This is a genomic window from Litorivivens sp. (genome assembly GCF_057445395.1).
The window spans coordinates 1-57671 of the sequence record NZ_JBVBUV010000020.1; the positions used below are offsets into that span (position 1 = coordinate 1).

The following is a 57671-nucleotide window of genomic DNA, read 5'->3' on the forward strand; positions in this document are numbered from 1 at the left end:
CAGGATATGGTATTCGATGCCCAGCTTTTCCAAATAGGCTGGCAAGACTTCCTCGGGAAAGCCCGGTTGCTTCTGATCCAGATTTACCGCCACCAGCTCAAAATCCACCGGCGCGCTCTGTTGGAGATTCATGAGAATATCCAGCATTGCGTAGGAATCCTTGCCGCCAGACAGGCATACCATTACCCGGTCACCGGCTTCGATCATGTTGTAATCTTCAATGGCCTTGCCAACATGACGCCGCAGACGCTTTTGTAACTTGTTAAACTCGGTTTTCTCTTTTTTCGACAATTCGGCGACAGACACGGCAGACCCTGCGACAATTACGGATTCTGGGAGTGATTAAAGCGCGGTATTGTACCGGTATCGACCAAAAAATGCCCAGCAATTTAGTGGGTTGCCGACAATGCCCAATGAAATCAAAGTCCGTGACAGACTTAACAGCGGCTCCCTTCTCAGCTACAATCGCACTGTACAATAAATGTGCGATTTTCCAATAAACGCCCTAGCCCGTTTTTCAGAGTCCTGATTTTCTATGCCAACCCGTTCAAGTTTCCTGTGGCTGCTATTGCTCGGCGCTGCAGCTTTCGCCACATTTCGCGGCGAAAGCACCGTCAGCCCGCCGGTTTTCGCCGACAATTCGCTGCCAGACAACCGCACAACCACACCATTGGCGCTGCCAGCGCCGACCACTGACGTCCAAACACCCTACAGCGGCGAGCCGATGATCGTATCGCGGCGCAATTCGACCGAAATGGTCCACTCCGCTTCGGTAGCAGAGCTGGCAGACGGCCGTCTGCTGGCAACCTGGTTTGGCGGCAGCCGCGAGGGAGCAAAGGATGTCGCCATTTACGGGGCCTACTTCAATCCAGCGCAAGGCATCTGGAGCGAGGTTCGCCCACTGATTACTCGCGAAGCAACGCAGCAGGCTCTTGGCCGCTACATCAAAAAACTTGGCAATCCGGTAATTACCCGCCTGTCGGAAGATCGTCTGGCACTGTTCTATGTCTCTGTTTCGCTCGGCGGCTGGGCGACCAGCCAACTGAATATGGCATTGTCTGACGACGACGGCGCCAGCTGGCATTCCTACCGACGACTGGTGACGTCACCGTTTTTCAACCTGAGCACCCTGGTCAAAGGCACCCCTCACCGCTATGCAGACGGCAGTATTGCCCTGCCCGTTTACCACGAGATGGCGGGTAAATTTGGCGAATTGCTAAGAATTGCTGCTGACGGCACCATTCTGTCGAAAAGCCGCCTGACCACCGGACGCGAAGCGATTCAACCGGTGATTCTGCCCGTTAATCGCGACAAGGCATTGGCACTCTTGCGTGACACCGGTGACGATGCCCCCTTTACGGCCGTCATGACATCGTCTGATAGCAGCGGCCAGGAATGGTCAGAACCGGAAAACGCGACCTTTTTTAACCCCAACTCTGCGCTTGCCGCTGTGGTAATGGACTGTGGACGACTGCTGGCCGTGGCGAACGATACCGAGGAAGAACGCAATCGACTAACCTTGCTGGTGTCGGAGGATCGCGGCGTCAGCTGGAACCCCATCATGCGCATTGAGGACAATAGCGATAATGGTAAAGTGCCTCGACGAGTCCCACGCGAAACCTTTACCAGCGCCCTGCAAGAGGCATTGAGCACCGAAGGTATGCCCGAAGCTCTGCAGAGCAAGTACATTGATTCCGCAACCGCTGCTCTGTGTACCGACAGCGGTTGCCGCTATCGCTACGACTACCCTTATCTTATCAAAGCCTCAGACGGCACCATTCACCTTGTCTACACCTGGAACAAGGCTTACATCAAACACCGCGCATTTTCACAGGAGTGGCTCAGTCAATGGATATAACCGCAGGCTTGGTAGTTTCAGCTCTGCACTGGGCAGCCCTTATCAGTCTTCTGATCTGTCGCCGACCTGCGTTGTCATCGCGATTGGTCACGGTGTTTGCACTGACACTGTTTTTTCTGTGCATCCCGATCGCCGGCGTAACACCGGTGTATTACCTGCGCGGAGTTTTTGGCGAATTCAGCCTGACCTCAACGCTGGTGCTATGCGCTCTGGCCATTTATCACGTTACCCGTGGCGGCTTGCCGCTACCCAAGCGAGACTTGCAATGGATGGCGGGCATGATAGCGGGCTTGGCACTCTGGTTTTATCCCATGAGTCTGGGACTTGGCATGATCGACCCCTATCAGTGGGGGTATCAACCTGATGTTCTTGCTGGCGCGGCGCTGGTTATTGCCGCCGCTGCCTGGCTTAGAAAACTGAACTTAATTGTCGCGATTATCAGCGTCGACCTGCTCGGCTATCAGCTGGGCCTACTCGAATCTAACAACCTGTGGGACTACCTCATTGACCCCGTTGCGGCCATCACCGCCATGGTCTACATCCGGTCAACTCTGCGTGCGAAGCGGCGTGCGGCGACTCGCGAGCCACAGCACGACGAACATGAGCAGGTTACCGATGATAGCCGTGTAGTACAGATCAAAGGGCATGTCGTCAGCCGAGAAAAACCAGCCGTTTCTAGCCAGGATCACCCAGCCAGTAAAGAGCATGGTTACTCCTATACCGAGCCAGGCGTGGCGGGCGTTACCGCGACGGCTGAAAAACCCAAATAGGTACAGACTCAACATGCCTCCACCCAGCAGGGCCACCAAAATGGTCAGAGCGTCCTGCAGGGTTTTGGTGTCGGCGAAATAAAACGCGATCGCACCGCCAATCATCAAACAACTAACGCCCACGGCAATCGCACGCGCCACCATCAGATAATGACGCTCAGCGGCATCTGTGTTCATATGACGGCGGTAAATATCCACCACCGACACCGCCGATATGGCATTGATACTGGAATCCAGTGACGACATGGCTGCAGCCAGGGCTGCTGCCAACACCAGCCCAATCAACCCCGGCGGCAACTCGTTCAAAATGAAAAATGGCAGAATCTGCTCCGCCTTGCGGCTACCGTCGAGCATTTCAGCGGCTTCAGCGACTGGAAATTGCAGATAGAATACGTAGAGCGCTGTCCCCAGAAACATGTAAAACGCCCAGATTGGCAGGCTGCTCAGGGCACACACCCACATACCGCGTCGGGCTTCACTTTCGGATTTAGCCGCACAATAACGCTGCACGGTATTTTGATTGCTACTGTATTCCGTAAGCCAGTTAACCAGCCCTAACACCAGCATCATGGTGCCGGTTTTGTTGAGCAGGCTGATATCCCAACTGACTGGCTCAAGTTCGCCATTTTGCCACTCAGAAAAGCCCAGCTTGCCGTGTTCAGTGGCGGTCGACAATACCTGCCCCAAGCCGCCGGGGAGCAGGTCGACAATCACCCATAAACAGGCAATCCCTCCCAATAGCAGCACCAGTGTCTGTATCACGTCGGTCCAGATAACCGCTTCAATGCCACCGGCTACGGTATAAACAGCGACAAAGATACCGGCCAGCACGATACACCACACGGGGTCGAGGCCACTGATTTCGAACAACAACAGGGAGATCAGGTAGAGAATGGTACTCACCCGTACCAGCTGAGCAATAATGAACGTGGCGGCGCCATAGACACGCACTGAGGGGCCAAAACGCGCTTCAAGAAACTCGTAGGCGGTTACTGTGTTGCCCCGCCGGAACACTGGCAAAAAGTAGCGCGCGGCAAAATAAATCGCCAGCGGCAGCATCAGATTGGGCAGATAACGTAGCCAGGCGGTTTTATAAGCATCTGCGGGGTAGGCAAGAAAGGTCACCGAACTGATGGAGGTACCCACCAGACTTAAGCCGATTACCCAGCCTTGATAGTTGCGCCCCCCCACAAAGTAGTCGTCGGTGGAGTGGGTTCTGCCAGAGAAATAGACTCCCAGCAGCAAAATGCCCAGTAGGTAGCCGCCCAACACCAGACCATCTGCCAGACTCATTGACCCGCTCCCGGTGTCTCCTCAACATTGTCGTAATGCAGAAAGTGGCTAGTCTCGTATAGCCCCTTGGCCAACTCACGCAAGCGCGCGGCCTTTTCCGGGTATTGCGCAGAGTAATCAGCTTCCGGATCATCACTGTAAATCTCGTGAAGCTTGGCGTTGCCGCCGTCGGACTGCATCCGCAGCATCCATTGTTTGCCAATCACACCAATTACCGGGTGGCGCTTGTCCGCTGTCTGGGTAAACACATAGCGTTCCTGGCCCTGCGGATGTTTGCTCACGTCGCGCCCAAGCCCGCTGTAGTCATAGGGCACGCCAAACAGCCCCGCCACCGTAGGCAGCACATCCACGAGGCTCACCGCTTCTTCAACCACCTGCGGTTGCAGCAGCTTTGGCGCATAGATCATGTGCGGTACGTGCAGGCCGTCGAGATCGAGCTTTTCGTAAAATTCTGCCATATGCGGCGTAATGGTGATGCGGTTATTGTGGTCGCCATAGAACACAAACACCGTGTTATCGAAATAGCCACCCGCCTTGGCCATCTTGAAAAATTCACCTACGTTGTAATCGAGAAAGCGTACGGCGTTGTACTGCTCGGCGCTTTTAAAGCCAGCCTGATACAGAGCTTGAGCATCTGGGCTATCCGGCACAAAATCGCCTTTGTCCTCTGGCAGAGTAAACGGTCGGTGATTGGCCGCGGTTTGTACAATCGCGAAAAAGGGCTTTTCCCTGGGGATTTCCCGCAGCACTTTGTCCGCCTCGCGAAACAGGCTCAGATCCGAAATACCCCAGACGTCGACTCTAGGCTCGGTATAAGAACCTTCCTCATAGAGGTGCAGGCCGTCAATACTGGCTTTAATCAGGGCCCGCATATTGGCCCAACCGGCGCTGCCACCCAGAAAGTAATACTTTTCGTGATCCGTAAACGCATTAATGATGGTGCGCTGATGGGCAATGAGCGGGTTTCGTGTAGCCGTTTTTACAGTAGAGACATCGGGCAAACCGGTAATGCTGGCCCAAACTGTCTTTGCAGTGCCTGACACCGGCACGTAAAAGTGCTCGAAGAACCAGCCATTTTCGGCAATGTCATCCAGTACCGGCGTGGTTTTCAGGGGATTGCCATAAGCGCTGACTCGACTGGCGCCGAGCGATTCCAGCATCACGAATACAATGTTTGGCGGTCGCTCCATTGATGCAAACGGCGCCTGCGGATCAGCTTCGATACGGCGCAGAAAATTAGGCTTGGCGGCATCGCGCGCTGCACCTTCCAGCCCCAGATAGTCGGCCACCGCCTCATAGTGTGCTTTGACCTGCTCAAGATCGTAATTGGCCTCACTGAAATCCATGGTCTCATAGAAATACAACATGGGGTTCAGTCCCAGAGCACCAATCTCGGGGTCACCGGTAAAAAAGGCATTGTTCCAGCGCAGCGGCACATCGGACAAGCGGCCAATCGTGGTCCAGAAGGCCACCGTAAACACCAGAGCACAGCGCCAGGCGACAGACCATTTACCGAGTTTTTCACCCGGCACGGAGAAAACCCGGCCTACCAGCGCGCTGACGAGGCGAAAGGTGATCGCACACAGGAGCGTTACGCCCAGGGTTATCCAGATAACGGGGTAGCTTTCCCAGACCATGCTGGCGGAGATTGCTATATCGTCAAAGAAACGCACAACCGTGGAATCCATACGAATACCGAGGTAAGCGTAGTGCCCCAGATCGAATACGTTGAAAAGGCTCAGAAACAACACGGTGAGCAGCACATAGCCCGCCACCACACGCTGTGCCCAGCGCTTCTCCAAGAGATGCCACTTTGGCACCATCAACAGCAGCAGCGGCATAGTCAGCAAGATGGCCAGACGCGCGTCAAAACGCAGGCCAATCCACCAGGCCTTGACCAAAACCCCAAACCCGGCGGCTTCATTGTCGCTGAAATCCGCGAATCCAAAGAAGAAAATCAGCCGGAAAAGCACCTGTACCGTAAACAACAACAGTGCAACACTTAACAGAAGTTGCAGCCGACGAGACTGTAAAAGACGCATATGAACCGCTATTCCCCATAAAAGACGCGCGCAATTGTATCAGGCGCTTGGGCGCGGAATAAGGTGGTCTGGCCCTCAATATGGCAATTTGCGGTCCAGATGACTATCATATGCCCCGCTTCAGGCACCGCAGCGAGTCGTTGCGGTGCGGCCAGATCCCGGCCAGGGTGGCTCAGGTCTGTGTGATCCACAACCTGCAGGTGGCCCGCTCAAAACCCGTTTTCACCAAAGTAAACACCACAAACAGGAATCGCTACTCATGAAACAACCCGTTCGTGTCACCGTTACCGGTGCTGCCGGTCAAATCGGCTACGCCCTGCTGTTCCGCATCGCCTCTGGTGCGATGCTGGGCGATGATCAGCCCGTTATCCTGCAGCTGCTGGACATAACCCCTGCCATGGACGCCCTGCAAGGCGTGAAAATGGAGTTGGACGACTGTGCCTTCCCGCTGCTGACCGACATCGTCACCACTGACGACCCGAACGTTGCGTTTAAAGACACCGATTACGCCCTGCTGGTTGGCGCCCGTCCACGTGGCCCCGGCATGGAGCGCAAAGACCTGCTGGAAGCCAACGCCGCCATTTTCTCGGTACAAGGCAAGGCTATTAACGACAATGCCAGCAAGAACATCAAAGTACTGGTTGTCGGCAACCCAGCCAACACCAACGCCCTGATCACTCAGCGCAACGCGCCGGACATTGACCCGCGCAACTTCACCGCCATGACGCGCCTGGACCACAACCGCGCCATGACCCAGATTGCCCAAAAAACCGGCAAGACTGTAAACGACGTGAAGAACATGACCATTTGGGGCAACCACTCTGCCACTCAATACCCCGATCTGTTCAACACCAAGGTAGACGGCAAGAAAGCCACCGACCTGGTTGATCAGGCCTGGTACGAAAATGACTTCATCCCCACCGTGCAACAGCGCGGCGCAGCGATCATCAAGGCTCGTGGCGCGTCTTCTGCAGCATCAGCCGCCAACGCAGCCATCGACCACATGCGCAGCTGGGCGCTGGGCACCGACGGCGACGATTGGGTGAGCATGGGCGTATACAGCGACGGCAGCTACGGCATTGCCGAAGGCCTGATCTACTCCTTCCCCTGCCGCTGCAAAGGTGGTGACTGGGAAATCGTTCAGGGCGTTGAAGTTGGCGACTTCAGCCGCGCCAAGATGACTGCTACCGAGCAGGAACTGGCCGAAGAGCGTGACGCAGTACAGCACCTGCTGCCCTGAGTTGGGACAACGTGAATAATTAAAGGCTCCTTCGGGGGCCTTTTTTTCACCCAAAAAACCGGGGTCGTATCGAGTATTTTTTGACCAAGCCCCACCAAAGCACAAGTTGGCTAAAAAATACTCGATACGACCCCGGTTTCTGGTTCGCGCTATTTTCGGCTGCGTACCTTCGCCAACACCCAGCTGGCACCAAATGCTACTAGCATGATCCCGCCGACCCCGACAATGCACACCGCCAGAAAGGCCAAAACCTCTTTCGCTGGCACATCGAAGATATACACGGTAGACCACAGCAGCAGTGCCGTAGCCAGTACTGCCAAAACAGAAGTGCTGTATTTGCGCCAGCGCCGGTAAAGCTCAGGAATACTCAAAATACGGCGCTTAAAAGGAAGCTTCGTGAGTCCACTCACAACGCATGGACATATTGGAACTGTTGGGCTCGTGGTAGTCGGAATCGGTTTCCCACACAAAGGTGTGAATGCCATTGTAGAGGGTTTCCAGATGCACAGTGGCAGAAACCCAGTACATGCCGCGCAGTACGCGCTCAAACTGCTTTAGCCAGGTATTCCACTCGTGTTCAATGGCTTTGTAGGAACTGCCAAAATGAATCACATCGGTATGAACGTCATCGAGATCCACGGCGGCAGGCGCCGGTGAAAACATCTCCCGAGACAGCAGCGGCCAGCTATCAGCGCTGGGCAGGCTTTGCATGACGGAATGGTTAGTCAGGCGCCGCTCCTGAGCCTCGCCTCTGCCACCGACCATATCGCGGATACAGCCGTAAACAATTGATTCTGCCATAACTGGTTCTTTTCCCGAGGAATTTGTTATGGAGGACTATGTTACCTGCGGGCGCTGACCAGGCCAAGCAGAAAGCGCGCAAAAGCGCGGCGATTTCACACCGTCAGTCGGTGATCGAGCATGTACAGCCAGGCAATGAGCAGGGCCGCCGCCGAGGCGACCACTGCGAGCAGGAAGGTAAGCCCTGCACCATAATCCCACAACATACCGCTGAGAATTGCCCCCAGCGCACCACCGCCACCAAAGCTCAGGCCGCTGTAGAGTGCCATACCCTGCCCCTGATACCCCTTGAAGTAGCGGCGGACCAACTCAACTGCCACCGCATGGAAACTGCCAAAGGTGGCAGCGTGCATCAGCTGGGCGAAAAACAGTACCACAACGTTGTCAGCAAAATAACCAATCAGCCACCAGCGAATTACCGACAGCAGCAGGCTTACCAGCATGATGGAACGAAGACTGAAACCGCCCATCAAGCGATGCATCACGAGAAACAGGAAGACCTCTGCCAGTACCCCGAGCGACCAGAGCACACCGGTTACTGTTTTGGTGTAACCGAGATTTTCGAGATGGATGCTGAAAAAAGTGTAGTACGGGCCATGCGCTATCTGCAGCAGCATGCAGACAACAAAAAATGCCACAACCGATGGCTGACTCACAATACTCCAGAGGCTGCCTTCGCGCTCATCGCGCTGATCATTGCCCGCCTTCTCTGCCACCGTGAGGCTGCTGAGCCAGATGCCCGCCAACAGCAGAGTATAAATCCAGGGCAAAAGGTGAATGGAAAAATAGTCGAGAAAGGCGCCAATACCGGCAACCGTCACGATAAAGCCAATAGAGCCCCACACCCGAATCAGGCTGTAGCGATGGTATTGCCCTTCCAGATGAGACAGGGTAACCACTTCAAACTGAGCCAGCACCGCATTCCAAAAGAAGCTGTAGCCAACCACGACGGCCATCAACCACCAAAAATCGGTGCGAAAGAAAACACCGAGAAAGATCAATAAAGCCAGGAAGGAGCCCACACGGATAATGGTAGAACGACGCCCAGAGCGATCAGCCAACCACCCCCACAAACTCGGCGCCACAACTTTGGTTGCCATCACGGCAGACGACAGCGCACCAATGGCTACCGCGTTGTGGCCCAGCTCCTGCAGGTAGAGCCCCCAGTACGGGAGCCAGGCCCCTAACAGCCCGAAGTAGGCGAAGTAAAACCCAGAAAGGCGCCAGTACGGGAGCGCCATACCCTAAACGTTTGTGCCTGGTGCATTACCCGATACAACTGGCGTCGTTACTTGCACGCCGCTATTCTGCGCCCGATGGCGCAGCAGATGATCCATCAGCACCAGGGCAACCATGGCTTCGGCAATGGGCACCGCGCGAATACCAACACAAGGGTCGTGACGACCGGTGGTAACAACGTCGACCGGGTTGCCATCCACATCGATCGTCTTGCCGGGAACCAGAATACTTGAGGTGGGCTTCAGGGCGATTGACGCAACAATATCCTGCCCCGAACTAATGCCTCCCAGCACGCCACCAGCGTTATTGCCGGTAAAGCCCTGAGGCGTAATCTCGTCGCGATGTTCACTGCCACGCGCGACCACCGCATCAAAACCGGCACCAATTTCCACGCCTTTGACCGCATTAATGCCCATCAGCGCATAAGCGAGTTCCGCATCGAGGCGGTCAAACACCGGCTCGCCCAAACCAGGCGGCACATTGCTGGCAACGATATTGAGGCGGGCGCCAATGGAATCACCGTCTTTACGCAACTGTTGCATAAAGCCTTCCATGGATTCGACCTTGCTTTCGTCCGGACAGAAGAACGGGTTGGTTTCCACCACATCCCAATCGACCTTTTCTATGGCAATAGGGCCCAACTGCGAGAGATAACCGCGCACTTCAATGCCACACTGGGTGCGCAGGTATTTCTTGGCGATGGCGCCAGCCGCGACCCGCATCGCCGTTTCCCGTGCCGACGAACGACCACCGCCGCGATAATCACGCACACCGTATTTGTGGGTATAGGTGTAATCGGCATGCATCGGGCGGAAGCGGTCTTTGATTTTGCTGTAATCCTTGGAGCGCTGATCAGTGTTCTCAATCAGCAAGCCAATGGATGTACCGGTGGTTTTCCCTTCAAATACCCCCGACAGAATTTTGACTTCATCGGCTTCACGACGCTGCGTGGTATAGCGAGAGGTGCCGGGCTTGCGACGATCGAGGTCACGCTGCAGGTCTTCCTCGGTGATTTCCAGCCCCGGTGGGCAACCGTCAACAACAGCGCCCAGCGCCAATCCGTGGCTCTCGCCGAAGGTGGTAACCGTAAACAATTTTCCGAAGGTATTCCCGGACATCTCTCACTCGCTGCAAACCGCAAAGCGGCAATTATACGCAAATCCCCTGCCGCCGTCAGAGCGCAGGCAGATCCTCTCGTGCAATCACAAATACACCATGACCGCCGTGCTCAAACTCAACCCAGGTCAACGGTAGCTCCGGGTAGGCTTCCTCCAGCGCGGCGCCGCTGTTCCCCACTTCCACTATCAGCAGACCACCTTCTGTCAGATGTTCGCGCGCCGCCTGCAGGATCTGGCGCGTAATGTTCAGGCCATCACTGCCAGAGCCCAAGCCCAGTGGGGGCTCTGCATGGTACTCCTGCGGCATCGCTGCAAGATCTTGCGCATCTACATACGGTGGGTTAGAAACGATCAGATCAAACTGCTGCCCCTTCAATCCCGAAAACACGTCAGACTGAACCGTATTTACCCTATCGCGTAAACCATGTCGCACTATATTGGATTGGGCCACGGCCAGCGCATCTTCTGACAGATCGCTGAGAACCACAGAGGCATACGGAAACGCCATGGCGCAGGCTATCCCAATACAGCCACTACCGGTACACAGATCGAGAATTGTCCGCGGCTCACGCCCCCCGAGCCAGGGCTCAAACCCAACATCAATCAATTCTGCAATGGGCGATCTGGGCACCAGCACCCGCTCGTCGACATGAAACGGCAGCCCGGCAAACCAGGCCTCACCGACCAGATAAGCGGCTGGAATACGTTCACTGACTCGACGTTCAACCAGAGCCAACACGCGTTCACGCTCATCTTTCGTCAACCGACCGTCCAGCAGACGACCATCCAGATCAAAGGGTAGTTTCAGGGCTGAGCACAGCAAAAACCAGGCTTCATCCTGGGCGTTATCAGTACCGTGTCCGTAATACAGGTCGGCCTCGCCAAAACGAGAGATAGCCCAGCGTAAAAAATCCCTGACGGTTTCCAATTCGGTACTCAAGCTTGTCTCCGCTGCACTGCGTAAAAGGCGCACAGTGTAACCCGTTCCGGCGGGGCCTTTAAGCCACAATACGCATCTACGTGAAGCCACGGTAATGGTCAGCCTTGTTCACTTTTGCTACCATCGCTCTCCCCTTTTACAGTAGTCGGACAGTACAGTGGAAAAAGCCTTTGCCGAAATCATAAAAAGTGTTGGGGAAGATCTGACGCGGGACGGTCTGGTAGATACACCAAAGCGTGCCGCAAAAGCCTTCCAGTTTCTCACCGAAGGCTATCGCCGCAAGGTCGATGACGTGGTCAACGATGCCCTGTTTGAATCCGACTGCAACGAAATGGTGATTGTGTCCGACATCGAACTGTACTCCCTTTGCGAACACCACCTGTTGCCATTTATCGGCAAAGCCCACGTGGCTTATATTCCGTCGGGCAAAGTGCTTGGGCTATCGAAAGTGGCACGAATCGTCGACCTGTTTGCACGTCGACTGCAGATTCAGGAACAGCTCACCACCCAGATTGCGCAGACAGTTCAGGAAGTGACTAGCGCTGCGGGTGTTGGCGTGATTATCGAGGCCAAGCATATGTGCATGATGATGCGGGGCGTTGAAAAGCAGAATTCGGTAATGCGCACTTCGGCCATGCTGGGAGAGTTCCAGAGCAATCAGGCCACACGGCAGGAATTTTTGTCACTGGTGGCTGGCGGGCGCTAGGCCCGCGCTGTTGCCGCTTGGTTTTTTATTACTGCCCGCGAACTATCATTCACGGGCCAGACCATCTCCTGCAATCACCGGCTATTTAGTCAGCATCTTCTCTGCCTTCTCGGCAAACTTCTTCGCATCTTCATCAGACGCCTGGGACAGATCGATGTCCACAGGCGGCACGTTCAAGCCTTTCTGCACTGCTGGCCGTGCGCGCATGCGCTCCATCCAGGCCTGCAGATTGTCCAACCCTTCCACTTCCACGCCGGCCCAGAAGTGCACATGCACCCAAGAAAAGTTGGCGATATCAGCAATACTGTAGTCGTCTGCCAGCCAGTCGCGTCCTTTCAGACGACCATCGAGCACTTCGTATAAACGACGGGTTTCATGCTGATAGCGGTCGATGGCCGCCTGAATTTTTTCGGGAAAGTAACGATAAAACACATTCGCCTGCCCCTGCATGGGCCCAACGCCACCCATCTGAAACATCAGCCACTGTATGACCGCATATTTGCCCTTGGCGTCTGCGGGCATAAGCTTGCCTGTTTTCTCCGCCAGGTACTGAAGAATTGCACCCGACTCAAATACGGTAATATCAGTCTCGCGATCAATGATTGCCGGTATCCGGCCATTGGGGTTTATCTGCAGGTACTCTGGCGACTTCTGCTCATTTTTGTCCAGCGCTATGGCCTTGAGCTCATAGGGCAACCCCAGCTCTTCCAGTGCAATGGATGCTTTCCAGCCATTAGGCGTGGCTGCTGTGTACAGTTCAATCATAGTGCCCCCTCTTGCGTTGCCAAAAATTCACGAATCAGACCCGCTATCGGCACGGCACTTTCCTCCATATGAAAGTGGTGGCCTCCGGGCAGGTTCTCCCGACGGAACTGCGGAATCAGATCCGTCAGAGCGTCCAGGCCGGGATATTGCGCATAGCCTTTTTCTGCAGCAATCAGCATAACAGGTTGTACAAGCGCACGGAGGAAGGCCTCTATATGCGCCTGCGAAAGCTTAAACGCAGATGCGCCTTTAAGACGCTGGTCTGCACGCCAGATCCAGCCGCCGTCCACCTTTGCTGCGCCCCTTTCCGCTAAAACTCGAGCCGCAGGTTCATTCATTCCCGTGGTTCTCTGACGCAGTGCTATCAGCTCATCAAGCGTTGGATAAACCTTGCTCGGTTTTGCTGCCAGCACCTGCGCATCGCGCAAAAAGTCTCCCAGCTGCTTCGGGGATTCCTCTATCTTGACCGAGCCTGGGACCAGCCCGTCGAGACAGATCAGACGCTTTACCCGTGCCGGGCAGCTGGCCGCCAGCAACATAGACATCATCGCGCCACGAGAGTGCCCCAACAGATTAAACTGCTCCCAGCCCATCATGTCCGCCACCGCGAGCAGCACCGGTAAATCATCCCAGATATTGTAGGTGGCCTGCGGCGGTCGGTCATCGCTCAACGCATTGCCCGGCATATCAAGCGCCAGCAACGTTAACCCGCAACGCCCCAGCGCATCAAAGCTTGCGGCATTATCCAGCCAGCCGTGCACTGCCAGCATCGGCTCGGTATCGCCCTGCCACCAGCGCGCTCGCACTGTAAGGCCGTCGAGTTCAAAGGTCTTTTCTTCGGCGGTTATTGCGCTCATTGGCGCCTCACTATCTGCTCATAGGAAGGTGCGTGCCGCAACCAACACAGCCGCCCTGCCGCCTGCGCCACCACGGGTAGGTCAATCATGGCCATACTGGCCGGCGCCATGACTTCCTCAATATCCGCACCACAGAACCAGGTAAGCAGGCGACTGAACAGGGGGTTGTGCCCGACCAACAACATTCGCTCGGGCACGGCGTGCTGCAGCATCTGTTCAAGGGTTTGCGGTGATACATCGGGTAGCAGGCTATCACTTTCCAGCGTGTTCATTTGCGAATACTGCGCCAGAAAGGCATCAGCCGTTTCACAGGCGCGCTGCAGGGGGCTGTGAATCAGCAGCTCGGGCTCCCATTGAGAAGACAACCAGCGGGCAGCCAACTGAACCTGATGCTGACCGTGAGCGGTAAGAGGGCGAGCTGCATCAGTTGGTGCATCCCATGACGCTTCGCCATGTCGAACGAATACACACTGCATCAACGCAAACTAAAATCTACATCCCGGGTCTGGTCGGCACTCATCATGTTGGCGACCACATCATCCAGGGATTTCTCGTTGTAGATGATGTCGTACAGGCCGCTTGCCAGCGGCATATAGACACCCAGTTGCTCGGCCTGGTCCTTGAGTAATCTCAGGGTATTTACCCCTTCGGCCACCTGACCGAGCTCCGCAACCACAGCATTTAGATCCTTGCCCTGCCCCAGCGCAAAGCCCACCCGGTAATTGCGGCTCAAGGGCGAGGTACAGGTCACGAACAGATCGCCGACACCGGCAAGGCCCATGAAGGTCATGGGGTCAGCCCCCTTGTTGACCGCAAAACGACACATTTCCGCCAGCGAGCGGGTGAGAAGAACCCCCTGCGTATTACTGCCCACCCCCATCGCCGCAGCGATACCGGAGCAGATGGCATAAACGTTTTTCAGGGCGCCACAGAGCTCCAGGCCGTAAGTGTCTTCTCCGGCATACACCCGGAAATAACTGCACTGCAACAGGGTCTGAATAGCCTCAGTAACTTCCGTATCCTGACTTGCTATCACCGTCGCTGTTATCTGCCGGTCGGCCAGTTCCTTAGCGAGGTTGGGGCCACTCATCACACCCAGGCGGGCGTTGGGAATTTCCTCGTGAATCACCTGGCTCATCAACTTGAAGCCATCGGCCTCTATACCCTTGGTGGTACTGACCAGTATGCAGTTATCACTGAGCAACCCAGCCAGGGTACGACAGACCTCACGACAGGATTTGCTAGGCACCGCGACAAACACGATATCAGCCGACTCCACCGCCGTTGCCAAATCCGTGGTGGCACGCAACGCCGGGTTTAAGGCGATGCCGGGCAGGTAGGCCTCATTTTCATGTTTTTCGTTGATTTCCAGGGCGCGTTCTTCACTACGCAGCCACAGGTGCACCGGGTGACCATTATCAGCAACGATATTGGCAATAGCAGTACCAAAGCTTCCGCCACCCAGCACGGCGACGCGATATAACTTCTCGGACATTATTTACACTTCTTTGCCGCTGTGGCGGGCAGTCTACCACAGGGAATATGGGTATGGCGCCGCGCGCAAACCTTGTGCGCAGCGCCTCGATCCTGTCTCCAGGAAGGTTTAGCGGGAGAGCTCCAGCAACAGCTTGTTAAGCTTGCGGATATACGCGCTGGGGTCTTCTATATCAGCACCTTCGGCCAGGTGAGCCTGATCAAAGAGAATTTCCACCAGATCGCCAAAGCGGTCTTCATCCACTTCCTTATCAAGCTTTTGTACCAACGGATGTTCCGGGTTCAGCTCAAAAATGGGCTTGCTGTCGGGTACTTCCTGACCCGCCTGCTCCAGTATGCGCTTCATCTGCATACCGATATCGTAATCGCCAACCACAAGACACGCGGGAGAATCGGTGAGACGGTTGGTGACCCGCACTTCTTCAACCTTGCCCTCAAGAATGCCCTGAACTCGCTGCACCAGATCCTTGTGCTCTTTTTCCAGCTTCTCCTTCTGCTTCTTGTCTTCCTCGGCATCCAGATCGCCTAGATCCAGCTGGCCGCGCCCTACATCTTTGAAGGATTTACCGTCGTATTCGCCCAGCTGGTTCATCAGCCAGTCATCTACGCGATCTGACAGCAGCAACACTTCAATGCCCTTCTTGCGGAATACTTCCAGGTGCGGGCTGTTACTGGCCATAGTGTGTGATTCACCCACCACATAATAGATGTCTTTCTGACCTTCTTTCATGCGGGCAATGTAGTCGTCCAGCGCGTGGGTCTGCTCGGCCTTATTGTCGTGGGTAGTAGCGAAACGCAGCAACTTGGCAATTTTTTCGCGGTTGGTGAAATCTTCTGCCGGCCCCTCTTTCAATACCTGGCCAAAGGTTTTCCAGAAGGTCTGGTATTTCTCTGGCTCTTTTTTGGCCAGCTTTTCCAGCATATCAAGCACGCGCTTAGTCAACGCGGCTTTCATGGAATCGACATTCGGGTCTTTCTGAAGAATTTCCCGCGACACGTTCAGCGACAGGTCATTGGAGTCCACCACGCCTTTGACAAATCGCAGGTAAAGCGGCAGGAACTGCTCAGCTTCGTCCATGATAAAGGTACGCTGCACATACAGTTTCACACCGCGATTGGCATCGCGATTCCACATATCAAAAGGCGCTTTTTCCGGAATATACAGCAGGCTGGAATACTCCAGCTTGCCTTCCACGCGATTGTGGCTCCAGGTCAGAGGCTCATTGAAATCGTGAGAGATGTGCTTGTAAAACTCGATATACTCTTCGTCCTGCACCTCGCTGCGATTGCGCACCCACAGCGCGGTCGCCGCGTTAATGGCCTCAAGCTCAGGCAGTGCACCTTCGGCACTCTCTTCTTCGCTCTGCGCCTTGTACATCATCACCGGCAAGGAGATATGGTCTGAGTACTTCTTGATCACAGACCGCACGCGCCAGTCGTCGGCAAAATCCAGCGAGTCATCGCGCAGGTGCAACACCACCTGGGTACCGCGCTCGGTACGCTCTACAGGCTCGATCGAAAAGTCGGCTTCACCCGTGGACTCCCAGTGCACCGCCTCACTGGCTGGCAAACCTGCTCGACGGGTAAACACCTCCACCCTGTCGGCCACGATAAAGGCCGAATAGAAGCCGACACCGAACTGACCAATCAGCTGAGCATCCTTCTTTTTGTCTCCGGTGAGGTTTTTCAGGTACTCGGCGGTACCTGAACGGGCTATGGTGCCCAGATTCTTAATCACCTCATCTTTCGACATACCAATACCGTTGTCGGTAATGGTGATGGTCTTGGCGTCTTTGTTGGCGACTACCGTAATCTTCAGATCCGGGTCTTCTTCCAGCAGCGCAGGTTCTTCAAGCGACTCAAAGCGCAGCTTGTCGGCCGCATCAGAAGCGTTGGAGATCAGCTCTCTCAGGAAGATTTCCTTGTTGCTGTACAAGGAATGGATCATCAGTTTCAGGAGTTGTTTCGCTTCCGTCTGGAAGCCCATGGTTTCCTTTTCAGCAGTAGCAGACATGGGGGCCCTCAATCGATGTTATTGGAGAAAAGTCGAATTAAGAGGGATATGGGGGCCAGGATCACGATTTCAAGGGCGGCGGTGAAGATAGCAGCCCTGCCACACAGACGAACAGGAGCATCCGTTCGCCTGCGCGTCAGCTAGCCAGCAGGAATGCGGTCAGAGCGTAAATTTCTCCATCAAACGATTCGGTCGAATTTCCAGCTCGTCTACTGACACTCCGGGGTCCATCCCCACGCAGAAAGCCACGGCTTCGGCCACATGCTCCACGTCCATGCCCGTATCCATATAGGGGCCACAGCGCTTGTGCCACAGGTCAAAGCCGTCCTTGAGCTTGTCAAAGTCCCAACCTGAGGCAAACTCGGTGGCCGCCGCCCCCGGTCGCAGCAGGGTGACACCGATGTTTTTCTCCTGCATCTCACGACGCAGGTCGCGCGTTAGACGCTCCACAGCGGCCTTGCTGGCGGCGTAAAGTGAAAGACCCAGCATTTCGTCCTGGTGGTAGGCGCTGGCAGAACTGATATTGACAATACGCGGATTGTCCGACGCTTCCAAAAGCGGAATGGCCGCGCGACAGGCGTAGATGACACCGGCGATATTGATATCCAGCTGGGCCCGGATCTCCTCATCTGAGTATTTTTCAACCAGACCAGGCTTGGCCACGCCGGCGTTATTCACCAGCCCGTCAAGCCGACCAAAGTGGGCGGCGACCGCCCGAACCGCCTCGCCTGTGGCAGCCGAGTCGGTCACATCGGCGGAAAACGCCCTGGCGTTGCTTTCGCCCAACTCAGCAACCGCTTCAGCCAGCCTGTTTTCATCCCGCGCCAGCAAACCCACTTTGGCCCCTCGGCTCACCAGATCTCTGGCTATCGCCAGACCAAAGCCGCGTGAGGCACCGGTTACCACATATACATGGTCTGCAATACTCTGACTCATACCGCAATCGCCACCGTTTTGGTTTCCAGATATTCTTCGAAGCCTTCCGGCCCCATTTCGCGACCGACACCACTTTGCTTGTAACCACCGAAGGGCGCGTCTGGCCCAAGAAAGTTGCCGCCGTTTACGTTCATGGTACCGGTACGTACCTGGCGGGCAAAATTTAGTGCGCGCTCTTCACTGGCCGAATACACCGCGCCCGACAAACCGTAGGGTGAATCGTTGGCAATGCGCAGCGCATCAGCTTCATCGTCATAGGCGATAACTGCCAACACCGGGCCAAAGATTTCTTCCTGAGCAATGGTCATGCTGTTATCCACATCGACAAACACTGTGGGCTCTACGTAGTAGCCTTTTTCCAGGTGTGCCGGACGGCCGCCACCAATGAGTAGGCGAGCCCCCTCTTCCTTGCCTTTTTCAATATAGGCCAGAACCCGCGCGCGCTGCTTCGCGTTAATCAGTGGCCCCATCATTTCCGACTCACTCTCGGGATCCCCGTACGCCAGCATACCCATATACGACTTCAGAATTTCTTCCACCTCAGCCTGCTTCGTTTTCGGAATCAGCAGGCGCGTTGTAATGGCGCAACCTTGGCCCGCGTTGGCGCCAATGGAAAATACACCAAATAGTGAACTGGCCAGATCGGCGTCGTCTAGAATCACCATGGCTGACTTGCCGCCCAGCTCCAGAAACACCCGTTTTACGGTATCAGCCGCATTTTTCATGATGTGTTTGCCGACAGCCGTGGAGCCTGTAAAGGAAACCAGATCCACACGCGAGTCTGTTGTGAGAAAATTACCGATCTCGGCGGGATCAGACGCCGTCAGCACATTAAAAACCCCGGCCGGCAGACCGGCTTCTTTTGCGTAGCGCCCCAGTAGCGTTGAGGTCCAGGGCGTATCAGGCGCGGCCTTCAGTACTACTGTGCAGCCTGCCGCCAGAGCCGGCATACACTTCGCCAGATTGATCTGAATCGGAAAATTCCACGGCGTAATCGCGGCGACTACACCCGCAGCTTCCTTCCAGACTAGGCGTTTACTTCTGACACCCATCACCTCGTACTCACCGATTTCCCGCTCCCACTGGAAACCTTCGAGAAAATCCAGTGGCCAACTGGCCATCGATATCGGGCCGTCGCACTGAGGCCCAAGAGCGAAACACCGGGTAGCTCCAACTTCGCGTTGAGAAGCCTGCCGTAATTCTTCAATATTTTCCCGCATAACCTCAACAAAGCGACGCAACACTTTCAATCGCAGAGCGTGATTACTGGCCCAGTCGGTATGATCAAAGGCTGTGCGCGCTGCAGCGAGCGCTGCGTCTGCGTCTTTTAGGCTGGCATCAGCAGCAACGCCGATAATTTCTTCAGTGGCCGGATTAATGTTCTCGTATACGCGCCCTTGTTCGGCATCAACAAGTTCGCCGTTAATGTAGAGACGCTGTTCGCCAAAAGATGGTTGAGACATGCTCTGTCGTCCTTATTCTTACTTGTAGTATTGTTTTATCGTTAACAGCACCGCGTCAGGATTGACCTTTCAGAAAGGTCTGACGAATATGCTTACGAACTGTTTTGGTTGCGGGAAGCTCCAGATCCAGCTCCTCACACAGTGCCAGCGCATGATCCAGGTCTTTTTCCCCCAGCCCTGCAAACGGCCCAAAAAACTCTTGCATCTGTTCTTCTGTGCACCCGGCGAGGAGCCCCTCCCTACCGGTAATAAACTGCTTCGCCGAGGGTGTGATAACCCCATTTACATCACCAACCGCGTATAAATCGTCGGGACTCAATCCCGCTTTTTTAATCAACGCCACGCCCTCACTGACGGCCGTAAACGCAGCATAGGTGATCAGGTTATTCGCGAGTTTCAATACAATTCCCGCACCGACATCACCGCCGCGAACCACGCGCTTTGACGTTGGCTCAAACATGGGCATGGCCTTTTCCAGGGCAGCTTCAGTCGCACCGACCATGATACAGAGCGTGCCGTCGGCTGCGCCGGCCGCGCCCCCGGTGATTGGCGCATCGATGACTGACATGGAATGGGCTTGCGCATCTTTTGCCCAGCGCAGCAGGTTCGTGCGCAGCACCGTGCTGTGTATGGCGATGACCGAGCCTTCGCGACCACGGGCAAACAGCCCCTCATCGCCGTATAGCAGAGACTCCACATCCTTGTCGTCACGCACGCAGACGCCAATCAGGTCACAGCGTTCAGCCACGTCCCTGACCGACGCAGCGGCTGTAGCGCCCAGTGCCACCATTTCCGCCACAGGGTCTGGCATAACGTCGTAAACGCTCACCTTAAGACCAGCGCTGGCACCATTTTTAATCAGGGTGGCACACATGGGCTTGCCAATATTGCCCAGACCGATGTAACCGACTTGAATCATGGGATCTACCTTTATTTGCTAAAGTCAGAGAGCTTGCGATTTACTCACGCTACCACAGGCATCGACTTTTAGTAAATGCTTATTTTGCATATTAGTCAATAAGTGTTACCTTTAGCAAACCACGGATCGTTTGCCCCTGACAGCAGACACAACAACAATAAGGGATTCGATATGAGCATCGACGCAGGCACACAGCCCGGCGACTATAGCGGCGACTACCGCCCGGACTTCACACTGACAGACCTCGATCACGCCACTCTGGCCTGGTACGGCCGTGAGGTGATGCTGGCCAATCACATCCACGATCGTGCGATCATGCCGCAGCTGGCGCTGAACCATGGCATGGCCGCACAAACCCGCGCTGCCTGTGACGAATGGATGGGCGCCAGCCCCATTTACAATTACCGCAACCGGGCGCTGCTTAATATCGGGGGCGACGATATCGAAACCATCTTTAAAGCATTTCAGCTGGATATCGGTGCGCCCCACACCTTTTTACAGTTTCACTGGGATCTGCAATCGCCCTCTGAAGGTCAGTTCTGGCTTACCCATTGCGGCGCCTATAACCATGTACGGCGGATCACCAATGCCGACCCCACCTCTGAGACCCAGATCTGCCACCATATGGAAGACCCAACCTTTGACGCGACTGTTATGGCAGTCAACCAGCGGGCTCGCTGCCGGCCAGTATTCCGACCGCCCCACGGCACCGTACCCGCTGAAGGGCCCTGCCGCTGGCGTGTATTTCTCGGAGATGAGCTGATATTGACCGAAAGCAGTGAAGTGCTGCCCCTAGTGAAACAGTCCCGGGCCGCCAACTTCGCCTTCGCTGCCATTGAGCCAGGTAACGACGGGCTTGCGGACTATGCTGGGCCCTTCAACCGCGCTTTTACACTGGAGATGCTGTCCCATCCTGTGCTGGCACGTCAGTGCAAAGAGTTTTCGCTGGATGTTCACCTGCTGCAGCGAGCCTGCTACACCTCGGTGATGCGCGACCACGGCGCGGAGTCAGCGTGGGAAATGACTGCTGAACAATGGCGCGCTATGGCACCAGTTTATGTCCATAGACTGCGCAACGCACTGGGCATTCGTGGTGATGGGATGGATGCCATCCTGAAACTTCTGCAGACCGACCCCTACCTGCCGCCGGAATACCTGAAAACGGGTACCGCGAAAATCAGTGATAGCCACGGACGATTCTGGATTGAAGATTGCGAGGCTCTGCAAGACGAACCGCTCGGCGTGGTCGGCCTACTCTTTAAAAAACCAGACATTGGCATTTCTGCACCGCTTGCCGCAGCCAACCCGCAGGCGCGGTGTCAACTGACCAACGATTGTCCCGAAGCTAAAGGCAAAGCGGTCATCGCGTGGGATATCGTGATTGACGACTCACATACCGCACCGGCGCCCTCAGATTACACAGCGCTGGTCGCGGGTGAGGATATGTGGGATCACGACGCCAGTCGGCACCAGTATGCCTATTAGATAAGAAACTTCTGGTCTTGATGCAACGGCTAACGCTGTTGCATCAACCGATCGATAAAGCTGTTGCTCAATACACGGTGCGGGTCGAGTGTATCCAATCGACTAATGGCCTTGTTCCAACTTGCCTTACGAGGGCGACCGTAGGAATGGCTGCCGGGAATCGTGCGCTCTATGTAATTGGCGTCATTCCAAGTGGCACTCGGCGAATAAGCCCATCCTTTAGACCACTCTGGACGCACCATTGCTTCGTCGGCATTAAAGTGACTGTGCAACCAATTTTCCATTTCGGTATTAAAGGCTTCGGACTGTTCGGTACCGACAAAACTCAGACAATCAAACCACACCGCCACATCCCACTCCGGGTGATCTTCAACCGGGCGCACCGCTGACAGCGCTGGCATATTCGCTCCGGCTACAGCATCAACCTCGGCGGGCGTATCCAAACCCGTCACCCGAATCTCTACCGGCATATTGATGGGGTATTCCCCCCGCGCCTCGTAACTGGCCACCAGTGCTTTGAATTTCTCAGTGAATTCATGAATCACCCGCTGCACATTGTTGCGCCGGGTGAGCACGGCATAGCCACTGGCTTCGATACGCAGTGTGCTGGGCTTGATGTACAGCAGCACATTCTTGGAATTACCCCAAATATCTGCCGTTTGGGTAGCCGCCAGACCCGCCACCGTCACGTTATACATCATCTGACCAAACAGGGGTGTAGACGCCTTATTCCCCCGCGTCAGCGAACGCGCCATTTCTTCAATTTCGGCAGGCATATTGTCGGAAAAGGAATAGTTATAGGGCTCATGTACCTCCCGCGACATCAACGGTTTGGTCGGCGCTACGCTCCACACCTTCAGCCACGGTTTATCGGTAAACGGAAACCAGATCACCTCCATTCGCCCGGCGCTGTCGAGATAGTGCTCGACGGTGCGCCCCGATGTGCCGGGAGGCCCCAACAATTCGTCAATGTGAATATCGGTATAGCTGCGGCAACGCAACTTCTGGTTGGCGCCAACTTGCAAGACCGCTTCGACCACTAACGATCGGCCGAGATGAGCCAGCAACACCTCAGCTTCCCTGTCGCGCCGATCAATGGTCTGCAGCGTGTAAGCGTTAGCCTTTTTGTCCCAGGCCACTACCGTAAGTTCCAGCACAAGATTTGAGAGAGAGCCGTAGCTATGGCCTGGCTGACGCTGTTCCCCTTTAGCTGGCACCGCAGTTCCGTGCGCATCAACAGCCAGTACACCCCCCACCGTAACATCACCCGGTGCCGGTACGGCGGTCATACCCAAGCCGTGCTCTTCTATAAAGTCGAGCAGGTCTTCCATATACACACCGGCCTGAGCGCGCACCGCTGGGGTTGCCCAGCCGGTTTCCACGGCGATATCAGCCAGAAAGTCCGTGGTATTGAGCAGCACGATATTATCGTGACAGTCTGTGTCTGCGGTGACGTGAATAGGCGACCAGTTGTGCATCGCGCCACGCGGTCGCACCTGCCAGCCATTAGCAGCGGCCCAGTTCACCACATCCACACATTGCTGAGCCGAACGCGGCGCGCAGGTCCAGAGACCATCGATGACAATTCCTTTCGACCAGTTTTCGAAGGCCTGTAAATAGACCGGCGTATCAGCGGGAAAATTAGGTGGCGGTGTACAGCCCTGAGCTTCAGCAGGAGATAGCCGGAACACCGGTGTCCAGGCGACTGCAGACAGTACAGCGGAATTTTTCAGAAAACGACGACGAGACAATTCAGGCGCAGCCTGACCATTGCGCAGAAACTTCATGCGGCGGATTTCCCCTTTTCCTTATCGTTATTATTGTTTAACCCTGGCCTTTGCTGGCGGGCAAAACCAAAGGCGCCCTCTGACGACACCTGTATAACCCTGTTGGCGGGTTGTATTAATTTTTATATCTTTCCAAGTCTACATCAACAAATTTATCGAGTTGAAGCCTAAGGCCGCGCGGAACATAGCCTTTGTAGAACAGATATTTCTTAGCCATAGCGCCTAGTGTGTAGCCGCCTTCGGTCTGACCATTTTTATCGATCAGCATCCAATCCTCAAGATCATGCAGCGGCATTTCAGCGCGGGGATCTGCGGGGCTAACCTTTTTGCCGGGCTCGCTGGGTAGCGACACCTGCAGCGTATTGCCATTAATTCTATGCACCACGGCCCACACATGTTCGCTGTAGCCATCACCGGTTTCCAATGCAAACCGGGCTTTGGCTTCTTTTTGTGTGTATTTCACACCGTCTCGGAATCGTTCGATTTCGGCACGTGCCAGCGCTACCGCCTCAAGCATGTCAGGTTCGTTGGCTTCAAGATAAATTGGCGCATAGCGTGTTGGCATCATGCGCTCCCAGCCGTTGTAGGTAACGCAGATACCCAGCAGCAGGTAACCCACAGAACTGATGGTATTAAGCCACCATACGCCATAGCAGCCAGCACCAATCAGCAGCACGCCAAAAACAAAGATCAGACCTCCCAGCAATCGGCCCTGCAGCTCGCTATTCATCGCGTTGTAACTGTGCTCCCAGTATGGCCCGTCGGATATAGGCTAATAACCACCTTGCATGTCACTGATTGTAGCAACAATTTTATTCCTGCGTCGCCTTTTAACGGGACTGCATCACAGCCGCACAAGTTTTGCGCCTAGTTTGTGGTGACTGAGCGAAAAGAAGCAGCGCGTTCCCACATACGCAAATAGGCCTCCGCTGAGCGGAAAAATACATCGAGCGCCTGCGTCGTAGGCCGACAGGCAAGGCTCGTACTGTCGGCATTGGCTTTCGCCTGATCGACAGCATTGCAATGTCCGAACTGCTGAGCGTCAGCAATATAGTCCGGATACAGGCCGTAGTGAGCCACGCCGCGCTCGGCGTAAAGGTCGAACACCCGATCACCCGTGACCTGACGCTTGAAACGCACTCGACCATCATAGGACAAAAAGCCCTGCTCGTAGTCAATCTCACCGTCGGTCACCGACGCATTAGTGCGCGGATCTTTTGGTAGATTGGCGATACCGTTTACATCAGACGCGATGCCACCGCCAAAAAAAGGCTGGTTATCATAGCGAGCGGCCATGCCAGTGAGTCGCTCCAGCCAGTTGTTGCGACCATCGCGGGCAAAGCGGCCAATAAACCCACCATCCCGACCAATGCGATTCAACAGCGCCTGAGAATCGGTCCAATCGTGAGAACTGATTACCGGGAACACGCGGTTCTGGGCATCCTTGTATTGAGCCAGATGGTTCATCGCCGTTTCCGACGCGCGACGGCTTATGTGATCCAGATCGATCATCATGCCGCGCTCTACCAGTCTATCGAGCAGAAATTCACCCAGCGGCGTGAGACCGCGGATATTACACAGGTGATCCGTGCCCGTGCGTGGATCGAAGGACTGCCCAGATGGCGGCAACTGATTGACCAGATACTCAAAGTTTGCGAGCAGGTAGTCGACAATACCCACCGGTGGGAAATTTCGCGGATCATTCGCATTTTCTTCGAGACCGGTAGAATCCGGATCGCTATCATCCCCACACGCCTCCACCTCCAGTGGATGACCGGTTTCAGCCTGGTTGCCCACCGACAGAATCGGCCCTAACGCAAAGCCAGAGTGCGGCAAGTGTCCGCCAAAGGCATTGTCAAACTTGTGAACTGGAAAGATCAATCGAACGCCAAGATCGTAAACCTCGTCCAGTCTTTCCTCTATTTGCGCGCGGGTGCACTCCGCCTCATCCATAAACTCGCCGCAATTTAGCACCTTGGAAACTTCAATACCCAGCACCACCGCCATCTTGCCGGCGTCAATAACCTGCCGGGCTTCAGCCGGAGACCCAACAACACGAAACCAGCCCTTACCAGGACCGCCGGATTGCATATCGATGTAATCCTGAAGCTCGTAGGTTCGCTGCGCTTGCAGCCGGGTGTCAGCCATAACGTCGCAATCGTTTTTCTTTTGCGGCACGATCTGACACAACAGTTCGTTATGGGTAATCAGGTTGACCATGATTTTCTGGCCACTGAGAAAAGCGCGCTCCATCCAGCGATAATAAGTTTGATGATGCTGCAACGAATTGCTGCGAGGCCAGTCGTTATAGCTTGGCCAGCCCACGGTCTCATGACCGTTGAAATCATCGGATGTAGCCATCTCCACCGTTCCTGTGGAGCCATTGGGGCCGTGATTGACCTGGCAATTACCAAGCGCGTGATCGACGCCAAATTTGTGGTGCGTTGACCCGTAGTTGATACGCCCGCCAATAAACTCGTAAGCGGTAATATGGGCGTGATCATCTACCCAGCCATAGACATCCTGCTTATTATCTTCGTCCCAGTAGATACGCGGGGCTACGTTGGGATCTACCCGCTCAGCATTCAATTGCGCTTCTGGATACGTGGCGCAGGAGGCCAGACGCTCCAGCTCAAAGCGGTGTCCGCTATCTGCCGATTGCGCCAGACCCAGCGCGCCGTCTTCAGTCACTACAAGATACTGCCCGGTAACGGCTGAGCGCAGCGTGAAAAGCTTGCTGTCCGCAGCCACCTGACTCAACTCCCATACCGCCAGATCACTGGCTTCATCGACCGTCCCCAGTGCAGGACTGCTGTTACCTACCTGCGCTAATCCATCTTCCAGTTGGGTGCCCAGCGAATCCAACCCGTCACCCAGTACACTACTGTTTTCATTGATCTGATCGGCGCCATCATTATTCGCCGAATCCGAATTGATAATCTTTGCAGCATCAGTGGCAAAATCAGACATATCTCCCACACCGGCAATCACCTCGCCCGGCTGACCGATAAAGTTGCCCTCAAAATCCAGAAACCGGCGATTGGGATCACTGATACCCAGCAAGGTTTTGCTACCGGGATCCACGTTGGTCACCTTGCCACGGATTTCCGGCGCAGCCTGTCGTCGATAATCGGACAACAGCAGATAATTAACTGCAGCGGTGGCTGATTCTGTCGCCGCACGATAGGTGCCTGTCGGCTTTAGGTAGAAGGAATAGGACTGGGGATCAGTGTCTGCCAGGATAAGACTGGCGCGGTAGCCGCCATCGACCTGTTGCAGATAGCGGTTGTCTTCGGTCTTGAACGCAATACAGCGGTTTGCCGCTGTATAGGCCGTCAGCGCAACCTTCGGCGCGGGTATCGTCGGCTGAGGTTTTGGCGCAGGGACATCATTTACAGGCGGCGCGGCCGCTGGTGGGGCTGCTGCGTTGCGGCGGGAAGAACTACCGTCGTTGCAGGCGCCCAACACCAACAGCGTCGATACCAGTAAACATTCGAGAATACGGTGGTGAGACATAAGCCACTCACAATAATTATTATACGTTGGGCTAGTATCTCATGCTGACGGCGAATACATGAATAACAAAACCGGCCCAATTTAGGCCGGTTTACAGTCAAGCGTTTTCGGCTGTCAGGATGGTTTTCGTAACAAATTGAGAATACTGGAAAAATCCTTCTGGCCATTGCCGGCAAGGCCATGCGCGGTATACAGGCTACGTGCCATCGAGCCCAGCGGCACCGAGCTTTTACTGGTGATACTGTTTTCCATGGCCAGGCCCAAATCTTTGATCATCAGATCCACCATAAAGCCCGGCTGATAGCCTTTGCTGGCAGCCGAATTTTCCTGCACACCAGGATAAGGGTTGTAGACTTCCAGCGACCAATTGCGACCTGAGCTGGCCAGCATGATCTCTGACAACACTTTCGGGTCCAGGCCATTATTAGCACCTAACTGCAGCGCCTCGGCGGTGCCGATCATATGAATGGCCAGCAACATGTTGTTACACATCTTAGCCACTTGTCCGGCGCCGTGATCACCGGCGTGAAAAATGTTCTTGCCCATGCCTGACAATATGGCTTTTGCGCGCTCAAAATCTTCAGCGCTGCCACCGCACATAAAGCTCAACGTGCCTGCCTGGGCTGCGGCCACGCCGCCAGAGACTGGCGCGTCCATCACACCTACGCCCAGCGCTTTGCCCGCAGCTGCCAGTTCGCGAGCACTCTCTGCATCAATCGTCGAACAGTCCAGTACCAGAGTGCCCTTAGGCAGCTGGTTAAGAATTCCACTCGTCTCATCCAGGTAGACCGACAACACGTGCTGGCCAGCTGGCAGCATGGAAATCACCGCATCGACATCAGCTATAGCTGCGGCCGCAGAATCTGCAGTACTGACACCTTCTGCCTTGACTGCGGCTAAGGCTGCTTCGGACAAATCAAAAGCCGTCACGCTGTGGCCTGCTTTGGCGAGATTGATCGCCATCGGACCACCCATATTTCCCAGACCAATAAATGCAACCTTGCTCATGCTAAGCCCCTTTTAATTGTGCGATGTCCGCCAGCGGGTTTTCCGACCACGGCGGTGTGAAAAATCCCTGAACCAATTGCTCAGGCACATCGTTGACCGTGGGATACAGCCACTGCGGGTTTTTGTCCTTATCGATCAGCAGGGCTCGAACACCTTCCGCAAATTCCGGGTGACGCACCACGTTGGTGGACAGCATCAATTCAAACTGAAACACCTCTTCCAATGACAGGCTGCCGCCTTGGGTCAGCTGGTTCCAGATACTGTGCGCCGCAACCGGAGAGCCGTGAGCGAGACTGGCTTGCGCCTTCTGCAGCCATTTGTCATCGGATTCAATAGCCAGAATCTGGTTAACCACAGTCTGCAAATCGCTGCCCGCGCATATCTCGTCAATCAATGAGCGATGCTCTGCCAAGGCACTGGCAAGCTCACCACCATCGGCCAACTGGGCCTTCGCTGGCGCCAATGACCTGAGCGTTTCACTCAGCAGTTCGTGATTGGCCTTGTCATTGCTCTGCCAGCCCAGCCCTTTGAGTGCATCAAACAACTCTGCTTTGCGATCGCGCAGCGCGAAATACGTTGCCATGCCAGCGTATAGCGTATCTGCCGCATTGATCGAAGCGGCCGTCAAAGCAACGAATAAGCCCGTTTTACCCGGCATACGATTGAGAAACCATGTTCCACCCACATCCGGGTAGAGAGCGATAGTAATCTCTGGCATGGCGATGCGGGTTTTGTCCGTAACGATTGCGTGGCTACAACCCATAAACAGGCCGAGCCCGCCGCCCATCACAATACCATCGCCCCAGCAGATGACAGGTTTGGGATACACGTGCAGCAGGTAATCCAAGCGGTATTCTCGTTCAAAAAACGTTTCCGCTTCGGTGCAGGGGCCGCCAGGCGTCTTTGTCGCCGAGCGATACAGTTCCTGAACATCGCCCCCGGCACAAAAGGCTTTTTCGCCCGCGCCCTGCAACCAGACTGCGGCGATTCGCTGATCGTGCTGCCAGTCCTGCAATTGCGCCAACATTAAATCTACCATCGGCAATGTCAGGGAATTCAGTGTTTTTTCAACACTGAGAGTGATAACCCCTATGGCTTTGCCATTGGCTGCGTCAACTTCTTCAAAGATAACCGGCCCCAGCTCAGGCATTTTTCCACTCCGGTTCGCGTTTTTCCAGGAACGCCTGCACGCCCTCAACCTGATCCTGTGTATCAAACAGATCAACAAATAGTTCCCGCTCATGCGGTAATTGCGGGTTCATGGCACGTTCGCGAGCACCGCGAATGAGTTTTTTACACGCGGTGACACTCGACGGGCTCTGTTTCGCCACCTGATGAGCCAGTTCAACTGCACGTTTGAGTGACTCACCACGCGGCACGACTTCTTGGGCAAGCCCAATCTTTTCGGCAGTGGCGGCAGTGATGCGTTCATTGCACAAAATCATTTTGCTGGCCCAGGCCTCGCCGACCAACCAACTCAAGCGCTGCGTACCACCGGCACAAGGCAACAAACCTACACGGGCTTCCGGCAGAGCCATTTGCGCCTGCTCTTCCACCACGCGAATATCACAAGCCAACGCAAACTCCAGACCGCCGCCCATGGCGTAGCCATTAACGGCGGCTATCGCCACACCGCGAAAATCTGCCAACGACTCAAAGGCTTCACCAAATGCGTCAGCCATTCTGCGGGCATTGTCTTTGTCGCCATCGGCAAACATTTTGAGGTCAGCGCCGGCACTGAAAAACTTGTCCCCCGCACCGGTCACCACCAGCGCGTAGATGTTTTTATCTGCGTTCAAACCTTCTACAATTTTCTTCAAACCCGGCAGGCTATCGCCATCCCAGGTATTCGCGGCCGGGTTGTCGATGGTGATGATCGCGACATGACCGTCGCGTTCAAGCTTCAGCTTGGGTGTCGGGCTGGTTACTGTCATGGTATTTGTCATCTCAGTATCTCCGTCATACCTTCAATCAGAATACGGCGCGACAGAATCACGCGCATAATTTCGTTAGTGCCTTCCAGAATCTGATGTACCCGGCTATCACGCAAAAAACGCTCTACCGGATATTCTCGAATATAGCCATAACCGCCGTGCAGTTGCAGGGCTTCATTGCAAACCTGAAAACCGACATCAGTGGCAAAACGTTTTGCCATCGCACAATAAGCGGTCTTCTCCGGGTGACTTGTATCAAGCTTGAACGCCGCCAGACGAACCATCTGACGCGCGGCAATCAATTCGGTTTGCATGTCGGCGAGTTTGAACTGGGTATTCTGAAAATCTGCTATACGTTGACCAAACTGCTGCCGCTCCGACACGTGAGACACTGCAAACTGCAAGCAGGCTTGCGCGGCCCCAATCGAACAGGTTGCAATGTTGATGCGTCCGCCGTCTAGCCCTTCCATGGCGATAGCAAACCCTTGCCCTTCATCACCGAGACGATTGGCAACCGGCACTTCCACTTCATCAAAATTAATCGCCCGAGTCGGCTGGCTGTTCCAACCCATTTTTTCTTCTTTTTTGCCGTAGCTGATACCCGAAGCATCTGCCGGAACGACAAAGGCGCTGATACCCTTCGGGCCATCGCCGCCTGTGCGGGCCATCACCACCAGCACATCGGAATCACCGGCACCGGAAATAAACGCTTTGCTTCCGGTTAGCCGGTAAACCTCGCCATCACGCACAGCACGAGTTTTCAGATTGCCGGCATCGGAACCTGCATTTGGCTCCGTCAGGCAATAAGAGGCCAGCTGTTCACCGGCGGTCAGGCCCGGGCAAAAAGCACGGCGTACCTCTTCCGAGCCATAACGCGCCACCATACTCAGCGCCATATTATGAATACTGATATAGGCAGCTGTGGACGGGCAGGCTGCTGCCAGCTCCTCCAAGATCAGCGCCGAATCCAGACGCGGCAGATCAATACCACCTTCCGATTCGGGTGTATACAGCCCCATAAAACCCAATTCCCCCGCCTGACGTAGCACGTCTTTCGGGAAAAACTGGGTGGCATCCCACTGAGCAGCATCGGGCGCCATGACATCCTGGGCGAACTGTCGCGCTGTATCCTGAAAGGCGCGCTGATCTTCATTCAGTTCGAAATCCATGATGTTCTCCCTACTTAAGGGCGATGGTCATATTGGGCTGATCACCAGCCGCCTCATCCACCGGCCAGCGCGCTGTAATGGTTTTGGTTTCTGTGTAGAAACGCACCGCTTGTTTGCCATAGGCGTGCAGGTCACCCATAAAGGAGGCCTTCCAACCGGTAAATGAGAAAAACGGCAGTGGCACTGGAATCGGAATATTGATACCCACCTGACCTACTTCAATTTCATGCTGTTAGCGCCGCGCGGCAGCACCGGACTTGGTGAAAATGGAGGTGCCATTACCAAACGGGCAGGCGTTGATTAACTCAATGGCCTCACCCAGGGTTTTAACATGCATACAAACCAGCACCGGACCAAAAATCTCTTCTCTATAAATGGTCATATCGGTGGTCACATCGGTGAAGATGGTCGGGCCGACCCAGTTTCCGTCAGGATAACCTTCAACGGTGCAGTCGCGACCGTCTAACAAACAGGTGGCGCCCTCTTCAATGCCCTTGCCGATATAAGCTTTAACGCGGTCGGTAGCCGCTTTGCTGACCAGCGGGCCGTAACCGGCGCTGCCGTCGTTCCAGTAACCGGGCTGTACTTTGGCAAGTTTTTCTTTCAGCTCATCCACCCAGTTGATGCTGTCACCAACAAATACCGCGACACTAATCGCCATACAGCGCTGACCCGCGGCGCCCACTGATGCACCCACCAGATTGTTTACCACGGTGTTCTTATCTGCGTCTGGCATGATAACCATATGGTTTTTGGCACCCGCAAAGCACTGCACACGTTTAAGGTGGTGGGTACCGGTGCGATAGATATGCTCGCCCACCGGTACCGAACCGACAAACGAAATAGCTTTGGTCACTGGGTGGGTAAGCAGCTGGTCTACCTGATCCTTGCCACCATGCACCATCTGCACCACACCATCGGGGCAGCCCGCCTCTTTGAAGAGTTCCAGCAGGCGCACCGCCGTCATCGGCACCTGCTCTGAGGGCTTGAGCACGAAAGTATTGCCACAAGCAACCGCCAGCGGGAACATCCACAGCGGGATCATGGCCGGAAAATTAAACGGGGTAATGCCGACACACACACCCAGCGACTGCACGTTGCTGTAGGTATCTACACCGTTGGCTACATTCTCTACGGTTTCGCCCATCAGCAGTGACGGCACATTGCAGGCGTGTTCAACCACTTCAATGCCGCGCCATACATCACCCTTGGCATCCTCAAAGGTTTTGCCGTTATCTTCCGCCAGAATTTCGGCAAGCTCGTCATGATGCTCTTTAAGCAAGGCCTGATAGCGCAGCATCAAACGGGCGCGCTCTGGCACGGGCACATTGCGCCAGGTTTTGAACGCCTCTGCCGCTCCTTGAATGGCCTGCTCAACTTCGTCCTGGGTGGCGAACGGTACGTCGGCCAATACACCCTGCGTGGCCGGGTTGATAACCGGGAGAGACTGAGCCGACTTGCTGTCGACAAACTGGCCATTGATCAATAGCGGTACGCGCTTGTTCATTGCATCACCTGTGCTGGATTGAGAAATAATTCTTGGTTATGGAAGCTTTAAGACTATACCCGCGCGCCAAAAGCAGCAGTATTGACGAAATTTCGATAAAAATGGACTATATTGCGGTAACACTCACCGTAAAGCTGCTACCAAATCACCCATGAGTCAACCCTCACATTGGCCGCTACCCCAGGACGGCATCCGTTTTGTCACCCCGGGTTTCTTGCTGGAAGCCCTACACAGCAGCCCGCTGGCCCGCGATTGCTACCCCTCGGCGATGGGCTACTACCCGCAGGCACACGACCACAGCATGGGCCGCGACCGGCATGACGACAACCTGCTGATCTTCTGCATTGACGGCGAGGGGTGGCTTGATGCTCAGGGCAAAACACAGTGCGTGCAGTCCGGTGACCTGCTGATCATTCCCGCCAATACCCCCCACTACTATCAAGCCAGCCGTGAAGACCCGTGGACGATTTACTGGTGTCACTTCGCGGGTGAACAAGCTGAGCATTATGTGAGGCTGATTATCGGCAACGGCGAACAGTTGTTGTTGCCCACCACCCAGCGCCTGAAACTGGTTCGCGATTTTCAGAGCCTGCTCAGTGTGCGCGAAACCGGCTACCGAGAGCTGCCGTTTATTCATGCCGCCAACCTACTCAAGCAGATGCTGAGTTATATCGCCCTGCAGAACCGATCCACCCAACACAACACGGCTACCGGTTTTAACCTGCGTGAAATCGAAGATAATATGCGCGCCAACCTGGACAAGCCTCTGACGTTGGATGAACTGGCGGAAAGCTGCAACCTTTCCAAATACCACTTTTCCACCAAGTACAAAGAAGCAACCGGCTACTCACCGATCAAGCATTTCTTGCACATGAAGATTGAAGCTGCCTGCCAACTGCTCGATACCACAGACCTGCGCATCAGCGCAGTGAGCGCAGCAGTGGGCTATGACGATCCGCTGTATTTTTCGCGGCTTTTTAAGAAAGTGACAGGATTATCGCCGAGAGATTATCGGGCGTCGCATACAAAGTAATGCTCACTCTCAGAAAAGTTGCGGCCGCACACACGCCGGTGACAATGGCGACAGCTTCCTGCTTTCAAAACATAGGGCGAACTTCGCTTTCTGGACTTCAGTAATTTTTTCACACAGATAATTTTTTCTAACTACCACCAATATCAAATCAGAGCCACCATCCCCCAATCGCCAGCCATGGCGTAGCTATTTGGCTGTGGGAACCGCGAAATGTTCTTCAAACTGGAGCAGTATGCTGTGCATATTTACTGTACCAAGTGTCTTTGCCAACGTAATGTTGCGGCCCAGCGCACTCGAGACCTGAGCGAGTGCCTGCTTTTTTAACAGGAAAGGACCTTCAAAATGATCAAGAAATTTGCGAAAGCCCTGTCATTGACCGCCATGATGGTACTTCCACTGACCACGCTTATCGGTTGCGACCGCGACGAAGGCGGTATGGAAGAGATCGGAGAAAATATGGATGAAGCAGCAACCGATTTTGCCAACGCCGTGGAGGACACCTGCGAGGACGCCAAGGAAAGCGCGAACGCCGAAAATACTAACTGCTAAACGCTTTTGTACCAGGGGATGCCACGGCGGCATCCCCCGCCTCCATGAAAGTAATGTCGTAGACTAATCCATCGCATAGCACTGTCAGGTGAGCTGAGCGACCCCACCCCAAAGCATGCCGGCAAACAGCAAAATTGCCACCATCGCCACAAGCCCGTCATTCGCAATCATGCTCAGTGACAGCAGCACCAGTAATGCGCCCGCAGCACTGGACAGGAAGGGCACAATTTCCAGCGGGGGAACAGAGATTGCGATCAACATGCAGGTCAACGTGAGTAACATGGTGCCTGCGTTACCGGTCAACAGGGTAAATCTAGGTTTGAGAAACCTATCGATAAAGCGTGCAACCGGATACATCCAATGCAACATCAAATCGAATTTTTTGCGAGGAACTACCCGACCTTCAATAAAATCAGGCAGCCAAAAATAGTTTCGTCCAATTAACATCTGCCCAGCAATAAGCATAACGAGCAAGGCGGCGACGGTAGGCAAGCCAGGAATCCCACTCAGGGGTGAAAACATAATCAGCCCCGCGAGCAGCAAAGCGGGTGCAAACGAGCGCGAACCTGCCGCTTGAAGCATCGTTCGAACTGAGACCTTATCATCGTCTTCAACACCCTCCGCCAGTAGATCTAACATCTGTTCAAGGTTGGCAGGTTGCTCGGTGTTTTCCATATACGCTCCCTACGGCGACAGAACACTAACTTACTGTGTGAACTCTAGCGTGCAAACAGCACCGAGGTCGAGAGCGAAGATCACACTGTTTTAGCAGTAGTTTCGGCAATATTTTGCCGAACGTCACAACGGCTTGGACAACAGCGCGCAAAGTCCTGTTCAATGAAATCAAGCGCCGCATATATGGCGTGACGACTAACTGTTGCCAATCAGAAACGCTTTGTAAGCGTGTGACAACGATGGAGGTCTACATGGACTCACAAGCCAATAGCCAGCAGAGATCTGACGACATTAATTACGACACACTGAAAAACGACATTCATCAACTACGTGACGACTTTTCGAAACTCACACACAACCTCTTCGACAAACAGCGCGGTCAGGTAAGTCAACTGCGTGACGAATGGTCGCAGCGCGCAAAATCTATCGGAGATAAAACGATCAAAGACACCCAACGCCAGATTAAAGAACGTCCCCTGACGACGCTACTCGCAATCTTTCTGGCCGGGCTATTCCTTGGAAAACTTCTGAACCAGTCGCCGGCGGAGTAAAACGGTGAAAGAAGTTGCCGGACGACTGCTTCTGGGGCTCGCCGCCACTGTGGCGGCGCTCGCCCTGGTTATTATTCTGATTGCCTTTTCTATTGGTTATCTGCTCGACAGTTTGGCGGTGGTATTGAGCCCGCTGATGGGCCAAGCCAGTGCGCTGGCCGTGACAGGGCTGCTGTGTGCTCTGCTATTGCTAGTGACACTTCGCGCGCTAACGCGGATATCAAACTCCGAAAAACGAGCGTCGGCGCAGCCCCACAGCCACCATGCGGCGCTGCTGGACAGCTCGCGAGAACTGATACAAAAGTATCCGATGGAGTCTGCTGCAATAGCACTAATAGCCGGCGTTGCCGCAGAAACGCCCGAAACGCGTGAACTACTGAAAACCACTGTCAAAGCGTGGCTGGAAACACAATCAACGGCATAGGCCACACCCCGTTGTCAGAAGTCGAGCGGGGTCGCGATATGACGCTCAAACATGAGATCGCGGTGCCCCCTGAGGCGTTCATCATAGGCCCGGGCAATCGCTGCTGGGGGGTGCGAAAAGCCAAGGCGCATTCCCTTCGGCATGGGAATCAACTCATGGGGCAATGGATCAATCATTACCCCCAGAAAAATTGCGGCGTAGAAGTCTAGCGCCGTAAGCTGCTCCCCGAAAAAGTACGGTGCGTGATCGCGCAAACGCGCGCTGAGAAGCTCCAGTATTTCGACCGTACGTGCTTCGGAGGCCAGTACCGCAGCTTCGCTGTAGCCGTATTTATCACCCAATCGTTGCAGAACCGGGTTCGCTCCAGGCCCACCCGACAACGCAATGGATTGCAGGCGTCTATTCCAGCCTACCCCCCTTTCACCGGCGATCTCGCGCAATAGACCAAAATGCAATACCCGCTCCACCGGATCTCTTGGTATCAACGGCTCATCGGGCACAAGATCCTCTGCCAGCAGAAGCATACTTTCCCAAGATATATGCAGGCGATCTTCGGCATCAACAATGACGGGCGCGCTGGTCTGACCGGTCCATTCACGCAAATCGTCATTGTCGCCTCCCACTTCCTGCAATACCGGGAGGTAATCGATATGTTTGTACGCCAGAACCGCCTTTATTGCCTCCCCCCAGACACCCGGTGTACCTGCACACAACACTAGCCGTAAAGCCTTGCGCGTGCGCGCCTGTGTAACACTGATATACTCCATACTCACTCCTGCCAATAACAGATTCTATAACCGGATGACTACAAGCAAAAACAAGCTGACTCTGCCCACAGCCCTTTTACCGTTAGTGTTTTTGCTACTGCTTCTTGCCGTGAATGTCGCCGTGTTTGGTGATGCCGCCATCGAAGGGCCAAATCAATTTGCGCTGCTTTTGGCCGGCGCTCTTGTAGCCATTATCGCGTTGAAACATGGTAGCCGCTGGCCGCATTTGCAGGCGGAAATGCTAAAAGTTATGCAGATAGCCATTGCCCCGATTCTCATGTTGTTGTTGATCGGCGCCCTATCGAGCACCTGGATGATGAGCGGCATTGTTCCCACGCTGATCACCTATGGACTGACGCTGGCTGATCCCGCGTGGTTCTATGCGGCAACTGCAGTGGTCTGCGCCATTGTTTCCACCGCTGTTGGTAGCTCCTGGACGACCGCAGCCACGATCGGCATCGCCATGATGGCAACGGGCGAAGGCCTGGGTATGAGCCTGCCTGTCACCGCCGGCGCCGTTATTTCCGGCGCCTATTTTGGCGATAAGCTGTCGCCGCTTTCCGACACCACAAACCTTGCCTCAGGCGTCTGCGGCGTTGATCTGTTCAGCCACGTACGCTATCTCTTTATCACAACACTGCCTTCATTTCTGATCGCATTGCTGCTCTTTCTTATTCTAGGTGTAACACACCGCGCCACAGGCCAGATCACCCAATCGGCTGAGATGATTCAAGCGATTCACAACAGTGTCAACGTGTCTGGCTGGCTCTTGTTAGTACCTGCGCTGGTAATCATTCTTATTATTCGCAAGGTGCCTGCACTGCCACTGATGCTGTTGGCAACGCTGGCTGGCAGTCTGTTCGCTTTCGCCTTCCAGACGGAACTCGTTTATCAGATCGGCGGCGCCACTGACTGGACCGGCCTCTATCGTGGACTACTGCTTCCCATTGTCGGTGAAACCCAGATTGAAACCGGCCACCCCTTCACCGACGATTTACTGTCGACCTCTGGCATGGCCGGCATGCTCAATACCATCTGGTTGATTCTGTGCGCGGTTGTTTTTGGCGGTTTAATGGAAGGGTCAGGCTGCCTGGCTCGTATTCTCGAAGGTCTCAATACGTTGATCCGAGGCCGCACTTCGCTGGTAGCTACCACCAGCGGCACCTGTGGCATATTGAATATCACCGCATCGGAACAGTACCTGACATTACTTATTGCCGGGCGCATGTATCCGGAACTCTACGCACGCTATGACCTTTCTGCGCGCAATCTTAGCCGCACACTGGAAGACAGCGGCACTGTCACCTCTGTACTAGTACCCTGGAATACTTGCGGCGCCTATCATGCGACGGTACTGGGACTCGGAACGCTGACCTACCTGCCCTTTTGCTTTTTTAATCTGATCAGCCCACTGATGACCATACTGGTGATGCGCATGGGCTGGCGAGTAGAACACCTCACGCCAGAAGCCCAGCGTGTGCCGGTTCAACCTAACCACTAACATTACATTTGAGCTGCTATAACTCACCTGCGCGGGCAATCAACGCGTAGTACATCTTCACGGCTTCGGCGTAACTGGCCACAGATACCCGTTCATCTGTACCGTGTATGCCTTCAAGCTCTTTTTTGCCTACCTCCACGCCCATAAAGCGAAAGCTGTTTTTCGCCACCTGGTTGAAGTGTCGGGCATCAGTTGCAGCTACCACCAATCGCGGTGCCACCAAAGTCTCGGGACTAACCTGCTTCACGACATCACTTAAGACCTGAAAGCCGACACTTTCCGTATCAGCCACGGGTGAGGGGTTACTGCCAAAGCCACCGTAGTGCGAAACCTGAATACTGGGGTCGTCAACAACAGCCGTTACATAGTCGATTACTGATTCGACCGTATCACCAGGCAGGATGCGAAAGTTCACCACAGCAGACGCCTTGATTGGGAGCACGTTGTCACGCACGCTGCCATCGAGCATGGTTACTGCCGTTGTGGTGCGAATGCTGGCGTTAGTTGCCGGATCACTTTCCAATACACCGGTCAAAACAGGGGAGAATAGCCAGGCATTGGCAAACAGCAGCCGCTGCAGAAAAGGTTGTTCAGCACCGAGGAAACGCATGAAGTCGATGGTGTAACTGAGATCAACCGGAAATGGACTTTGCTCCAGTCGGTGTACAGCTCGTGCTATAGTTCCTGCCGCCGTTTGCATCGGAGGCATTGAGGAGTGCCCACCGGTACCGCGCGCACTGAGCTGGAGGCTCACATAGCCCTTCTCACCGGGGCCAATCAGAGCAACCCGCTTGTCGACGCCAGGAATCATTCCCTTGGCAATCACACCGCCCTCATCAAGCAGAAAATCAACGGTGATATTGCGTTCTTGCAAGGCGGTGGCTATCGCACGGGCACCCAATCCACCCACTTCCTCATCATGACCGAACGCCAGATAGATAGTGCGCGGCGGAACAAAGCCTTCTTGCAGGTGGCGCTCTACTGCCTCAAGAATGCCCAACACGCCAGCCTTATCATCAATTGCACCGCGTCCCCAGATATAGCCGTCGGCCACGGTGCCAGCAAAAGGCGGATAACTCCACTCGTCTTCGGTACCGGGAATAACCGGCACGACATCCTGGTGAGCCATCAGCAATATCGGGTTGCGGGTTTCATCCGCGCCTTGCCAGCGAAACAGCAGGGTCGCCTTCTCAAACACCTCGTAAGGAATCTCGGCAAAGGTTTTGGGGAAACGTTGTTTTAGATAACGCTGAAGGTCAAAGAAAGGTTCGTAATCAAATTCAGCGATATCCCCCGTAGAGATACTCGGATAGGTCAACGCGGTGGCAAGCCCTTGAGCAAGTTCCTGCTCGTTCCATTCGCCTAACGCAATCGGCGCGATATCGTCGCTCGCCGGCGGCGCAAAACCGAGCGTACGCACGATCAGCACGGCCGCCAGTAAAATCACGCCTACCAGAACAATCTTGATAATTCTCATGTGGGTTTTACTCTTTCCTTGCTGAGTATCCGAGTATTGCGTGGATGCAATCACGTGCGTTGCAAACCAGATCGGCCGACTTAAAACCTATAGCTAAACTCCAGGCCCGCCTGGCGCGGCGTACCGGGCACGCGATTGGCTACCCCGATAACGCTCGTGACTGCGATACCGCCGACAAAGTAAGGCTCATTTTTCAGATTATCGACAAAAGCCGTAACCGAGAGCTGATCATTCACCTCCCACGCCAGGCGCGCGTTATACAGTTCGTACTGGCTGATCACCGAACTGTCGTAGTCACCGCTGAGGTAATCCGTACCGATAAAAATTTCATCGGAATAGTAGTATTGCAGTTGCGGTGAGATAACACCGAAGTCTGAATACCAATCGTAGCGCAACACCAGACCACGCACATTTTGCGGCACCTGCGGAAACGCTTCGCCGCTGCGATCTACGATCGCAAAACCGTCAGCAGTATTCGTTCCCAAGCTGTATTCAATTAAGTCACCGTCGGTATAACCGGCGTTGGCGTTAATAGTGAAATCCCCGATCAAAGCCGTCAGTTCCAGTTCAAAACCGTCAACCACCGCTTCACCGGCGTTACCTGTAAACTGTATGACTTCCGTCGCGGTAGCACCGCGCTCGTATAGCGCTACCTGCAGGTCGGTATAGTCCATTTGAAAAACAGCCACGTTGAAGCGCACTCGGCTATCCAGCGCATCGAGCTTAAAACCCAGCTCCTTGCTGGTGACCAGCTCGGGCTCAAACTGTTGGATGTTAGCGCTCGTCTGGGTATTACGAATATCCAAGCCACCGGATTTGAAGCCCTTTGACACCGTGGCGTACACAATAAAGTTATCTAGGCGCAGAGCCTCTAGGGTGTCGTCGGTAGCCAGATAAGTTAGTGTCAGGTTTGGCGTGACTTCGGAAAAGCGGGTGTCGCCCACCAGCGGGTCGGCAAAGTCGAGCGGCACTTGTGGCGCCTGATAAGCAAAATACTGCTGCAACGATACTGGCGAATAGATCCCATCTTGATAATGTACAACTGGTTGCACAATAAATGGGTTACTGCCTATTTGTGCATTGAGGCGGTTGGCGTATTCCTGATAATCCGGTGTGATTTGGGTGTGAACACTGCTGCGCTTTTCTTCGGTGTAACGCACGCCCAGCGTCAGCTGCAGCCACTGCGCCATATCCCAACTTGCCTGCGCAAAAACCGCGCTGGTTTCGTTTTCGTAATCGGCATTTTGAGCCGCATTGGCCTGAACAGGCAGCACCGCATTATTTGGTAGCGCAATTCCCAGATCCACCGCCGCATCTGGTCCTACCGCTACCAGGCCATTATCCCCCACATCGGTTCCATCGAACGCGTTGTCGAGAGTTTCACGGGCAAAGAACGCGCCGAAGGTGTAGTTGAGCGTCTCATTCCAGGCACTGCCATTAAATTTCAATTCCTGAGTGAACTGGGTTCGCTCTTGATCGGGGGCACTGAGTCCGGCCCCGGCGAATACCTGATTACCGGCATCGGGCCCCACCGCAACAATATGAAGGGCGGTACCGTCAGAGTCACCGCTGATCGCTATATTGTCCTGCAAGGCGTAGCTGCTGATGCTTTCCACATCCATACCCCACATCGGCCAACGCAGCGTAAGCGCCATCATATGATTATCAATAGCGTAGCGCGCATCTTCGTCGTTTTGAGATACCTCAAAATTGTCAGCTAGGGCTGAACTGCGATCGCAGGCCTGTTTAAAATTGCTGCCATTGGGGTCGCGGTAAATGCCTTTGGTAAGAATGGCGCCGCTATTCTGGAATTGACAGTTGTAGGGAGAGCCGCGCTCGTCGATGCGGCTAAGGAAACCAAATAGATCGACCTCGAGTGACTCTGTTGCGTACCAAAGCATTCGCCCGGAAACCGCCATCCGATCCTGATCGAACAGCCCGTTACCCGCATTCACATTCTCTATCGAGCCATCGCTGCGCTTGCTATTGATGGCCAATCGTAGCGCCAGATCGTCAGTGACAGGCAAGTTGGAACTCAGTTTGGCATCTTTGCGTCCGTGGGTTCCCAGCGTCACCTTGGCGGCCAGTTCAAACTCATCTGAGTGGGGTTTTTTTGAATCCACCAGAATGGCGCCACCAATATTGTTTTTACCAAACAGGGTGCCCTGAGGGCCACGCAGTACCTGAATGTTTTCCACATCCACCGCATCCAGCAGTTGGGCATCAGAGCGCGGGACGTATACACCGTTCAAGTACATGCCCACCCCAGGATCCAGCACCGGGTTGCCACTGCGCTGACCGATACCGCGAATAAAAATGGCGGGCGCTTTGTAGTTAGTCTGGGAGAATTGCAGGCTCGGCGCCAAGGTTTCCACGTCTTCTATGTCACTGATTCCAAGTCGATCCAACGTATCGGCTCCCACTGCGGATACCGCAATGGGCGTGTCCTGCAGGTTTTCGGCCCGGCGTCGGGCCGTGACCACCACCTCTTCCAGCACCCCACGCCCCTCGGCGGCGACGGCTGGTGAACTCACAACGCCCGGAACAAGTGCGGCGACAACTGCCACGAAAACAGAAACATAGCGATAAAACATAAGAAGCCTGACGAATTTGTTTTTGGTGAACACATTATCCCGGTTTTGCTGGGCGACACCAGTCTTTCCCTTTTAGCAAAACCATACAGGTATATGCATCTTATTGTTTTTATTGAAATAATAAAAATCATTGACCCAAAAGAACATCAAACGAACTCAAAATGCCATAGCGAAAAGTACCTACAATAGGTTAAAATTCAACCACGTTTTGCGCATTATTTGTTCTCTCCCAACGAGTCAAAGATTCCAGAGCCCCAAATTCCATCGCAATCTGCGACCTTAAGCACGAGTTATTAGCTGCATGATTCAAGATACTGTCCTCCCCGCCGCCCGCCTTTTCGCTCTGGCCGACAATGGCATTGTGCCGCTTGCCGCCGGCCGGCACCTTCGCTTAGCACTGAAACGTTATCTTGTGCCCACCAATACCTTTGCTTTGAGCGCGAATATATCTGAACACGAAATGCAGCATGCGCTGGAAAGCCGGCGGCTCACTGGGCCAGCGCTGGAGTGGTATCAGCGCATGAGACACTACGAGCACGAAGTTACCGTCAATATTGACGCGAATATCAAGCTTTACGGCGAAGCTACCCGACCTCGGTTTTTATCGGATCGTCATATGGCGATTTACAGCCCAAATGATTGGGCAATTCTGCCGTCGGCCCGCATTGCCTGCGGTATCAGCGCCTGGGTTTCTACGCATTTTGTCGACGACAGCGGTGAGAAAGTAAAAATCCACGACTTTAACCAAGTTCGCTATACCCAGTGGCTGGACCAGCACGCGCTCGATCACGACGATTCTGCCTTGGAATTCTGGCTGGCCAAGCAGGCCTGACAGGCGTCAGTCTCGGCGATACTGGTAATATTCCACAGTTTAGGTACATCCACGTAAATGCCTAAGGCGCCGAACTTGGTATAAAGCGCGTTAACACAGAGGAGCGTGGAGAAGGCAGGTGGGAAACAGCGGTCAACGGCTGAAAGTCCTGGTGGCAGACGACAGTCAGGGAGACGCATTTATTATCGCCCGAGCCTTGTCCGAGTTCGACAGCCGCTGTGACGTGCGCACTGTTGGCGACGGAGAAGCCTTACTACGTGTCCTAAAGCTACGCCCGGGTAACACTGATATTTTACAGGGCAAGCTTCCCGATATCATTTTCATCGATCTGTATATGCCAAAAATCTATGGTATGCAGGCATTGCAGGAGATCAAACAGGCCCCGCACCTCACACAGATTCCCTGCGTCGTGATGTCGGCCTTCAGTACCGATAGCGATCGCCAGGAAGCAGAACGCCTGGGTGCGGCGGCATTGATTCAAAAGCCGGAGTCGTTGAAAGAATTCCGTTCAGCCATTACCGAAATCGAACATATCATCAACAGCACCACTCGTCGCCACACCTCGTCCTAATTCCTCCGGTTGAACGCAACCTCTGGTGTTCCGCCACAAGGCCATTAATAATGGCGCCATGAGCACAGAACAACCCTTGCAAAAAATGGATACCCGCAGCCGGATATTGGCAATCGCGTTAAAGCATTTTGCGCGCAATGGCTACGCAGGCACCCGACTCGACGATATTGCCAACGACGTAGGCATTCGCCGACCGTCTCTGTTTCACCATTTCAAAGACAAGGCGACGCTGTACAAAGCCGTTTGGAAGTACACCATCGATGAGCAGGACGCGAAGCTGGCGCCTTACTTTGATCAAGCAGACACCAGCCCAACCGAATTGCTTAACTTGGCCACCGATGCCTGGGTGGAGTACGCCTTCAGCAATCCGGATTTTATTTATCTGTCGCTCCACGCCGCGGTGTCCGGCCGAGCGAGTGACCACCCCCAATTAGCATCCACACTGACACTGGAGCGCTGGCAACAGTTGATTGAACGCGGCGTTAACGAGGGTGTTTTCAACACAGTGCCATTTGTGGAGTGCATGTCTTTATTGGCGGGCATGACCAGCTTTTATCTAACCACCCCCAACAACGCCCTGCCGCAATTAACAGATTCATACAGTGGCGACCGGGTGCTGTTTGCAAATCGGCTGAAACTGCTGATGTCTAATCTGTTAATCAAGCCGCAGGCTGAGAACATTCTGCCTTTTCGTCGATAGCAGCGTCACCTACGGTTCAAGTTAGCAGTTTCCGGGCAAAGCTATCCATGTAACGTTTTTTATCATCCAGCGTGGCCTCAGGCCCAATGCCGAACAGGAACGGATAATTCACAGTGCCACTTACCCCCATAGCGCTGAGCCTGGCCACGGCCTCTGGGGTGAGCGGTTCAAGCAACGGCGCCACAATCTGAAAAGGCTCCTCACGGCGCGGCGAGGCTTTTCTCATGGCAAGCAGGTTAGGTACAAGCGTTTCAAGGTCTTCCAGTGTATTGCCTGGTCCATACCAACCATCGCAAAGTTCGACCGCCCGACGCAGCGCGGCCGGCGAATGACCACCGCCAACCAATGGCACTGATTGCGACGGGATTGGGCGAATTTTCACGCGATCCAGAGTGAAAAACTCATCGGCATAACTTACTTCTGCCCCACGCCAGAGTTGGCGCATCACCTCGAGCATAGCATCGGTGCGTCGTCCGCGGCGGCTAAAATCGACGCCAAACTGATCAAACTCCTCTTTTAACCAGCCAGACCCCAGGCCCAAGGAAAACCGGTTATCGCTAAGCCTGGACAGCGTCGCGATATTCTTGGCAAGCTCCACGGGATGCCTGAGCGGCACCACGTAGATACCCGTCATGAATTCCAATGTGCGCGTTACAGCCGCAGCGGCAGCAAAGCTGATCAGGGGGTCCGGGAACTCCATATCCGGGGTTTGCGGCGAAACCCCGTCAGCCGAATAGTAGTAGCGCGACCGCGTTTTCGCTGGATAGTAAATGTGCTCTGCCAGAATTAACCCTTTAAACCCGAGCTGCTCTGCATGCATTGCAATGGCGGGAATCTGTTCGGTCTCACACCAGCTGATAACTTGCCAAAAATCCATTTTCACCCCTTCCGTTAAACGTTAAAAGTTGAACGACGAACGCTGACTGTAGCGAGTTGACTTAGTCAAAGAATATCCACCACATGGGGGATCAGCCATTTGGCGTAGGCATAGCGACAAATAGGCTGCACAATACAAAAAATTCTGACATGAGCGTTGAGATGAACGAACTGAAAGCCTCTGATTATCAGGTACCAGAAGACTACCAACACTGGGCAGGCGACCCAGCTGAAGACAATGTCGGCCCCTTCTTCTGTAAATCCATGGCGCCGCGTTCCGAGACCGCCCTGCGGTTGCAGGAGAAACACTGCAATATGTTCGGCATTGTGCACGGCGGCGTATTAATGGCCTTTGCCGACTACACCCTGTGCTTGGCAGGCATCGAAAACACCGAACAGGGCTGCGTTACGGTAACCTGTGACAATCAGTTTATTGCCTCAGCCAAGGCCGGTGAACTGCTAACCGGCCACGGCGAACTCATTCACCGAACCCGAAAATTGGCCTTTGTTCGCGCCACACTCACAGTCGGCGAGCGGGTAGTATTGAGCGCTACCGCCACGTTGAAAATGAAGACACCCTAACTGCCGGCGCTTCGGCTGATAAACACTGCTTGGTCTGAGTGTTTATCAGCCCACCATACTCGAAGTGTTAGACCCGCCCCTGACCCTGCGGCCCTTCTCTTGCTAAACCCAACCACTAAAACTTCCTATCTCATTGTTATATATAAGAATTGTATTTTCTTGCGCTGTAATGAGTTCTTTTAATTTGGCCTCCAATGTCAATTGCACCGGATACTAGGCTGTGTATTATATGATCACTGTCAACTCTGCAACGTTCTGATATATAAATTCATAAAAATTTATCAGAGTTTACAAGATAAGCGCACACCCTTGCGCATTGCCCACAACCAAATAGCAGCCTGAGGTTGATTTCCTATGCCGATCCTTAATCGCATGAGCGTGCCTGCAATCGTTTTCTTTCTTACCGCCTGTGGGGGTGGTGGCAGTAGCTCTGGTGGCGGGGGCGGAGATGCTCCCAACAGCCAGAGTGGGCAATTTATCGACGGCCCCGTTCAGGGGGTCGCCTACAAGCGCAATGGTACGGGTGCTTTCAAAACCCGGGCAGATGGTTCGTTTACCTTTGTTCCCGGTGAGACTCTCAACTTCACGCTGGGCGGTATAACTTTTGGTGACGTTAACACATCTGCCGACACACTCTTTGTCACCCCAGACTCCTTTAGTGAAAACCCAGACGTAGCGATCAATATAACGCGCTTTTTTCTAACCCTGGACAAAGATGGCAACCCCGATAACGGCATCCAGATTTCCCTGCGCGCGCAGGACACCGCAACGCAATTCAGCGGCAACGTCGATTTTGAAAATTTTGATGGCTCTGCACTGGAAACCTTCGTTAAAACCGCCAACGGTGGCGCAGAACGAACCGTTGTTTCTCCAGCAGTGGCCAAAAAACACCTGGAAGAAAGCCGCAAAGACATTGCCGACGGCCAGTTTGACTACGATAAGGGCGTGGACAGTGATGAGGACGGCGTTTCCGACGCCAACGACAATTGCCCCAACAGCACCCCGCCGGTGCAGGCAGACGGCTGTGCAAATGAAACCGAACGCAGCGCCGACACCGATGGTGACGGAATTGAGAACCGATTCGACAACTGCCCTTCAGTCGCAAACCCGGATCAAAAGAACTCGGACAGCGACCCGCGCGGTGACGCTTGCGATAAAGACGACGATAACGATGGCCTGACCGACGACAGCGAAACCGAACAAGGCAGCGATCCGACCAACCCAGACACGGATGCGGATGGCATTCGCGATGGTGATGATAACTGCCCTATAGACAGCAATGCAGATCAAGCTGACTTTGATCGCGATGATTTGGGCGACACCTGCGATAGCGATGACGACAACGATGGCACCAACGATGATGATGATGCCTTCCCAAATGACCCCAATGAAGATACAGATACCGACGGTGACGGCATCGGTAACAATGCCGACGACGATGACGACAATGACGGCGTTCGTGATGAAGACGATGCGTTTCCGCTGAATAAAGACGAAGACACCGATACCGACGGCGATGGCATTGGCAACAATGCCGATGACGATGACGACAATGACGGCGTTCGCGATGAAGACGACGCGTTCCCGTTAGATTCTGAAGAGTCCGTCGATAGCGACGGCGATGGTATTGGCAACAATGCTGATGACGATGATGATAACGATGGCACCAAAGATGACGATGATGCCTTCCCCACAGACCCATCGGAAGATACCGACACCGACGGTGACGGCGTTGGCAACAATAAAGACGATGATGACGACAACGACGGTGTCAGAGACGAGGACGACGCCTTCCCCCTAGATAAAAACGAATCAAAAGACAGCGACGGCGACGGTGTTGGCGACAAAGGTGATCAATGCGCCAATACGCCGGCAAATGAAGCAGCTAATTCAACAGGATGTAGTGTTTCGCAAATCGAGTTCGCTTCGTGTGAACTTGACGCCAATCTAGAAGGCGGAAGAAGTATTGAGGTTGCATTAAAAACCTTTGACGACGAAACCGTAACATTCCAGATTCTTGAACCCAACAGCATCGAGTGCGCCAACACTCATCTAGGTGCCCATCCTCTGATGATGCATGGTCCGGGCTACAGCCTTCCCCGTGCGGTCGACGGCTTCGAAGAGTATCGCCGTGCTGGCTATACCGTCATTTCTTGGGATCCTCGCGGGTTTGGCAAGTCCACCGGCACCGTGCGTGGCATGGATCCAGACTTTGAAGGCCGCTACCTGAATCAGATTCTCGACTGGGCAGAGAAAAACCTGGATTTCCTCGCCTGGCGCGACGAGTCTACTGGAGAGTTCATTAGCCGCCCCCTCAATGCCACGAGCGTTGTCAATGGCGTCAACCTTGTTGTCGGCGCGCAAGGCTCCAGTTATGGCGGCGGCTTCCAGCTCGCACTATTGGCTACTGACAAAAAGAAACGTCTCGACGCCATCGTACCGGATATCACCTGGCACGATTTGCGAAACTCCCTAAATCCGGGCGACGTTGTAAAAAGCGCCTGGGGGCTTGTACTGTCCGGCGCCGGTGAAGCGCAAGGCAATGCTGCCGGCTTGCAGGCACTGCAAGACAACCCCGGTAACTTCATGCCCACCCAGTTCAGTCAGGACCCCTTCACGAAGGAAACCGTCGCTCGGGCACTGTCTACCAACGAGTGGCCGCGCCGCTCTCTGGACTGGTTCCACTATCGCGGACTGGGCTACTGGTGTGCCGCCAATGGCCTACCGGCCATGCCCTACCCGGCTTATTCTCAGGAAGACGACCAGATTCCCATGCTCGACCCGAACGGCAGCTACAACGTACCGAACCGGCGGGAAGATGGTCGTCCGGGTATCGGTTCATTCCTGGTTGAAGCGCCTAACCCGACTCGTTACTTCGAAGGCATGAAAGTTCTTTTGACTCACGGAATGATCGACACACTGTTCGACTTCAACGAAGTCTGGTGGAACCAGCAGTGTCTCACGGCCGCGGGAGCGGATGTCAGTATCCAGACCCACCATGGCCAAGCATTGGGGCATGTGCTGCCGGTTGTGCAATCCCCCGACAAACCGTCCTCTGGTGTAGGCCGTTGTGACTACGATACCTTCGCCTGGTTCGAACACAACCTGCGTGGCGTGCAAAACGAGGGCGCTGAAGCCGGTGTGTGTTTTGCACTTGGCAGCGCCGACGATTCAGTGACACTGCCTTCAGATCAGGTACTGGCACCACAATCCAACCCAGCCTTTGCCCACGTGCGGGATAACTTTACGGAACGCGCGGTTAGCCCCATCACACCGATACCCAACGGCCCTGTAGGCGCTGCCCACGGCAGCGGTAACTTGCCGATCCATGCGCCCTTGGGTACAGCCACGTCAGACCTAATTCTCGCAGGTATTCCTCATATCAGTGTGGTCGTGAGCAGTGTCAGCACGATCAACGAAAACTTCTGCGAAAATGGCCGCAATCCGCAAGGCACCCGCGAAGGCTGCGACAGCATTACCTTTGTCGGCCTGGGCCTGAAGCGCAGCGGCATGCCCAATTATGGCCTCGTTGACGATCAACTCACCCCCCTGCGCGGTCTGGGTACTCATGACGTCGACCTAGTCGGTGTTGCTGAACGTATCAAAGCAGGAGACGAACTCGCCCTGTTGTTCTACGCAGAACACCCCCAGTTTGCTGCATCAGTTTCACGGGACGTCAGCATTCCTGCAGTGAGCGTGGAAGGTGTCGTTGAATTGCCGCTTTATACCACTGACGATAGTGGGCAACCTGAACCCGGCTCTTCTGCCAGTGACGCGCTCGCCAGCTCTGGCGGCAGTGATCCATCTGATCCAAGTGACGAGTTTTTAGTCTGCGCCCCTGAAACTGGCTACTGTGTAAACGAGATACCCGCCATTGGCCCGGCATTACAAGATGCCGTAAATCAGCTTTACTCAGGGTTAATCGGCGCCGGATTACCTGTTAATGACGCTCCGCTCCTCATTGAATCAGCACGTGCATCGGTTCAGGGCTGTGATGTCCTCGATCCAGCACACTGCCTGCTCCCCTTTCCCAGTGACCAGTTTACGGTTGCAGCCAACCCGGGCAGTCCGCAGTCAGCCAGCAATGGTGGTACCGATCGTCGGGTAAACTTCAGCCCGCTGGCCATGCCGCGAAATATTGCCGGCAAACCCATTGACCCGACCGAATGGAACCGCAATGACGGCTTCTCGCCGGGGCAAATGATACTGACCTACGTACCAGACCTGGCCACAGTCAACGACCAAAACGGTAAACCCTTGGGGCCGATTGAGGGCGCGGTGCCCATTACCCGCCTAGCTGACTACCGTCTCGATAATGCACCTGTGGTGGTCATTAACACTGAGACCGGCGAACGCCACCCGGTCTGGGCTGAAATCGATCTTAACGCAGGCATATTTATTCCCGCGCAACCCTCGATACCCTCGCCACCAACGATGGGGTCCAAACGACCCGCATTGATTATTCGTCCGGCACAAAATTTTGAGGAAGGGACTCGCTATATTGTTGCACTGCGCAACCTGAAAGATAACAACGGCGACACCATCGACGCTGGGCCGGCTTTCCGTGTCTGTCGCGATGGCCTGAATTCTCAGCTACCTCAGATTCAAGAGCGCTGTGAGCAACTGAACGACAAGGTCTTCGACTTCCTGCCTCAGGACATTAAACGTGAGGAGCTCTACCTCGCTTGGGATTTTACCGTCGCCAGCCAGCGTAGCCTCGCCGGACGACTGCTTCACCTGCGCGACGATGCGTTTGCTTCGCTGGGTGAAACCATCGACATCCTTCCTGGCGAAGACGGTTACCAAATGGGCAGGGCGCCCACGGTAACCGTGGACCTTACCCATGAAAATCCAAACAGCCGTATCGCTCGCCGCGTGGAAGGCACGATTACCGTTCCCAGCTACGTGCTACCGAGTGATCCTTCCCCACTGGAGGGCGGTGACTTTAATGCCTTGTTTAATCAGCTGCGGGATAACTACCCGGAAGCACTTGCTGCAATTCGCAGTCAGTGTCGCGCCTTCGCACCGCTGAGCGAAATGTGTCTGGCTTTCGACCCCGATGCGCCGGAATTTGGTCGTGCGGTCAGCCTGCCACCTAATCGTTTTTTCTATGACCCGACGGATGCTAACGCTTCGCCGTCGCAATTCGGGGATGGGCTGCCAGATCGCGCAAGCGATCAAGCCACCATGACGCGCAAATACATCTGTAACATCCCGAATTCTGCTCTGCAGTCGCCTGCCAGACCGTCTCTCTACGGGCACGGTCTGCTGGGCAGCCGGGGCGAAGTGAATTCCGGACACGTTGCGGATATGGCCGACGCGCACAATATGATGTTCTGTGCTGTCGACTGGTTCGGTTTCTCCGAAGGCGATCTGCCAAACATCGTGACCATTCTGTTGGACGTATCCAACCTTCCACTGCTGGCCGATGGTTCTCAGCAAGGCATGTTGAATATGATGTTCCTTGCCCGCGCCATGAAACACCCGGAAGGTTTTGCCGCTCTACCTGCATTCCAGAATGCTAATGGCGAGCCTCTGTTTGACACGCGTGAGGTTTACTACGACGGCAACAGCCAGGGTGGCATCATGGGTGGCCCGGTGGTTGCCGTATCGCGTGATGTGAATCGCGGCGTGCTCGGCGTACCGGGTATGAACTACTCAACCCTTCTGCGTCGCAGTGTTGATTTTGATTTGTACTCGATCCCGCTGAACGCCGCCTACCACGACGACCTCGATCGGTCTTTAGTGTTCTCCCTGATGGAGATGATCTGGGAGCGCGCTGAAAACAATGGCTATGCCCACCATATGGCCACCGGCAGTTCAAGTAATACGCCCTACCCGAATACGCCGGACAATGAGCTGCTGCTACAGGTAGGCTTCTCCGACCACCAGGTTACGATGTGGAGCGCCGACGTTATGGCGCGCACGCTGCACGCGGCGGTTGACCGGCAGGATCTCAGCTCGCCCGATCGTCACCCTGATGAGCAGGAATACGCATTGCTGGACGACCTGACCGTTGCCGGCGGTGCGCAGTACATTAATCGGCGTTACAGCGGTTCAGCGCTCGCGATCTATGATGCACCTTGGGACGCCACGCCCGATGGACGCTGCGCTGGCGATATTACGCTGCCCGCACCCATCGGCAATGTTTCACCCCGAAATGCGGGCGACGATCCGCACGAGTGTCCACGTCGCGAACCTTCTGCCAAATGTCAGAAGTCTCACTTCCTGTATACAGTCAGTACAGTGCTGGATGTGAATGGCATAAGCGACGACGGACTGTGTGACGCCTTGCCGGCATTACCCGACAGTGACGGCGACGGGGTTCCGGACCGCGACGATGCTTTCCCCGGTGACCCAACTGAGTCGAGCGACCTTGATGGCAACGGCATTGGGGACAACGCCGACCCGGACGATGACGGCGATAGCTACAATGATGACGTCGACAACTGCCCGACCATCCCTAACGATCAGACCGATACCGATAATGACGGCCAAGGCGACGCCTGTGATCCCCCGGATGACAGCGACAACGACGGCGTTGCCGATGTCAATGATCAGTGCCCCGCCACCCCCGATGGCAGCGATGTGAACGGCGACGGCTGTGCGGCTGAGCAACTCGTCAATGCATCCTGTGACCAGGGCACCAAACTTGAAGGCGGCGATAGCTACCAGGTCGTACTCAGCTCTGACAGCGGTCACCCCATCAGCTTTCAGGTGCTAGAACCCAACGCCATTGATTGTGGCAAAACCGCCAACGGCGCCCACCCGCTTGTGCTCCACGGACACGGCTTTGGCGGCTCGCGCAGCACCGGCGGTTTTAGTGATCTGCGCGACGCAGGTTTTGCCGTTATCAGCATCGACCAGCGCGGCTTTGGTCAAAGCGGCGGCACCGTGCGAGTAATGGATCCGGATTTTGAAGGCAAGGATCTAATACAGATACTGGATTGGGCGGAGCAAAATCTCGACTATCTCGCTTGGCGCGATGAAAGCACCGGCACCTTTATCAACCGTCCAGCCAACCCGCAAAGCGTGGCCAAAGGCGATAATCTCGTGGTCGGCACCATTGGCAGCAGCTATGGCGGCGGCTATCAAATGCTGCTCCACGCGGTCGATGAGAAAGAGCGTATCGATGCGATGGTGCCGGATATTACCTGGCACGATCTGCGCTACAGCCTCAACCCCGGTGATGTACTGAAAACTGCCTGGGATTTGCTACTGGTCGCCGGCGGCGAAGCTGGCAGCTACGGCCCCGGACTCTCTGCGGGCGAATCGCCGCTGGCGCGAGGCCTCGATCCCTATATCAAGGAAACACTCTTGCGCGGTGCAAGCACCAATGAGTTTCCGCGCAGCGCACTGGACTGGTTCCGCTACCACAGCCCCAGTTACTGGTGTGGTCTCAACGACGAGCCTGTACGCCCCTATTCTGCCAACGAAAGCCCGATTAACAACAACCTGCAGGACTTTCAGGAAAGCCCCGGCAGCAACACCCGCAGTGGTCAGCCCACTGTCGATGTGCTGCTGACCCAGGGTTTGCGCGACACTCTGTTTAATTTCAACGACGCCTGGTGGAACTACCAGTGCATGAAGGAACGCGGCGGTGATGTGCGCCTGCTGACCCACCAGTCGGGCCATAACCTTCAGGGCTATGCGCCCGGTCCTGGCCCCCTTGCCTTTCAGGAAGGCTCCGGTACTGGCAACTGCGGTGACATTAATCGCAGCACTGCAACACTCGACTGGCTGAATGAAAAACTGAAAGGCATCGATCCCGGTGCTTCACTCAACGGTACGGAAGGCGCGCTGTGTCTGTCTTTGAGTGACAACGATGCAGTGCTTATACCTGACGACCAACTGCTCGCCACACGCTTTGGTCAAACCGGCATTGGCAACAACGCTTTTGTGATGGATAACCTGGCCCTCAGTAGCATCCCCAATGGTGCGCTGGCCCAGCAACTCTACAACGCGGGGAAGTCCTTTTCGGTTTTGCCGCTGGTGTCAGTCGAGGACGCTAATGGCGCCATCCTCGCCGGTATTCCACTGGCCTCGCTTACAGTCACCAGTCCTCAGGTGGCTAACGATGAAGCCTGTGGTGTTGGCCGCGTACCAACGATTCGTGCGGGTTGCGACAGCATTAGCTATGTAGGCCTTGGCGTAAAACGCGCTGGCACCGATGAGTGGCGACTCATCGACGACCAGATCATGCCAGTGCGCGGCCTGGGTGAGCACCCAGCCGTAGAGATGGTCGGCATTGCCGAACGGCTGAATCAAGGTGACGAGCTGGCTCTGCTGGTGTACGGCTATCACCCACAGTTCCTCGCCTCTTTCTCGCGTGACCCATCCATTCAGGCAGTGAACCTGCAAGGCACGATTGAATTGCCTGTTTACGCCGTGGATGCGCAAGGGCAGCCTGACTTCAGTCAGCCCGCCAGTGCGGCTCTACGCCGCATAACAGATTCCAACAGTACCTGCAGCAACCTTTCCAGTGGCCTCAATCCGCAGTGTCTGGCGACCGGCAACGCAGCCCATGTGGTTCGCTCCCTGTGCGACTACCAATGGCAGTCCGAGTTCTGCCAAGCCTTTGCATTTGCCGATCCCGATTATAACGGCGGCGAGAGTGACGGCCCATTAGTACAACGCGTGGGCGCCGTGCACGAGCACAGCGGCTATTCCGACGGCGATCCGGCCATGCGCCCTGCTGACTACTTTAAAGCCGGACGTATTGGCCACAACACCACCGATGATGGCAACGGTGACAGTGGGGTTATCCTCGACTTTATGTGGTCTTCCGAGCACTCGGATAATGAAAAGCTACCGATTACCACCGCGGCAGTTTGCGCCCAAGCCTTTGCACCACCCAGCGCTGATACCATCGCTACCTTCCTGTCCTGTGCCAACGCTGAAGAAAGCGATCAGTACTTTAAATGGCAAGCGACACTCGAACAGGCAAGCGCCGCAACCGAACGCGATGCCAATGGTGAGTACATTGGATTTACCGCCCTGCGTGGTTTCGAGTGGACCAACGACTTCTACAACCATATGAACGTGTATGGTTCGACCAATATCATCAACGCCAAAAATGACGGCAGCTACGCCAGCATGGATTTCATGTGGGACTGGCTGCGCACTCCGGCGGTAGAAGGCGGTGGTTCCGATGCCTTGGTCGCCTTTAACCATCCCGGTGGCAACCCCTCACTGACTCCGTTTGATAGCGGTCACGATATTTTAAATACTGGCGGCAGCGCCAACTGGAACGACCTGAGCTACGTTCCCGATGTCGATGACAACGTGGTAGCGATGGAAGTTCGCGGTGGCGACGATATCGAGTTTTACGTAAAAGCTCTGACCAAGGGCTGGCATATCGGCCCGGTTGATGCGGAAGATGAGCACCAGCGCGAATGGGCCAACACTTCCGACGGCAAAACCTTGATTTTTACTCGGGGCCGTAAGCCGCAGGATTATTACGTCGCCCTCCAGAACCGTCGAACTGTTGCCGTAAGCAGTCGCGTGGTCGGCGGCACTCCCGGTACACCAGCACAAACACCCTCACTGCTCTACTGGGCCAATGGCCAGTCTATGAATAGCGGGCAACCGCTGGGCTCTATCATCCCGACAATACCCTCTCCCCAAGTTCAGCATTTCCTGAATATTCAGGCAGATAACTTGCCCGTCGGCGCCCAACTGGCTTTGGTTAGCAATACGCGAGGTGGTCAGGACGACCCAATTTCGCTGGGTGCCGCTGACGGCTTGGGTCATTTCACAACTCAGCTAGGCGTTAATCATCCAGCGCGCGGTCAGGACTGGTATTTTGTGGTTGCCTGCCCGGCCACTGAAAACAACTGTGGTGGCAATCGGAATCACCTGCTGGTCTCTGCGCCAATCTGGTTTGGCGAACAGGCGCCACCGACAGCCAACCCCGGATTTGCCGATGCGCTAAATCTCTATGGTGAGGGTCTGCAACAGGTCATTGCCGAACTGAGCAATAACAATCTGGAAGGTGCCATCGCGGCCCTGCAGGGATCGACTGGCGTATTCGTCGGTGATGTTACCCAAATCGCTGCCGTGCAGGCCGGTGCGGCGGCGGGCCTGAATACAGGTCACCCGGCTGAGCCAGACGCTGGCCCCTATAATCCTCCCGGACAATTACTCGCCGGTGTCGCTAAGAAAGCCATCGCCGTACCGGTGGGCACTCCTCTGGGCGGCTATGCTCGACCGCCAGTGTTTGGCGACTTCTTCCCTATTGCGGATGAATTCGAAAATTTCCCCGGCGGCGACCCCTCAGCACCCTTTGAGTTCTTTGTCTCGGAGTTTGCTGATTTCTTACCGGCCCAAGATCACGACGGGCATCCACTTCCAACCGTACCCGATGAAGCCCGCGCCGCCCACTCACCCTATGCGACCTATTCCCCTCCGTCTCGCGGTTACTACGATTCACTGATTACCAAGGCCGTCGCCCTCTACGACGGCAGCGATTGTGTGGTAATGGTGAAAACCGACTTTATCGGCATGCTTGATGAAGTGGTGCAGAAAGTGGCCGAGGTGGCTACCACTGAACTTGGCGACAACCTGCCGCAGGGATGCAATCTGAAAGAAGGGCTGGTGATGTCTGCCACCCATACCCACGACGGCCCCGGCGCAATTGCCAACCACTCTGCCCGCTATTTCTGGCTGGCCATGGACTACTATCAGCCCGCCCTGTTCAACCGTATTGTCAGCCAGCTTGCCCAACCTGTGGTCGATGCTCTGAGCAATATGCAACCCGCCAAAGTGGGGCATGCGACAGGTTCCGACACTCAGGGTCTGAATGGCTTTCGCCGTTCGCGTTCACCCTACTCCGCCGAGCGTATTGCCGAGCAGAATAGCCTACGCAAACGCATTGGTGTGATCCGGGTCGACAGCGCAGATAACGAACCTCTCGCAGTCGTGGTCAATTTTGCGGCCCACGGTATCGCCTTCGACGTAGAGAATCTCTATTTCTCAGGTGATGTGCTGGCCGCGGTTGAGCGCGAAGTTGAACAACAATTCGATACGCCAGTTGTCGCCATGTTGATCCAAAGCGCAGGGGGGGATGTTAGCCCACGCAATGTCGCCAAACCCAAATTGCAGGGCATTGAACGCTACGGCAAGTTGATGGCGCCGCAGGTCCTCTCAATCTACGACAGCATCAGCGAACTGGCATTGACGCCAGATATTCGCGCCGTGTCGCAGCGCATCATTCTCTCGCGCGAAGCACTCGGCTATGAGAGCGATGAGTACCCCTATGAATGGGGTGCCGCCCAGTGCAATAGCGATGCGGGCGTACCTTTTGTCGGCCCCAGCAGTGGCGAACAGATACCCTACTGCCTGCCTGCACCGCCGCCCGACACCATTGACCTTGCCGACAATGGCGTGGCTGAAAATGGCGCTTTCGTGCCCCAGGACACCCGCGTCACAGCCTTTAAAATTGGTGACGCCTACTTTCTGGCCCAGCCTGGCGAACCGCTGGTGGAGCAGGGATTGCGTCTGCAAGACGATCTGATGGCACTGGGGGTACCAGCTGAAAATGTCTTTATCTGGGGTTACTCACAGGATCACATTGGCTACATCCTGCCGGACTCCGAGGAATCCTGGAAACTCGGTGACACCGAAGGCACCACCACCTTCTGGGGCTGGAAACAAGGCGGTCGCATTCAGCGCGCAAG

At 54.9% G+C, this 57671-nt stretch carries 42 protein-coding genes and 1 pseudogene (1 of these 43 running past the window's edge); 14 read left to right on the top strand and 29 right to left on the bottom strand.

Going from position 1 to position 57671, the window contains the following annotated elements:
- Positions 1 to 306 (bottom strand): tRNA 2-thiocytidine biosynthesis protein TtcA (locus AC222A_RS08010; RefSeq protein ID WP_486774837.1); only part of this gene is annotated, 306 nt, incomplete at its 3' end.
- A 229-nt stretch (positions 307 to 535) separates the two neighbouring features.
- Between AC222A_RS08010 and AC222A_RS08015 the strand changes: the two genes are divergently transcribed.
- Positions 536 to 1858 carry a sialidase family protein gene (locus AC222A_RS08015; protein WP_372747171.1) on the top strand — a complete coding sequence of 441 codons (1323 nt, stop codon included), beginning with the start codon at positions 536 to 538 and terminating at the stop codon, positions 1856 to 1858.
- Positions 1859 to 2403: 545 nt separating this feature from the next.
- On the opposite strand, the gene AC222A_RS08020 is transcribed toward AC222A_RS08015, so the two are convergent.
- Both AC222A_RS08020 and AC222A_RS08025 read right to left on the bottom strand, forming a co-directional pair.
- A complete protein-coding gene (locus AC222A_RS08020) occupies positions 2404 to 3921 on the bottom strand; it encodes a sodium:solute symporter family protein (protein ID WP_372763825.1) in 1518 nt (505 codons plus the stop codon).
- On the bottom strand, positions 3918 to 5963 hold the full coding sequence (locus AC222A_RS08025) for an LTA synthase family protein (protein ID WP_372758121.1): 2046 nt from the start codon (positions 5961 to 5963) through the stop codon (positions 3918 to 3920). The genes AC222A_RS08020 and AC222A_RS08025 overlap by 4 nt, the downstream gene beginning before the upstream one ends.
- A gap of 259 nt (positions 5964 to 6222) precedes the next feature.
- On the opposite strand from AC222A_RS08025, the gene AC222A_RS08030 reads away from it, so the two are divergent.
- Complete coding sequence (locus tag AC222A_RS08030) at positions 6223 to 7203, top strand: malate dehydrogenase (protein ID WP_372748871.1); 981 nt, start codon at positions 6223 to 6225, stop codon at positions 7201 to 7203.
- Between the two features lie 149 nt (positions 7204 to 7352).
- On the opposite strand, the gene AC222A_RS08035 is transcribed toward AC222A_RS08030, so the two are convergent.
- The 5 genes from AC222A_RS08035 to prmB all read right to left on the bottom strand — a co-directional run bounded on the left by AC222A_RS08035 (position 7353) and on the right by prmB (position 11301).
- Complete coding sequence (locus AC222A_RS08035) at positions 7353 to 7574, bottom strand: hypothetical protein (protein WP_372748870.1); 222 nt, start codon at positions 7572 to 7574, stop codon at positions 7353 to 7355.
- A 10-nt stretch (positions 7575 to 7584) separates the two neighbouring features.
- Positions 7585 to 8004 (bottom strand): hypothetical protein, encoded by a 420-nt coding sequence (locus AC222A_RS08040; RefSeq protein ID WP_372748869.1) that lies wholly within the window; start codon positions 8002 to 8004, stop codon positions 7585 to 7587.
- A 95-nt stretch (positions 8005 to 8099) separates the two neighbouring features.
- Positions 8100 to 9245, bottom strand: a complete 1146-nt coding sequence (locus AC222A_RS08045) for an MFS transporter (RefSeq protein ID WP_372748868.1) — start codon at positions 9243 to 9245, stop codon at positions 8100 to 8102.
- Between the two features lie 3 nt (positions 9246 to 9248).
- Positions 9249 to 10361 carry a chorismate synthase gene (gene aroC, locus AC222A_RS08050; protein WP_372748867.1) on the bottom strand — a complete coding sequence of 371 codons (1113 nt, stop codon included), beginning with the start codon at positions 10359 to 10361 and terminating at the stop codon, positions 9249 to 9251.
- 55 nt (positions 10362 to 10416) lie between these two features.
- Complete coding sequence (prmB, locus tag AC222A_RS08055) at positions 10417 to 11301, bottom strand: 50S ribosomal protein L3 N(5)-glutamine methyltransferase (protein ID WP_372748866.1); 885 nt, start codon at positions 11299 to 11301, stop codon at positions 10417 to 10419.
- A 157-nt stretch (positions 11302 to 11458) separates the two neighbouring features.
- On the opposite strand from prmB, the gene folE reads away from it, so the two are divergent.
- Complete coding sequence (folE, locus tag AC222A_RS08060) at positions 11459 to 12007, top strand: GTP cyclohydrolase I FolE (RefSeq protein ID WP_372748865.1); 549 nt, start codon at positions 11459 to 11461, stop codon at positions 12005 to 12007.
- An 81-nt stretch (positions 12008 to 12088) separates the two neighbouring features.
- On the opposite strand, the gene AC222A_RS08065 is transcribed toward folE, so the two are convergent.
- The 8 genes from AC222A_RS08065 to AC222A_RS08100 all read right to left on the bottom strand — a co-directional run bounded on the left by AC222A_RS08065 (position 12089) and on the right by AC222A_RS08100 (position 20455).
- Positions 12089 to 12772, bottom strand: a complete 684-nt coding sequence (locus AC222A_RS08065) for a glutathione S-transferase family protein (RefSeq protein WP_372758124.1) — start codon at positions 12770 to 12772, stop codon at positions 12089 to 12091.
- Positions 12769 to 13629: an alpha/beta hydrolase gene (locus AC222A_RS08070; RefSeq protein ID WP_372758125.1), complete on the bottom strand. Its 861-nt coding sequence runs from the start codon at positions 13627 to 13629 to the stop codon at positions 12769 to 12771. Before AC222A_RS08070 ends, AC222A_RS08065 begins: the two co-directional genes overlap by 4 nt.
- The gene (locus AC222A_RS08075; protein WP_372783881.1) at positions 13626 to 14105 is read right to left on the bottom strand and encodes a SixA phosphatase family protein; all 480 of its coding nucleotides are present in this window, start codon (positions 14103 to 14105) and stop codon (positions 13626 to 13628) included. The genes AC222A_RS08070 and AC222A_RS08075 overlap by 4 nt, the downstream gene beginning before the upstream one ends.
- The gene (locus AC222A_RS08080) at positions 14105 to 15124 is read right to left on the bottom strand and encodes an NAD(P)H-dependent glycerol-3-phosphate dehydrogenase (RefSeq protein WP_372758127.1); all 1020 of its coding nucleotides are present in this window, start codon (positions 15122 to 15124) and stop codon (positions 14105 to 14107) included. The genes AC222A_RS08075 and AC222A_RS08080 overlap by 1 nt, the downstream gene beginning before the upstream one ends.
- A 108-nt stretch (positions 15125 to 15232) precedes the next feature.
- Positions 15233 to 17137 (bottom strand): molecular chaperone HtpG, encoded by a 1905-nt coding sequence (gene htpG, locus AC222A_RS08085; RefSeq protein WP_372747958.1) that lies wholly within the window; start codon positions 17135 to 17137, stop codon positions 15233 to 15235.
- Between the two features lie 159 nt (positions 17138 to 17296).
- Positions 17297 to 18073, bottom strand: a complete 777-nt coding sequence (locus tag AC222A_RS08090) for an SDR family oxidoreductase (RefSeq protein ID WP_372747960.1) — start codon at positions 18071 to 18073, stop codon at positions 17297 to 17299.
- Positions 18070 to 19536, bottom strand: a complete 1467-nt coding sequence (locus tag AC222A_RS08095) for an aldehyde dehydrogenase family protein (RefSeq protein WP_372758129.1) — start codon at positions 19534 to 19536, stop codon at positions 18070 to 18072. Before AC222A_RS08095 ends, AC222A_RS08090 begins: the two co-directional genes overlap by 4 nt.
- 55 nt (positions 19537 to 19591) lie before the next feature.
- Positions 19592 to 20455 (bottom strand): NAD(P)-dependent oxidoreductase, encoded by an 864-nt coding sequence (locus AC222A_RS08100; protein WP_372747962.1) that lies wholly within the window; start codon positions 20453 to 20455, stop codon positions 19592 to 19594.
- Between the two features lie 171 nt (positions 20456 to 20626).
- Here AC222A_RS08100 and AC222A_RS08105 point away from each other — a divergent pair, with 171 nt between their 5' ends.
- The gene (locus AC222A_RS08105) at positions 20627 to 21940 is read left to right on the top strand and encodes a hypothetical protein (RefSeq protein ID WP_486774838.1); all 1314 of its coding nucleotides are present in this window, start codon (positions 20627 to 20629) and stop codon (positions 21938 to 21940) included.
- Between the two features lie 29 nt (positions 21941 to 21969).
- On the opposite strand, the gene AC222A_RS08110 is transcribed toward AC222A_RS08105, so the two are convergent.
- The 8 genes and pseudogenes from AC222A_RS08110 to AC222A_RS08145 all read right to left on the bottom strand — a co-directional run bounded on the left by AC222A_RS08110 (position 21970) and on the right by AC222A_RS08145 (position 32861).
- Positions 21970 to 23727 (bottom strand): cholesterol oxidase substrate-binding domain-containing protein, encoded by a 1758-nt coding sequence (locus AC222A_RS08110; RefSeq protein WP_486774839.1) that lies wholly within the window; start codon positions 23725 to 23727, stop codon positions 21970 to 21972.
- Positions 23728 to 23842: 115 nt separating this feature from the next.
- Positions 23843 to 24457, bottom strand: a complete 615-nt coding sequence (locus AC222A_RS08115; protein WP_372747965.1) for a DUF2314 domain-containing protein — start codon at positions 24455 to 24457, stop codon at positions 23843 to 23845.
- 137 nt (positions 24458 to 24594) lie between these two features.
- Positions 24595 to 27243, bottom strand: a complete 2649-nt coding sequence (locus AC222A_RS08120) for a hypothetical protein (RefSeq protein ID WP_486774840.1) — start codon at positions 27241 to 27243, stop codon at positions 24595 to 24597.
- A gap of 114 nt (positions 27244 to 27357) precedes the next feature.
- Positions 27358 to 28251: a 3-hydroxyisobutyrate dehydrogenase gene (mmsB, locus tag AC222A_RS08125; RefSeq protein ID WP_372750085.1), complete on the bottom strand. Its 894-nt coding sequence runs from the start codon at positions 28249 to 28251 to the stop codon at positions 27358 to 27360.
- Between the two features lies 1 nt (position 28252).
- Positions 28253 to 29401, bottom strand: a complete 1149-nt coding sequence (locus tag AC222A_RS08130; RefSeq protein WP_372750086.1) for an enoyl-CoA hydratase/isomerase family protein — start codon at positions 29399 to 29401, stop codon at positions 28253 to 28255.
- Positions 29394 to 30197, bottom strand: coding sequence for an enoyl-CoA hydratase (locus tag AC222A_RS08135; RefSeq protein ID WP_372758133.1), 804 nt, complete (start codon positions 30195 to 30197; stop codon positions 29394 to 29396). The genes AC222A_RS08130 and AC222A_RS08135 overlap by 8 nt, the downstream gene beginning before the upstream one ends.
- Complete coding sequence (locus tag AC222A_RS08140; protein ID WP_486774841.1) at positions 30194 to 31354, bottom strand: acyl-CoA dehydrogenase family protein; 1161 nt, start codon at positions 31352 to 31354, stop codon at positions 30194 to 30196. The genes AC222A_RS08135 and AC222A_RS08140 overlap by 4 nt, the downstream gene beginning before the upstream one ends.
- A gap of 10 nt (positions 31355 to 31364) precedes the next feature.
- Positions 31365 to 32861 (bottom strand): annotated as a pseudogene (locus AC222A_RS08145) (CoA-acylating methylmalonate-semialdehyde dehydrogenase).
- A gap of 151 nt (positions 32862 to 33012) precedes the next feature.
- On the opposite strand from AC222A_RS08145, the gene AC222A_RS08150 reads away from it, so the two are divergent.
- Positions 33013 to 33894 (top strand): AraC family transcriptional regulator, encoded by an 882-nt coding sequence (locus AC222A_RS08150; RefSeq protein WP_372749861.1) that lies wholly within the window; start codon positions 33013 to 33015, stop codon positions 33892 to 33894.
- A 342-nt stretch (positions 33895 to 34236) separates the two neighbouring features.
- On the top strand, positions 34237 to 34443 hold the full coding sequence (locus AC222A_RS08155) for a hypothetical protein (protein WP_372749862.1): 207 nt from the start codon (positions 34237 to 34239) through the stop codon (positions 34441 to 34443).
- A gap of 84 nt (positions 34444 to 34527) precedes the next feature.
- On the opposite strand, the gene AC222A_RS08160 is transcribed toward AC222A_RS08155, so the two are convergent.
- Positions 34528 to 35118, bottom strand: coding sequence for an exopolysaccharide biosynthesis protein (locus AC222A_RS08160; protein WP_372758569.1), 591 nt, complete (start codon positions 35116 to 35118; stop codon positions 34528 to 34530).
- A gap of 251 nt (positions 35119 to 35369) precedes the next feature.
- On the opposite strand from AC222A_RS08160, the gene AC222A_RS08165 reads away from it, so the two are divergent.
- Both AC222A_RS08165 and AC222A_RS08170 read left to right on the top strand, forming a co-directional pair.
- A complete protein-coding gene (locus tag AC222A_RS08165; protein ID WP_372750412.1) occupies positions 35370 to 35669 on the top strand; it encodes a hypothetical protein in 300 nt (99 codons plus the stop codon).
- A 4-nt stretch (positions 35670 to 35673) separates the two neighbouring features.
- On the top strand, positions 35674 to 36093 hold the full coding sequence (locus AC222A_RS08170) for a hypothetical protein (protein WP_372765593.1): 420 nt from the start codon (positions 35674 to 35676) through the stop codon (positions 36091 to 36093).
- Between the two features lie 14 nt (positions 36094 to 36107).
- Here the strand turns inward: AC222A_RS08170 and AC222A_RS08175 are convergent, their stop codons facing one another.
- Positions 36108 to 36860, bottom strand: coding sequence for a glutathione S-transferase family protein (locus tag AC222A_RS08175; protein ID WP_486774842.1), 753 nt, complete (start codon positions 36858 to 36860; stop codon positions 36108 to 36110).
- Positions 36861 to 36894: 34 nt separating this feature from the next.
- Here AC222A_RS08175 and nhaC point away from each other — a divergent pair, with 34 nt between their 5' ends.
- Complete coding sequence (gene nhaC, locus AC222A_RS08180) at positions 36895 to 38361, top strand: Na+/H+ antiporter NhaC (RefSeq protein WP_372758566.1); 1467 nt, start codon at positions 36895 to 36897, stop codon at positions 38359 to 38361.
- A gap of 16 nt (positions 38362 to 38377) precedes the next feature.
- Here the strand turns inward: nhaC and AC222A_RS08185 are convergent, their stop codons facing one another.
- Positions 38378 to 39838 carry a M20 family peptidase gene (locus tag AC222A_RS08185; protein ID WP_486774843.1) on the bottom strand — a complete coding sequence of 487 codons (1461 nt, stop codon included), beginning with the start codon at positions 39836 to 39838 and terminating at the stop codon, positions 38378 to 38380.
- Positions 39839 to 39918: 80 nt separating this feature from the next.
- On the bottom strand, positions 39919 to 42372 hold the full coding sequence (locus AC222A_RS08190) for a TonB-dependent receptor (RefSeq protein WP_372749865.1): 2454 nt from the start codon (positions 42370 to 42372) through the stop codon (positions 39919 to 39921).
- 361 nt (positions 42373 to 42733) lie between these two features.
- Here AC222A_RS08190 and AC222A_RS08195 point away from each other — a divergent pair, with 361 nt between their 5' ends.
- From AC222A_RS08195 to AC222A_RS08205, 3 genes are all read left to right on the top strand, one after another.
- Positions 42734 to 43264, top strand: a complete 531-nt coding sequence (locus tag AC222A_RS08195) for a hypothetical protein (RefSeq protein ID WP_372758963.1) — start codon at positions 42734 to 42736, stop codon at positions 43262 to 43264.
- A gap of 118 nt (positions 43265 to 43382) precedes the next feature.
- Positions 43383 to 43835 carry a response regulator gene (locus tag AC222A_RS08200; protein WP_372796973.1) on the top strand — a complete coding sequence of 151 codons (453 nt, stop codon included), beginning with the start codon at positions 43383 to 43385 and terminating at the stop codon, positions 43833 to 43835.
- 58 nt (positions 43836 to 43893) lie between these two features.
- Positions 43894 to 44535: a TetR/AcrR family transcriptional regulator gene (locus AC222A_RS08205; RefSeq protein WP_372796975.1), complete on the top strand. Its 642-nt coding sequence runs from the start codon at positions 43894 to 43896 to the stop codon at positions 44533 to 44535.
- Between the two features lie 16 nt (positions 44536 to 44551).
- Here AC222A_RS08205 and AC222A_RS08210 read toward each other — a convergent pair whose 3' ends face one another.
- The gene (locus AC222A_RS08210) at positions 44552 to 45412 is read right to left on the bottom strand and encodes an LLM class F420-dependent oxidoreductase (RefSeq protein WP_372750373.1); all 861 of its coding nucleotides are present in this window, start codon (positions 45410 to 45412) and stop codon (positions 44552 to 44554) included.
- Positions 45413 to 45573: 161 nt separating this feature from the next.
- On the opposite strand from AC222A_RS08210, the gene AC222A_RS08215 reads away from it, so the two are divergent.
- On the top strand, positions 45574 to 45993 hold the full coding sequence (locus AC222A_RS08215; protein ID WP_372750374.1) for a PaaI family thioesterase: 420 nt from the start codon (positions 45574 to 45576) through the stop codon (positions 45991 to 45993).
- A 354-nt stretch (positions 45994 to 46347) separates the two neighbouring features.
- Positions 46348 to 57671: the 5' portion of a neutral/alkaline non-lysosomal ceramidase N-terminal domain-containing protein gene (locus AC222A_RS08220; RefSeq protein ID WP_486774844.1), read on the top strand. 1609 nt of this gene lie beyond the right edge of the window; 11324 of the gene's 12933 nt are visible here — the first part of the coding sequence; the start codon lies at positions 46348 to 46350; its stop codon lies off the right edge, out of view.

Excerpts from the sequence above, each read along its gene's own strand:
- AC222A_RS08015 (WP_372747171.1), top strand. The coding sequence starts at position 536 with ATGCCAACCCGTTCAAGTTTCCTGTGGCTGCTATTGCTCGGCGCTGCA.
- AC222A_RS08020 (WP_372763825.1), bottom strand. The coding sequence starts at position 3,921 with ATGAGTCTGGCAGATGGTCTGGTGTTGGGCGGCTACCTACTGGGCATT.
- AC222A_RS08025 (WP_372758121.1), bottom strand. The coding sequence starts at position 5,963 with ATGCGTCTTTTACAGTCTCGTCGGCTGCAACTTCTGTTAAGTGTTGCA.
- AC222A_RS08030 (WP_372748871.1), top strand. The coding sequence starts at position 6,223 with ATGAAACAACCCGTTCGTGTCACCGTTACCGGTGCTGCCGGTCAAATC.
- AC222A_RS08040 (WP_372748869.1), bottom strand. The coding sequence starts at position 8,004 with ATGGCAGAATCAATTGTTTACGGCTGTATCCGCGATATGGTCGGTGGC.
- AC222A_RS08045 (WP_372748868.1), bottom strand. The coding sequence starts at position 9,245 with ATGGCGCTCCCGTACTGGCGCCTTTCTGGGTTTTACTTCGCCTACTTC.
- aroC (WP_372748867.1), bottom strand. The coding sequence starts at position 10,361 with ATGTCCGGGAATACCTTCGGAAAATTGTTTACGGTTACCACCTTCGGC.
- AC222A_RS08065 (WP_372758124.1), bottom strand. The coding sequence starts at position 12,772 with ATGATTGAACTGTACACAGCAGCCACGCCTAATGGCTGGAAAGCATCC.
- AC222A_RS08070 (WP_372758125.1), bottom strand. The coding sequence starts at position 13,629 with ATGAGCGCAATAACCGCCGAAGAAAAGACCTTTGAACTCGACGGCCTT.
- AC222A_RS08075 (WP_372783881.1), bottom strand. The coding sequence starts at position 14,105 with ATGCAGTGTGTATTCGTTCGACATGGCGAAGCGTCATGGGATGCACCA.
- AC222A_RS08080 (WP_372758127.1), bottom strand. The coding sequence starts at position 15,124 with ATGTCCGAGAAGTTATATCGCGTCGCCGTGCTGGGTGGCGGAAGCTTT.
- htpG (WP_372747958.1), bottom strand. The coding sequence starts at position 17,137 with ATGTCTGCTACTGCTGAAAAGGAAACCATGGGCTTCCAGACGGAAGCG.
- AC222A_RS08090 (WP_372747960.1), bottom strand. The coding sequence starts at position 18,073 with ATGAGTCAGAGTATTGCAGACCATGTATATGTGGTAACCGGTGCCTCA.
- AC222A_RS08095 (WP_372758129.1), bottom strand. The coding sequence starts at position 19,536 with ATGTCTCAACCATCTTTTGGCGAACAGCGTCTCTACATTAACGGCGAA.
- AC222A_RS08100 (WP_372747962.1), bottom strand. The coding sequence starts at position 20,455 with ATGATTCAAGTCGGTTACATCGGTCTGGGCAATATTGGCAAGCCCATG.
- AC222A_RS08105 (WP_486774838.1), top strand. The coding sequence starts at position 20,627 with ATGAGCATCGACGCAGGCACACAGCCCGGCGACTATAGCGGCGACTAC.
- AC222A_RS08110 (WP_486774839.1), bottom strand. The coding sequence starts at position 23,727 with ATGAAGTTTCTGCGCAATGGTCAGGCTGCGCCTGAATTGTCTCGTCGT.
- AC222A_RS08115 (WP_372747965.1), bottom strand. The coding sequence starts at position 24,457 with ATGAATAGCGAGCTGCAGGGCCGATTGCTGGGAGGTCTGATCTTTGTT.
- AC222A_RS08120 (WP_486774840.1), bottom strand. The coding sequence starts at position 27,243 with ATGTCTCACCACCGTATTCTCGAATGTTTACTGGTATCGACGCTGTTG.
- mmsB (WP_372750085.1), bottom strand. The coding sequence starts at position 28,251 with ATGAGCAAGGTTGCATTTATTGGTCTGGGAAATATGGGTGGTCCGATG.
- AC222A_RS08130 (WP_372750086.1), bottom strand. The coding sequence starts at position 29,401 with ATGCCTGAGCTGGGGCCGGTTATCTTTGAAGAAGTTGACGCAGCCAAT.
- AC222A_RS08135 (WP_372758133.1), bottom strand. The coding sequence starts at position 30,197 with ATGACAAATACCATGACAGTAACCAGCCCGACACCCAAGCTGAAGCTT.
- AC222A_RS08140 (WP_486774841.1), bottom strand. The coding sequence starts at position 31,354 with ATGGATTTCGAACTGAATGAAGATCAGCGCGCCTTTCAGGATACAGCG.
- AC222A_RS08150 (WP_372749861.1), top strand. The coding sequence starts at position 33,013 with ATGAGTCAACCCTCACATTGGCCGCTACCCCAGGACGGCATCCGTTTT.
- AC222A_RS08155 (WP_372749862.1), top strand. The coding sequence starts at position 34,237 with ATGATCAAGAAATTTGCGAAAGCCCTGTCATTGACCGCCATGATGGTA.
- AC222A_RS08160 (WP_372758569.1), bottom strand. The coding sequence starts at position 35,118 with ATGGAAAACACCGAGCAACCTGCCAACCTTGAACAGATGTTAGATCTA.
- AC222A_RS08165 (WP_372750412.1), top strand. The coding sequence starts at position 35,370 with ATGGACTCACAAGCCAATAGCCAGCAGAGATCTGACGACATTAATTAC.
- AC222A_RS08175 (WP_486774842.1), bottom strand. The coding sequence starts at position 36,860 with ATGGAGTATATCAGTGTTACACAGGCGCGCACGCGCAAGGCTTTACGG.
- nhaC (WP_372758566.1), top strand. The coding sequence starts at position 36,895 with ATGACTACAAGCAAAAACAAGCTGACTCTGCCCACAGCCCTTTTACCG.
- AC222A_RS08185 (WP_486774843.1), bottom strand. The coding sequence starts at position 39,838 with ATGAGAATTATCAAGATTGTTCTGGTAGGCGTGATTTTACTGGCGGCC.
- AC222A_RS08195 (WP_372758963.1), top strand. The coding sequence starts at position 42,734 with ATGATTCAAGATACTGTCCTCCCCGCCGCCCGCCTTTTCGCTCTGGCC.
- AC222A_RS08205 (WP_372796975.1), top strand. The coding sequence starts at position 43,894 with ATGAGCACAGAACAACCCTTGCAAAAAATGGATACCCGCAGCCGGATA.
- AC222A_RS08210 (WP_372750373.1), bottom strand. The coding sequence starts at position 45,412 with ATGGATTTTTGGCAAGTTATCAGCTGGTGTGAGACCGAACAGATTCCC.
- AC222A_RS08215 (WP_372750374.1), top strand. The coding sequence starts at position 45,574 with ATGAACGAACTGAAAGCCTCTGATTATCAGGTACCAGAAGACTACCAA.